Source organism: Citrobacter sp. wls615, assembly GCF_005281355.1.
Lineage (GTDB): Bacteria > Pseudomonadota > Gammaproteobacteria > Enterobacterales > Enterobacteriaceae > Citrobacter > Citrobacter werkmanii.
Genome location: NZ_SZXM01000084.1, coordinates 115,343 through 170,489 on the forward strand (window position 1 = coordinate 115,343; position 55,147 = coordinate 170,489).

A 55,147-nucleotide genomic window follows, 5' to 3' on the forward strand; every position below is an offset into this window, starting at 1 on the left:
AACGGTCGCGCATCTATCTCTCTGGGCTACATCGGTATTCACGAAACCATCAACGCGCTGTTTGGCGACAAGCATGTGTATGACAGCGAGCAGCTGCGCGCCAAAGGTATCGCCATTGTGGAACGCCTGCGTCAGGCGGTCGATCAATGGAAAGATGAGACTGGCTACGGCTTTAGCCTGTACAGCACGCCGAGTGAAAACCTGTGTGACCGCTTCTGCCGTCTGGATACCGCCGAGTTTGGCGTAGTGCCAGGCGTAACCGACAAAGGTTACTACACCAACAGCTTCCACCTCGACGTGGAGAAGAAGGTGAACCCGTACGATAAGATCGATTTCGAAGCGCCATATCCGCCGCTGGCGAGCGGGGGCTTCATTTGCTACGGCGAATACCCGAATATTCAGCACAACCTGAAAGCCCTGGAAGATGTTTGGGATTACAGCTATCAGCACGTGCCGTATTACGGAACCAACACGCCAATCGATGAGTGCTACGAGTGCGGCTTTACCGGTGAGTTCGAGTGCACCAGCAAAGGCTTCACCTGCCCGAAATGTGGTAACCACGACGCCGCGCGCGTGTCGGTCACCCGCCGCGTGTGCGGTTATTTAGGCAGCCCGGACGCACGTCCGTTTAACGCCGGCAAACAGGAAGAAGTGAAGCGCCGCGTGAAGCATTTAGGCAATGGGCAGATCGGTTAATTTCCGTTTGCAAAGACCGTAGGCCTGATAAGACGCAATCGCGTCGTCATCAGGCATCACAATGTTGCCGGATGCGGTGCAAGCACCTTATCCGGCCTACATGCTTTCTGGACACCCGCTATGCGCTACCATCAATACTATCCCGTCGATATCGTCAACGGCCCAGGAACCCGCTGTACCCTGTTTGTGTCAGGGTGCGTGCACGAATGCCCCGGCTGCTATAACAAAAGCACCTGGCGGCTCAATTCCGGCGAGCCGTTTACCAAAGAGATGGAAGATAAGATCATTGCCGATCTGAACGACACGCGTATTCACCGTCAGGGGATCTCGCTGTCGGGTGGCGATCCCCTGCATCCGCAAAACGTGCCGGATATCCTGCAACTGGTACAGCGTATTCACGCTGAGTGTCCGGGGAAAGATATCTGGGTGTGGACCGGCTACAAGCTTGATGAACTCAACGCCGCGCAAATGCAGGTGGTCGATCTCATCAACGTGCTGGTCGATGGTAAATTTGTGCAGGACCTGAAAGACCCGGCGCTCATCTGGCGCGGCAGCAGCAACCAGGTTGTACATCATTTGCGTTGATCGCTAAAGCCGTTTGTTTGCATCGTGATAGACGGCTGAATGTTCTCGCTTGCCGACCGCGACAACAAACACAATCACAACTGCATCCCGAACCTGGTACACCAGACGATAGCCGGACGATTTAAGCTTAATTTTATAGCAGTCAGGAAGACCGTTTAAACGGGCAGAGTCAATTCTGGGGTTCAATAGCACATCTGCCAACTTTTTCTTAAACTGAGCCTTCACCGTATCGCCCAGCTTATGCCACTCTTTTAAGGCCCTCGGGTCGAATTCCAGTTCATAAGTCATCCAGACTAACCTTGATTCCCTTTTGCGGACAAGACAACCTCTCCCGAACTGTCTGAATCAGTGCATCTTCACTGTCGCTAAGAGTGACAGTTTTCACTGGCATGCGCCCCGTTTCCGCGACGTACTGGAACAGTAATCGCACGGCTTCCGTTGGAGTAATGTTCAGTTTTTCCAGCACGGCATAAGCCTCATTTTTGAGTTTGTCATCCAGACGGACGTTCAGCGTGGCCATTATGCCTCCAGTAGAATCGAATGTGTAATGCAGTTTAGCATTACATTCGCATTACATCGAACTCTGGATAACACCTCTCAAAAACGACTCACGCACTCCATCGCGACCGTTTTGAACTCGGTGAAATTCCGGCACGCGCAGAGCCGCGTCATGGCGCGTTCGCGCAGGAAAGTGACGAAAATATCGTAGATAGCCATCGCTTCTTCGTATTCGCTTTTGCTGATGGCGAGCAGGAAGATCACGTGCGCCATTTCATCGCCCCAGGCAATTCCCTGCGGGGCGAGGATGGTGTAGACCACCGTTTTCTTTGCCAACAGACCGAGGGAGTGCGGCAGGGCGATGCCGTCACCCAGCATAGTGCTGACGATGGCCTCACGCTCGACAACCGAATCAAGAAACTCCGCATCGACAAAGCCTTCATCCTGCAACTGACGGCATAATGTATTGAACAACGTTTGTTGATCCATTGGGCCATCGATAACGCGGAAATGGGCGGCATCGAAAAATTTGTTCAGCATCCACGGACGGGTTCTGTCGACCAGCACCAGTTTGCCAATCTGCTCCAGTTGATAATCGGTAGGGAACGGCGCAATCATCACCACAGGCTTATCTTTTTCTCCGATTCGCGCGGTCGAAATCACGAAGTCTTCGCTGATGCTTTCCCGCTGTTCGTAGTCGCGCAGCGTCACGGTATCGACGATTTCTATCTGCGGATATTTACGCGCCAGCACCGCTTCAATCATCCGCGCCATCGCATTTCCGGCATCGCATACCAGCAGAACTTTCGGTTGCCTTTGATAACCAATGTTGTAACTACGCTCCAGCCCAACACCGATATGCAGGACGAGGAAACCAATCTCATTTTCACTGATGGTGTACGGCGTATATTTGCCCCATCCCGAGACGGCGGCCAGCGTCATATCCCATGCCATCGGATAGTGCTGTTTAATATTTTCCAGTAGCGGATTGGGGATCATTATCTGGTAGCGCACCCGGGTGATCATCGTTTTAATATGCGTCAGCAGGTCAGCATGTAACTGTTTGTCATTCAACAGGTTGTAGTTGTACTGGCTATTGATAAAACGCAGGATGTAATTGACCAACGCTTCATCATCATCCGCATTAATAGCACTGGGGGCGATCTCCTGAACCTGACGGGCGGCAATATGCACCTGCAGCCAGTTCTCTTCAGAAATGGAGAGCGGTTTATCCGCCAACCGATGCAATACCGCCGCGATTTCCCGCGTGGCCAGGCATACAGATTGATCGGCTTCCTCTGCGGCAAATTCCGGTAGCGGATACCCTTCGCTAATCCGCCGTACTGCCACCGCGCAGTACAAGCGCAAAAACAGCTCGCCCTCATCGGTCAGGCGGATATGGAAACGGGAAAAAATGTCCTGCAAAACGGGTTGCAGTTGCTCAGGGATCCCGGCGTTCAATGCTTCTTCGGTCACCAATGGGTGCTGCAGATCCTGCTGTGCCAGCATCCACAGCAGATCGGTCAAACAGGCGCGGATCGCCATCTCGCTGCCGAACAGCTTCATGCCATGACGGGGGCGCGTTTCCAGCGTCAGGTGATAACGTTGCAGATGCTCGCGCACCTCAGCCATATCGTTTTGCAGCGTCGCGCGGCTGATAAACCATTCATCAGCCAAATCTTCCATCTTCAGCGAAAAGGCCGACGTCAGAAAGCGAGCTATCAGCCAGTGAACCCGTTCCTGGCTGGTGCGTGGGATACGCAGCAACGTGTCGGGCTGCTGCGTCTGCAGGGCATGAAAACTTGCCGGATCGTCAATTTTGAGCTGATAACCGTTACCCCGGCTGAGGACAAACTGCGCGCCATACTGGGTGAGCAGCGCGTTTAACGCGGTGATGTCCGCCCGTACGGTGCGTGTGGAAACCGACAACCGCTGCGCCAGCTCGTCCTGTGGAAGCGCTTCGTTTTGCAACATGCCAAATAGCTGCGCTAAACGTTGGTTGGGGAATCGCACGTCAGTTTCCTCATCAGTCAATTAACCTACGCAGGCCCGGGCCATCGCCATCAGTTGGCGTACGTCGTCCGGACGGGTGTTACCACTCACCTTATCAATAATCGAACTATAGATGTGAGGAATGATTTTGCTCACTCCGGCATCGAGGGCGATCTGCAGGATTTCACTGAAATTATCCAGATCGATCCCGCCCGTTGGCTCCAGCCAGAAGTCATGACGCGCGCAGGCCTGGGCGACCGCGATGTATTCGTCACGGCATTGCAGGCCGCCCATCGGGAAGTATTTAATTGAGCTACCGCCCATATCTTTGAGCAGCGCAATGGCGGTTTCTACCGGCACAATACCGTCCGGTTCTTTGCTGCTTAGCGGACCGGTGGAAATCTTTACCAGCCCCGGCGTACCGGTTGGTGAAACCAGACCGTTGACCACCGTGTCCTGCTGGCCCAATAGCGCACGACTGGTCGCCACGCCGGTAAAGACCTGATTAACATGCTGTGGTTGCATCTGACGGGAAATTTCACTGACCATCGCCGACTGGTTAGGATCGCCCGCCCCCAGCCCCACGGAGAGCGCATTGTCGATAAGCGCCGCGTATTCACGCATATCCGTTACCGCGCTTGCGACATCCGGGTAATTTTTTGACAATACGCCAACCAGCACGTGCCCTTCCGCAGCCGCGTAAATCTCCTGAGCATTTTCTTTGGAGCCTGCCAGTACGTTCAGGCAGACGCGGTCGCGATAAAAGTTAGGGATCAGTTTCATGCTTTTTTCTCCTGCGAAATCACTTCATCAATTCGACGGGCCACAATCTCCAGTTGCGCGCGATCGACGCTACGCACATCGGCTTCGATAATGCCTTCGTTGGCTTTGTAACCACGGAAGTAAATCGCGTACTCCCCTTGCTTCAGCGCATCGACCAGTTCGCCAGTGGCAATCCCGGTTACCGCTTCGTCAAACTTAATTTCCGTGCGCGCGATGTCGCGCCCTGCACTGTCCCACACCACGCGGGCGCTCACACCGTGAAGCTGATTCAAGGTATTAATAAACGGCGTCATTTTCTCGACCATTTCCGCACCGCTCTCTTTCTGCGCATTGAGGTACAGTTCAATAGCGCAGGTCAGGCCAAGTATTCCCTCTTTACCCACCTTCATTGCCCGGCCAATACCCGCCGTTTGACGTTTTACCCACTCAACGTATTGAGTTTTACCGATCACCAGACCGCTGGTTGGCCCTTCAATTGCCTTCGCACCGCTATAGATAACGAGATCTGCGCCCACGTGGTAGTAGCACTGCAAATCTTCTTCCGCCGCCGCGTCCACAATCAGCGGTAGATTATGCGTGCGCGCCACCACCGCAGCCTGCTCCACGCTGAGCATACTTTTCTGTACGCAGTGGTGAGATTTGATATACAGAATGGCCGCGGTGCGCGGTGTGATGGCTGCCGCTAACTGCGCTGCGGAACATTCGTTGGCATAACCGGCTTCTACGACCTTGCCGCCGCCAAGCGCTACCATGGTGCCCACCGGCGCGCCAAAGTTGACGTTGTGGCCTCTGGGCAACACGATTTCGTTGTTGTCGATGGGCGTGACGTGCAGGTTCTCCAGCAGCCAGTCGCTGTCTTTAACCAGCACAGCCGCGACCGACTGGGCAATCCCGGCCGAAGCGCAGGAGACAACGGTTGCCCCTTCCACTTCCAGCAATTTCGCGATGTAGTCACCGGTTTTATTCACCAGGTCTTTCATCTCAAAGTATTGGTTCATCCCGGCCATTGCGGCCTCAACCACTTCGGGTCGCGGCGTAGACACACCGAGCGCCGTCATGCGTCCTGAAGTGTTAATCACCTGTTTTAAATTGTATTTTTCAAAAATCGAAGGCATGTTCCGCGCTCCCTTGTTCGGTCATATAGCCCTTGCCCGCACGTATTGCGGCAAGCGGCACCAGCAGTTGTTCAGCCTGCAGGCTGTCATTTTCGGCATCTACCAGCACGGTTGGCTGGCGTTTCAGCGTAAAGAGGGTTAAATCGGCATCCAGACCGACCTGCAGTCGCCCCTTCTGTTTCAGGCGCAGACCATCGGCAGCATGGGCGGTAACGCATTCAATGACCTGCGGAAGCGACATGCCAATGGCGAGGAATTTCGACATTACATTCGCCAGGGAATGCACCGGGCCGCTGATACGGTTACGACAGTAAATATCGGAGCTGATGGTGTGCGGCAAAATGCCCAGGCTGATGGCGCGTTTCGCCACTGCAAAGCTCAGACTGGCAGTGCCATGCCCAACGTCCAGACGCACGCCGCGTGAAATCGCCCGCGTTACTGACGCCCGCAACTCACCTTGCGGCGTCAGAATGCGGTTCGGCTTACCGTTGTAGCAGTGGGTAATAATGTCGCCCGCGGTGAGGCGTTCGGCGATCTCATCCAGATCCGGCGGGTTGTTGCCGATGTGCACCATCAGCGGCAGGCCACCGTTCTGGGCCTGCATCGCTTTGGCGCGCTCCAGCGGCGTGATGCCGTTAACCCCTACCACACTGCTGCTCATGCGCGCCTTCAGGCCGACGATAAAGTCCGGGTGACGTTTCACCGCCTGCCGCACCGCATCGGCGTCAATATTGGCCATGTTAGCCAGCTCGTTTTGGGCAATAAGCCCAACGCGTGAAACATTCAGCAGCGCATAAACCTCGGTGGCCGCGTCACGAGTCAGCGTGTAAAAATCGTCAATATCATCAGCGCCTGTGCTACCGGCATCCACCACGGTGGTAACGCCAGTGGCAACACCCACACTGTCCGGTTCGTCATGGTAAATCGGCGATTTCGGGTAGCAGTGAACGTGAGAATCAATCCAACCCGCGCTAACGTAACATTCGCCGCGCAGGTCAATGGTTTTCAGCGCCGGACCATCAACGTCACCCAACGCCGCGATTTTGCCATCCTGAAGGGCAATATTAGTCAGCGTGTCATCGACCAGACGCGCATGGCGCAGGAGTAAATCAAACATCGTTCTCTCCTTTGCCGGATGGCGGCGTAACCGCTTTATCCGGCCTACAAATCAACCGTTAGCTAATGGCAATCGGGAAGATGGAACCGAGGATCATCGCGCCGAGAATCGCCCCGCCGGTGATCGGTTTTTGCCAGATATAAAACAGCAGCGCACCCAGCAGTGAACCGACGCCAATCGGAATGGAGGCCGTCATCGCACTGAGGATAATCAAGGGACCGAGGAAGCGGCCAGAAGCGTTACCGGCCCCCATCATCACGTCCGCTCCGTAGGTTGAGTCGCTCTGATTGATGGTGAACTTACGCGCCAGAATGATGATGTAGCCAATCGCCAGACCAATCACCAGGCCGGTGACCAGCGAGGCAGCGAAGTTGGCGACCGGGAAGATAATGCCCGCGCCCAACAGCAGCGCCGGAACGCCTAACCCGACCCCGGTCTGGATCGCCCCGCCGATATCCAGAATCCCCACCAGCGAACCTTCAATGATGCGGGCAAACAGGAAGCTGGCGCCAAATGCCGCTACCGCCCCGTAGGAGCCGGTGTCCATTCCCGCTTTCAACATCGCCACGAACGCCACTTCGTTGAATGCGCCGATACCGTACAGGTAGTACATGTGCGTTCCGGCAAACACGCCGGATGAGAGCAGACCAACAAAGATCGGGAATGACCAGTCGGCGAACCAAAAACCTTTATTCTGTTCCATGATGGCCTCCGTTATTTACCGCTGAGCGAGTTGTGGATAAGTTCCAACCAGTCAGGCACGGTCAGATGGAAGGATTCGATCATCTTCATGTCGAAGCCGCGGAAGAATCCGCTCAGGACGAACAGCGCGACGATAGCCACCATCATCACTTTCGTCACGTGGTTCCAGCCGCTCTCTTCAACACCTTTGCCGATCAAAATGCCAAGCACCAGACCCGGGACGGCGTTGCCCATAATCAGCTGTGCTGCACCACCGAAAACGGTGGCCCAGAAGCCGGATTTCTTGCCGGCATCAATCGCCGCCAGCCAGAAGATCACTGGCATCACGGTGTTGACCAGCAGGTTAGCCGCGGGCACCAGCACCTTAACGGCAGTAACCTGTAGCGCTTCCGGTACGGATGACGCGGTGAGGTTCAGGAAGGTCACGACAATCATGCCGATAACACCGCAGGCGATCGCCATGCGCTTAGGATCGTGCAGCGTTTCACCAACGTTGCGATTTTTGATCATCAGCGCGGCGGCCCCCCAGTTGGGGATAATGCGATGGTCGACGTCCTGCGTGAACGCCCCTGCGGCAACGGAAGAAGCCCAGGCGTTAAAGAAAAAGCCCAGGCCGAACGAGAAGTGAGAAGCCGGATCCCCTTCACAGGAATTCAGTTCTCCCAGAGTACGAAACGCGCCCATCCCTTGAGTTGTCGGCGCATGAAACATGCGTGCAGCCCCAGCGCCGACACCGACGCCAACCAGGCCGCCGATGATGAGCGATTTTATTAATATTATCAGGAACATAATTATGCCTTTTAATAAAGAATCAGCGTTGCGTAACGAAATCCACCTTGTTGAGATTGATGGCAGTCACGTTGACGGTCACGTCCAGCTCCACGCTGAAGGTGCGTCTTTCCCGGCGCAGGAAGAGGAACAAAAACACCTCTTTGCGCACCGTTTCACGCGCTTGAACAACCTGCACATCCTGTGGCTCAATACGCAGTAAGATATGCGGGGACGCTTTCATCACCGCAGCCTGAACGTGGTTCAGAGCATCGGCAAAGGCGCGCGCTTTGGCCTCCCCCTTGCCCGTGACTCTCACCGTGGTGGTGAATTGCTCTTTCATGCTTAAGCGCCGTATTTCTTTTGCCACGCCTGTACCAGGCGCTCACCGAGTTCTTCTTTGTCCATAAAACCGAACCCCAGCACGTTGCAGCCTTCATTGATGGCGGTTACCCCTTCATCGACCGAGCGCATACCATATTTCGCCTTGTAGCCATATTTGGTTTGCGCGGTAATCGCGCCCGCCCCGCCGCTGCCGCAAAACGAGATCCCAAAAGTGGCGTTTTCCGCTTTCATGACATCGCCCAGCTTCATATCTGCCGCCACACCCGGCACCACGACCGCTCGGCCACCCGCTTTCTCAACGCCTGCCGCCACTTTCTGGCCTTTACCCAGACGATCGCCAATCACTACGGTAATTTGTTCCATCTTTTGCTCCTTACAGGTTGTCTTTCGCGACTTCGAAGTGCACCGACAGCAGCCAGGCCTCTTCCTCAGGAAGATTGCCAAACTCAGCGACCACGTCGCGGGCAAGCGCCATTGATTCGGCAGATATTTCATCAAACAAGCTGGCATCGACTTCTGGTAAGGGTTCACCCGTTACCGAGCGGTGCGCCATCGCGCGAACATGCGACGTAAGCATCTGTTCCTGTACAGCGTTGGGAATAATGTGGCGTTCACGCAGCAAGGCATACACTTGCGCCAGCATGCGGTCGGCCAGTTCAACCGATTCCCCCATGTCATTCATTACAGCTCCGTTATTCACTCGTCTTACCCCACTAATGGCTCTGAGGGTAAATTAGCGGCGGGGGTTAAAAGTTTGTAGCGAGTTGTTTTCCACTTCGAAGTGGAAAGAGGCGCAGCGATAGTGATCTATGCCGCAGAAAAGGCGATATTTGCGCTTTAGTGGCGGGAAACTGTGACGGGTATCGCAAGAGATGAGCAGAAAAAAACCAGTTCAACAAATGATTTCTCTAACTCTAAAGTTGAAAAAATGTGACGGGGATAGCCTTTGGCGTCTTATCCGACCTACGATTATGCAGGCCGGACAGAGCAGATTAACGGAACTTCTTGTGGTTTTCGTTGCGTGTTTTTTTCAGGTCTTCTGCAACGGCTTTCGCCTCTTTGACTTTACCTTCGTTCGCCAGCTTCAACGCGCCGTCGATCTGACCGATCAGCGTGTCAAAGCCGTGGCGGAAATCCTTCATCTCCGGGCTGTCCGGGGATTTGTTTTCCAGCTTCGGCGGCGTTCCCTTTTGCGCATCCAGCGCGGCTGCACGCATTTTGGTTAACGCGTCTTTCAGCTCAGTCGCATTATCCGTTTTTTCGACGATTTTCAGGTTGTCGTTGAGGATCCCCATATCGTCATCAAGATCGGCCGCAAACGCAGAAGAACCAAGAACCAGCGTTGAAGCTGCGACGATCGCTAACAGGTGTTTACGCATTGCTCACTTCCTTTTTTATTATTCAAAAATAAACAAACGCCAGATACCCTCAATAATTCACGCCACAGCTTGAAGTATGACGGGTATTATTGCCCGGCGATCTTCATCTCCGGCAACAGGACCGAACCACACTGAATATTACTGCGCGTTTCAATATCGTTGCCGACGGTGACGATATTACGCCACATCTCTTTTAAGTTACCGGCGATGGTAATTTCACTCACCGGGTACTGAATTTCGCCGTTTTCGACCCAGAAGCCCGCCGCGCCGCGCGAGTAATCGCCGGTAATGCCGCTTACGCCCTGCCCCATCAGCTCAGTCACCACCAGACCCGTGCCCATCTCTTTGAGCATCTGCTCGAAGCTTAGACCTTGTCCAGGAATACGCCAGTTGTGAATCCCGCCCGCATGACCGGTGCTCTTCAGCCCCAGCTTACGGGCAGAGTAGTTGGTCAGCAGCCACTGGGTCAAAATGCCGTCTTTAATAATGTCACGGCGCTCTGTGCGTACGCCTTCGCTGTCAAATGGCGAGGAGGCCAGTCCTTTCAGCAGATGTGGATGCTCTTCAATGGTCAACCATTCCGGCAGAATTTGTTTGCCCAGCGAGTCCAGCAGGAAGGTAGATTTGCGATATACGGAGCCACCAGCAATCGCGCCGACCAGGTGTCCGAACAGTCCGGTCGCCACTTCATTGGCGAAAATGACCGGCGCTTTCATGGTGGAAAGCTTACGCGGAGACAGGCGAGATAAGGTACGGCGCGCGCAGTCTGCCCCTACCCATTCCGGCGTTTGCAGATCGCCCATCGCCCGGCCAATGGTGTAAGCGTAATCACGCTCCATATCGCCATTTTCTTCCGCGATCACGCAGCTGGAAAGGGAATGACGCGTGGAGCAGTAGCCCTGCAGCATGCCATGGCTGTTGCCAAACACTTTGATGCCATAGTGGCTGTTAAAGCTGCCGCCTTCGGTATTGGTGATACGCTTATCAGCCTGCAGCGCCGCCTGTTCAGCACGAGCAGCCAGTTCGATGGCTTCGTCAGGGGAAACGTCCGCAGGGTGGAACAGGTCCAAATCGGGCGCATCAAAGGCCAGCAGTTCTTTATCTGCCACGCCCGCGCACGGATCCGGCGAAGTGTAGCGTGCAATGTCCAGCGCGGCCTGGACGGTACGGGCAATCGCCTGCGGACTTAAATCGGTGGAGGATGCGCTGCCCTTACGGTTCTGGTGATAAACCGTAATCCCCAGCGCGCCATCGCTATTGAATTCTACGTTCTCCACTTCACCATAACGGGTGCTGACGCTAATACCCGTGGTCTTGCTAACAGCGACTTCCGCGCCATCCGACTTACCTGACGCTAATTCCAGAGCCGTCGAGACCGCTTCTTCCAGAATCTTACGCTGCGCTTCAACTTGTGAGATTACTTTCATCGCAAATGCCATAATGTAGAGAGAGTTTCTCTGAAGTCTAACAGAGAACCGTTTTTCAGTGCGCATCTTAACTGGTAACATTAGCCTCTTTTTTTTAGGAGCCTGACATGACTAAGCAGCCCGAAGACTGGCTCGACGACGTTCCCGGTGATGACATCGAAGACGAAGACGATGAAATTATCTGGGTCAGTAAAAGTGAAATAAAACGTGACGCCGAGGAGTTAAAACGCCTGGGTGTGGAACTGGTAGAACTGGGGAAAAACGCGCTGGATAAAATCCCGCTCGACGCGGATTTACGTGCCGCCATTGAGCTGGCCCAGCGCATTAAGATGGAAGGTCGCCGCCGCCAGCTGCAGCTGATTGGCAAAATGTTGCGCCAGCGCGATGTTGATCCTATCCGTCAGGCGCTGGACAAGCTGAAAAACCGCCACAACCAGCAGGTCGTTGTCTTCCATAAGCTGGAGCAACTGCGTGACCGTATGGTTGACGGTAGCGATGAAGCCATCGAAGAAGTGATGAACCTGTGGCCTGATGCCGATCGTCAGCAACTGCGTTCGCTGGTGCGTAACGCCAGGAAAGAAAAAGCGGGCAACAAGCCGCCGAAATCAGCGCGTCAGATTTTCCAGTACCTGCGTGAACTGGCGGAAAACGAGGCGTAACCTCTTCGTCTGCCGAAAGTGCCGGATGGCGGTGCAAACACCTTATCCGGCCTACAACGCATCGTAGGCCCGGTAAGCATAGCGCCACCGGGCATTTTTTTACTCTTCTTCTGCCTGAGCTTTCTTCGCCAGGCCATCCAGCAGTTTCTGATGAATGCCGCCAAACCCGCCGTTGCTCATCACCAGGATGTGATCGCCTGGCTGTGCGGTTTTCACCACCATATCTGCCAGCGCATCCACATCGCCGCTCCAGTGCGCAGGCTGTACGCAGGCTTCAGCGACTTCTGCTACCTGCCACGGAATGTGCGGCGGTTGCAGCAGGAACACTTCGTCCGCACGACCTAACGATGGCGCCAGGTCATCTTTGCACAGGCCCATTTTCATGGTGTTCGAGCGAGGTTCCAGGACCGCGATAATGCGCGCAGTGCCGCCCACTTTACCGCGCAGTGCAGCAAGCGTTGCCAGAATCGCCGTCGGGTGATGAGCAAAATCGTCATACACCGTCACGCCGTTCGCTTCGCCGCGCAGTTCAAGACGACGACGGGCGTTGATGAATGAGCCCAGCGCATTCGCCGCGTCGGCAGGCACTACGCCAACATGACGGGCAGCCGCAATCGCCATCAGACCGTTGTGCATGTTATGTTCGCCAACCAGCCCCCACTTCACTACGCCAACGTTTTCACCGTCCAGCCACACTTCCCACTCGGAGGCATCGGTAGTGAGTTTTTTCGCCTGCCAGTGGCCTTGTTCGCCCACCAGCTCTTGTTCGCTCCAGCAGCCCATCGCCATCGTCTGTTTCAGATTGATGTCGTTTTCCGGGTAGATGATGCGTCCCTGGCCCGGCACGATACGCACCAGGTGATGGAACTGTTTCTGAATAGCTTTCAGATCGTCAAAGATGTCCGCGTGATCGAACTCAAGATTGTTGAGGATCAGCGTGCGCGGGCAGTAATGCACGAATTTAGAACGCTTATCGAAGAAGGCGCAGTCGTACTCATCCGCCTCAATCACGAAGAAGTCGCTTTCGCCCAGACGCGCAGAAACCTCAAAGTTGCCCGGAACGCCACCGATCACAAAGCCTGGCTTATAGCCGCAGGCTTCGAGGATCCAGGTCGCCATTCCGGCAGTGGTGGTTTTGCCGTGCGTCCCCGCAACCGCCAGCACCCAGCGATCGCGCAGCACAAAGTCATGCAGCCATTGCGGGCCGGACATGTATGGAATGTTCTTCTCAAGCACCGCTTCCACGCAGGGATTACCACGGGTCATGGCGTTACCGATGATCACCAGGTCCGGCTGCGGGTCGAGCTGGCTGGCATCGTACCCCTGAATCAAATCAATGCCTTGCTTCTCAAGTAAGGTACTCATCGGCGGATACACATTGGCGTCCGAACCGGTTACTTCATGACCAAGCGAGCGCGCGAGCATCGCCAGACCGCCCATGAAAGTGCCACAAATTCCCAAAATATGAATGCGCATACGTCACTATCCTTTTTTAATCTGGGGGCCATTTTACGCACATGTCCGGCAAGTGAGAAACGCATTTCAGGATATTCCGTAGTTTGCTGGCGCGATTCACCTAAGCGCAACAATGGAAATATTTGTTAATATTGTTGCGGTCGCTTTACTCCACATAAATTGCAGGGAAAGTGTTATGAAAACGTTAGGTGAATTTATTGTCGAAAAGCAGCACGAGTTTTCTCATGCTACCGGTGAACTCACTGCTTTGTTGTCGGCAATAAAGCTGGGCGCCAAGATCATCCACCGCGATATCAACAAGGCCGGTCTGGTCGATATCCTGGGTGCCAGCGGTGCTGAGAACGTGCAGGGAGAGGTTCAGCAGAAACTCGATCTGTTCGCGAACGAAAAACTGAAAGCTGCACTGAAGGCGCGCGACATTGTGGCGGGCATCGCCTCGGAAGAAGAAGATGAAATCGTCGTCTTCGAAGGCTGCGAACACGCAAAATATGTTGTGCTAATGGATCCGCTGGATGGCTCATCCAACATCGATGTTAACGTCTCTGTCGGTACTATTTTCTCTATTTACCGCCGCGTAACCCCAGTCGGCACACCGGTTACGGAAGAGGATTTCCTGCAGCCGGGCAACAAGCAGGTTGCTGCGGGCTACGTTGTTTATGGTTCTTCCACCATGCTGGTGTATACCACCGGCTGTGGCGTACACGCCTTCACCTACGATCCTTCTCTGGGCGTATTCTGCCTCAGCCAGGAACGTATGCGCTTCCCGGCGAAAGGCAGCACGTACTCCATTAACGAAGGCAACTACATCAAATTCCCGAACGGCGTGAAGAAGTACATTAAGTTCTGCCAGGAAGAAGATAAGCCAACCCAGCGCCCGTATACCTCACGCTACATTGGCTCTCTGGTTGCGGATTTCCATCGCAATCTGCTGAAGGGAGGAATCTACTTGTACCCAAGCACCGCCAGCCACCCGCAAGGGAAACTGCGTCTGCTGTACGAATGCAACCCGATGGCCTTCCTGGCCGAGCAGGCGGGCGGCAAAGCCAGCGATGGTAAAGAGCGTATTCTGGATATCATTCCGGAAAGCCTGCACCAGCGCCGCTCCTTCTTCGTGGGCAACGACCATATGGTCGAAGATGTAGAACGCTTTATCCGCGAGTTCCCGGACGCGTAAGCGCAATTTCCCGGCCTACTGCACATTGTAGGCCGGATAAGCGAAGCGCCATCCGGCATGATGCAGTGACATTACCTGATGGCGGCTTCGCCTTATCAGGCCTACGTTCGGTTACGCTGTCTGTAGCTTAAACGCCGCCATCGCCTCCAGCAGCGCATGTGACTGTTCTTCCAGCGAGCGGGTAGCCGCTGAAGACTGCTGTACCAGTGCCGCATTTTGCTGCGCCGTTTCATCCATCTGCATCACCGCGATATTCACCTGCTCTATGCCGCGACTCTGTTCCTGGGACGCACTGGCGATTTCACGCATCAGCTTAGTCATGCGCATCACTTCAGTAGCAATTTCATCCATGGTTTCACCCGCCTGCTGCGCCAGCTCGCTGCCTTCACCGACGTGGGTGTGCGAATCGCTGATTAACGCGCGGATCTCTTTTGCCGCTTCGGCACTGCGGCTGGCCAGATTACGTACTTCACCTGCAACAACCGCAAAACCCCGTCCTTGCTCACCGGCTCGCGCCGCTTCAACGGAGGCATTGAGCGCCAGAATATTGGTCTGGAAAGCAATGCCATCAATCACGCTGAGGATGTCGGCGATTCGGCTGGAACTGCCGGAAATATCGCGCATTTTCTCGATCACATAGCACACCATCTCGCTGCCGCGATCGGCGGTATCCGACACCGATTTTGCCAGCTGGTGCGCCTGTTCCGCATTCTGCGCATTCTGTTTCACCGTCGCCGTGAGTTCTTCCATGCTGGCGGCGGTCTGCTCCAGCGAAGTGGCCGTTGATTCAGTGCGTTGCGCCAGATGCTGGTTCCCAGCCGTCAGTTCACGACTGCCAATATCAATTTGCGAACTGGCATCGCGTACGCGCTGTACCGAGTCGCCCAGCGCATGGCGCATGTCATCCATTGCCGCGTTCAGGCGATTGAATTCGGCGCTGGCCGACAGCGTGGCAACCGGCGATAAGTCCCCCGTTGCCAGGCGTTCCAGTTGCTCAACCATGGTATCCAACGGTTTGAGAAACTTATTTCGCAGCATAAACCAAATAACCGCCAGCAATGCGATAGCAGCCAACATCGCAGCGCTCATAATACCGTGATAGATCAATGAGGTAATGACGCGCGTAGAGGCATATAGCCCCATACCACCGGTCAGTAACAGAAGGAACGTCAGCAAAGACAATAACACCAACAAACTTGATCGAATTGAAAGGGATTTTGGCATCGTTATATTTCCGGTTGTAGGGTTAAAACAGACCTGTACAGAACCTATCGACTACAACCGGAAAAAGTTTAGCTATTTAAATGTCTTGTGAAAAATCATGATGTTACTTTGGTGTTGTCGCCGTGCTTACGCGGGTGACCGGCGAGCTTTGACGATTTTCCCAAAGCACCGTGAGACCGCGTTGTAAGGCAATAAAAATAAACAATAAAATACCAATCGCGATCTTGGTCCACCAGGAACTTAATGTGCCGTCAAAATTAATATAGGTCTGGATCAGCCCCTGAATAGCCACGCCAAACAAGGCGCCTAAAACCGTACCCACTCCGCCGCTCAACAGCGTACCGCCAATCACGACTGAGGCAATCGCATCCAGCTCGACACCGACGCCCGCCAGCGCATAACCGGCCTGGGTATAAATTGAAAAGACAATGCCAGCCAGCGTAGCCAAACCGGTAGACAACATATAAATACGGATGGTGGTGCTGCGGGTGGAGATCCCCATCAGGTTAGCAGAGGTGGCGTTGCCGCCAATCGCATAAACCTGATTACCGAACCGCGTACGATGCGCCAGAAAGATGCCGATGACCACCACCGCCAGCATCAGCAATCCCATCGCGCTCAGGCGACCACCGCCGGGAATTTTCCATGCCAGGCTTGAGAGCGTGTCATAAACCGGATGGTTAATCGGGATGGATTCTTCTGAGACCAGATAGCTGACGCCGCGCAGGAAGAACATTCCCGCCAGGGTAATGATGAATGCCGGGATCTTCAGCGCATCAATCAGTAACCCCATAAACGCGCCAAACGCGCAGCCCATCAGCAAAACCAAAGGGAACGCCAGCAGCGGGGAAATACCCCAATAACCAATGGCCTTCGCCAGAAATACGCCGGTAAAGGCGATCACCGAGCCAACGGAAAGGTCGATCCCGCCAGAGAGGATCACGAAGGTCATGCCCACGGCAATAATCCCTAAAAAAGCGTTATCGGTCAGGATATTGCAGATGACCCGGGTGGAAGCAAAAGCGGGAAACTGCGTCAGGCAGTAAAGGTAGCCCAGCACAAACACGCCGAGGGTGATCATCAGCGGTAAATTACGTTTTATCATGACCACGCACTCCTTTTATCAGGCTGATAAAGCGTTGTGACTGCACGACCAGCACACACAACACCACCACGGCTTTGACCACCTGATTCAGTTCCGGCTGGAAGCCCGACAGCAAAATCCCGGTGTTCATGCCCTGAATAATCAATGCGCCTACCACCGACAGCAGCAGGTTAAAGCGCCCGCCCATCAGCGAACCGCCGCCGATAACCACCGCCAGGATGGCATCCAGTTCCAGCCACAATCCGGCGTTATTGGCATCTGCCCCGCGGATATCCGCCGTGACGATAATGCCAGCGATAGCCGCGCACAGGCCGCTCAGCACATAGGTGAGCATCACGATAATGCGGGTGTTCACCCCGGCGTTTTTTGCCGCACGAATGTTGATACCCACCGCTTCGATAAACATACCCAGCGCCGTTTTCCGCGTCAGCAGCCAGAACACTACCAGCGTGAGCAGTGCAATAATTACCGGCGTGGGGAACAGTAAGAGCGAGCCGCTGCCAAACCATGACAGTTCGGGCGAGTTAAAGGTGACGATCTGCCCGGAGGTGATAAGCTGCGCCACTCCACGCCCGGCCACCATCAGGATAAGCGTGGCGACAAACGGTTGGATCTTGAGGATGGCCACCAGAATCCCATTCCACAGCCCAGCCAGAATGCCGGAGCCTAAGGCGGCAAGCAGCACCACCGGCAGACTGTGCCCGGCCACCGTCATCGCCGCGGTAGTGGCGCCAGCAATAGCCATGACGGCCCCCACGGAAAGGTCGATGCCGCCGGTGGCAATCACCAGCGTCATACCAATCGCCAACAGCGCAACGGGAGCGGCGCGGTTGAGAATATCAATCGGGCTACCAAACAGACGACCATCCTGCAAAATCACCTGGTAGAAGTGCGGGGCGACCAGGCTATCCACCAGCAGCACCAGCAGTAACGCCACCAGCTGTGGCATCCCCTTTGGCCAACGGAACCGCCGTTTAGGCGGATTGGATTGAGGGAGAGATTGAGGCATCACCATAGTCTCCTTAGGCCGCAATGGCGTTCATGATCGCCGGTACGGACAGTTCAGCCAGTGGGATCTCGGCCACCTGTTTGCGATCGCGCATAATAATGACCCGATCGGCATAGCCCACTAACTCTTCCAGTTCGGATGAAATGACCAGCAGCGCCAGACCATCCGCGCACAGCGTTTCGATCAGGCGGATGATCTCCGCATGCGCGCCAACGTCGATCCCACGCGTGGGTTCATCGAGGATCAGGAACTGCGGTTTGGTCAGTAACCAGCGCGAGAGCAGTACTTTTTGCTGATTGCCGCCGGAGAGAAATTCGATCGGCTGCTCAGCGTTGGGGGTGCGAATTCCGAGCTGGCGGATAAACCGCTCGGCAATCTCGTTTTGTTCTTTCCGCGGGATAGGCCGCAGCCAGCCACGCTGCGCCTGCAACGCCAGAATAATGTTTTCCCGCACCGAGGCGGCGGCAATAATGCCATCCGTTTTGCGATCCTCCGGACAGAAACCGATCCCCAGACACGAAGCCTGATGCGGCGATCGCAAAGTCTGCGGTTTGCCTTTGATCAGCGCACTTCCGCTGTCGGCGGGTTTAATACCGAAGATCACCTCCGCCGTTTCCGTTCGCCCGGATCCCAGAAGTCCGGCGAGACCGACGATCTCACCTGGACGCACCTGCAGATCAAACGGCGCGATGGTGCCTTTTTTGCCAAAGCCGCTGAATGCCGCCACCGGTTTATCACTCAGCAAGGTGCGGCCCGCACGCTGTAGCGCATGGGTATCCAGTTCGCGGCCCAGCATCATTTTGACCAGTTCGATCTGAGGCAGCTCGCGGGTTTTACGGCAGCCAACGAAGCCGCCGTTACGCAGGACGGTAATGCGATCGCTGACCTGATAAACCTGATCGAGAAAGTGGGTGACGAAGATCAGACTGACGCCGCGATCGCGCAGATGTCGCATCAGACCAAACAGCATTTCAACTTCCTGGGTATCAAGGCTGGCAGTCGGCTCATCGAGGATCAGCACTTTCGCGGAGAGATCGATTGCCCGACAGATGGCGACGATCTGTTGCATCGCCACGGAAAAGCGGTTCAGCGGCTCGCGTACGTCGAGGGAAAAACCGTATGACGCCATCAGCTCCGTCGCGCGTTTTTCCATTTGCTTGCGCTGAAGCAGGCCAAAACGCCGCGGTTCACGGCCAATAAATAAGTTATCGGCAACCGACATATTGGGCAGCAGGTTCACTTCCTGGTACACGGTGCCAATGCCCAGTTGTTGGGCATGGGCGGTATTTTTGGGAGAGATCGGTTGGCCTTCGAGCCAGATAGTGCCGCGATCGGCATGGTAAACGCCGGTCAGCGCTTTGATGAGCGTCGATTTGCCGGCTCCGTTTTCTCCCAGCAGCGCCATAATCTCGCCACGACGCAAGCTGAAATCCACGTTATCCAACGCTTTGACGCCGGGAAAGAATTTGCTTAATCCTTCGGTGCGGAGGATTTCCTGATGTTGGTCGGTGGTCATGGCATTCCTCCGTTACGAAATCACGGCGTTTCGTAGGACTGATAAGCGCAGCGCCATCAGGCAATAAATGCCGGATGGCGGCGTAACGCCTTATCCGGCCTACGCAAGACCGACAGCAAAACTAGTAGCCCATGTTTTTCTTCTTCTCTAACTCTTCTTTCGCCGTATCCGGCAGATAGAGGATCGACTTGGTAATGGTCAGCTTCTCAGGCATCGTGCCGTCTTTTTTGAATTTCTCCAGCGCGTCGAATGCCGGGCCAGCCATATTTGGCGTCAGCTCGACGCTGGCGTTGGCTTCACCGTCAATCATCGCTTTGTAGATATCCGGTACGCCATCGATAGAACCGGTGAGAATATCTTTGCCAGGTTTCAGGCCCGCTTCTTTGATCGCCTGAATCGCACCGATCACCATGTCATCGTTGTGGGCGTAAACCATACAGATGTTCTTGCCGTTGTTTTCCGCTTTGATAAAGCTCTCCATCACTTCTTTCCCTTTACTGCGGGTGAAGTCGCCGGACTGAGAGCGAATAATTTTGATGTTTGGCGCGTTAGCGATAGCTTCAGCAAAGCCTTTTTTACGATCGATCGCCACGCTGGCCCCGACGGTCCCTTGCAGCTCAACGACGTTACACGGCTTGCCGTCCACTTGTTTAATCAGCCAGTCGCCGATCAATTTGCCTTCCAGCACGTTGTCAGCGGTGACGGTGGTCATATAGAGAGATTTGTCTTTTACATCGATGGAACGATCGAGCAAAAAGACCGGAATGTCGGCATCTTTAGCTTCTTTTAAAACCGGCTCCCAACCCGTTGCCACGACCGGCGCAATAAAGATAGCGTCGACGCCCTGCGCAACAAATGAGCGGACTGCTTTAATCTGGTTTTCCTGCTTTTGCTGGCCATCAGCGATTTTCAGCGTAATTCCCCGCTTTTCGGCCTCGCTTTTCGCGACGTTGGTTTCTGCGGCGCGCCAGCCGGATTCAGAGCCAACCTGCGAAAATCCTACGGTTAAAGGGGCTGCTATTGCCATAGACGACATGGCTGCCGAAACTGCTGTGACTATAAGTAAGCGCTTCCACATAAGTGCGTCCTCGTAGGGTGATTATTGTTGGTTAATAAACCGTCGCGAAAAAACTATAGACAATTGAGCATGTAACGGATTGCGTTACATCACACTTCAAAAAAGTAAATAAAACGTTAATCACAAGTTTGTAATCGCTTTCATATCACTATGAAAAATGCAGCTGAAGATATGGATTTTTCTGTCACCAGAGAGGAGCAAAAAGAAGAAAATGGGAGTAGAGAAAGCGAAAACAAGCGGAGACATTCCGCGCGAGTTGGCTATAATACCCGCCACTTGTTTGCCATAGCTTATTTAAAGGAAACAGACATGAGCTTACTCAACGTCCCTGCCGGTAAAGACCTGCCGGAAGATATCTACGTTGTTATCGAGATCCCTGCCAACGCAGATCCGATCAAATACGAAGTTGACAAAGAGAGCGGCGCCCTGTTCGTTGACCGCTTCATGTCCACCGCGATGTTCTATCCGTGCAACTACGGTTACATCAACCACACCCTGTCTCTGGATGGCGATCCGGTTGACGTTCTGGTCCCGACTCCGTACCCGCTGGAGCCTGGTTCAGTGATCCGCTGCCGTCCGGTTGGCGTTCTGAAAATGACCGACGAATCCGGTGAAGATGCGAAACTGGTTGCGGTACCGCACACCAAGCTGAGCAAAGAATACGATCACATCAAAGATGTGTCCGACCTGCCGGAACTGCTGAAAGCGCAGATCACCCACTTCTTCGAGCATTACAAAGATCTCGAAGCAGGCAAATGGGTAAAAGTTGACGGTTGGGACAACGCTGAAGCCGCTAAAGCTGAAATCGTTGCATCCTTCGAGCGCGCGAAGAAGTAAGATCGCACATGACTAAGCCCCGATAAATATCGGGGCTTTTTTTTAATTAAAGCTCTGGCAACTCATCGTGTGCAATTTTATACTGAGGAAATAATTAAAAAGAGCGCAGATAATCAATATACTCTCTCACATTTTTCTCTAATTCTTCCTGTGAAAATTTATCCTCTGCGCCGTAAAAAGCGTGGAATGGCAAGTAATTTGCCCCGACATATTTCGCTGTCATTTCAAATGGCAAAAGTATTTCCTGCATTGAATACTGATAGCGTCCATCATGTGAAAAATCCGACTCTTTAATGCCCGCACTCACCGCCAGTGAAAACTTGCGACCTTTGAAGGCATGACGGCTTGTTGAGCCATATGCCCAGCCGTAAGTGAATACCTCATCCAGCCATTTTTTCAGTAAGGGAGGGCAATTAAACCAGTACAGTGGAAACTGTAGAATAATACTATCATGTTGTTCAATTAACTTCTGCTCACGTTCAACATCAATAATACCATCAGCATAGGCTTGATAAAGATGATGAACCGTAAATAAGTCAGGATATTTAGCGAGTTCATCTGCCCAGCGTTTATTTATAACAGAGTTATTAAAATTGGGATGAACAACAACAATGAGTGTTTTCAAATAAAATCCTCCATAATTTACTGAACCATTCAGTATTTATTTGATGTTTGCATCATAATTATAATTATTTTAAAGTACAATACTGTCATTGTTGATATATACTATACAAAAGGTTAGTGTAATGAACGAAGAGAGAGTCACTTCCCCGTGCGAACTTTTGGGGGATACCGGGTTTGCCTACACGCTTTCACTGGTGAGCGGAAAATATAAAATGATCATTCTCTACTCGTTGACGGGGACCAGTCCCATCCTGAGATTCAATGAACTCCAACGCCGTATAGGAACAATTTCATATCGCACACTCAGCCTGACGCTGAAAGAACTCGAAAGTGATGGATTAATAATCAGAAACGAGTACCCGCAAATTCCGCCAAAGGTCGAGTACAGCCTCTCAAAGAGAGGGCTGTCGCTGATTCCGGTCTTAGATATGATGTGTGAGTGGGGAAATGTTCATCGCAATGATGAGATAAACAAAAATTAAGAGCGAAAAACAACGCCACCCGAGGGTGGCGTGTTCATATCAGTACTGGTCTCTGTCTAACCAGTTACCGCTTTCAATCAGCGTTAAGCCATCAACCGGACGTTGGTACACGTACATCCATGCACTTCCGTACGGCGTTTGAATTAGCTGGCGTGCGTATTCACCACCACGGGTACGCAGAGCGTCAAGCTCTGCCAGCGTGGCGTTATCAATACGATAAACTTCCCCGTGTACTGTTCCATTTCCCGGAACGGCGCCTGGATAGTGGCCCAGGCTGTACAACTGGTAGTTGTCGATACTGAAATTTCCCAGCAACAGGGCATTGGTCATCCAGTGGCTGTTGCCTTGTTTGGTTCGTAAACTGCCATAGACAAATATTCGCATTGCTAAAACTCGAACTGATAGAGCAAATCAAGTGCCTGATCTACGCCAGACACTGCTTCCAGATATAGCTTAGGCATCAGACGATAACGTAGCGTGAGTGTCGCTAAGGAGTCAAATATACCCACACCATATTTCACCTGCAGACCTGGCAGTACGTATCCGCTGACAACGACCTGAGATGAGTCACCCACCCCTTGCGTGTCCAGTGCCAGATTGCTTACGCCAAATGTCTCCCCGATTTTACCCACAACCTGACCACTTTGTGCAACCCCCAGGCCAATAAGCATTGAAGTCATCGCCGCGCTGTCACTCTGTTCACTATCCAGTCCTTGCCCACGAAGCAGGTAAGACAGCGCCATTTGCTGCGACATCGCCGGGTCGGAGAAGATCTCCGCTTTCGGTTCATCAGCCGTGCCCGTGACGCGAACACCAGCGATCACGTCATCTTCTGTAGCATCCGGGTTACGAATCGCTTCAATATTGAGCAGCGGCTGATCCGGCGGACCGGAGAATAACAGCTCGCCCTTACGCACGATCAGATCCTGACCATAGGCATGGAAGCGACCGCTCGGGATATTAATCTGTCCGTTAAGCCCGAGTCCCTGTTTATCCTGCACCACCTTCAGATCGCCCGTCAGCCGCGCTTTCAGACCAAAGGCATCAAGACGCACGTTATTACCGACGTGGATGTTCAGGTTGCTGTTGATCGGGATCCCGGCGGTCTGCGGTTTCTCAGGCTGGAGATCGTTATTAAGCATCACCATATCGCTGGACACCCCTACCGCGCTTTCCGGCAGATCGTGGACCACGATACGCGCCCACGGCACATCGACATTGCCGTTCAGGGTAAACAGGCTCGGTGTCGCTTCAAATTCCACATCCGGCGAGACATCCAGACGCACCATCGGCGGCACGGTGATCCGCACCCGACTGCCTTTCGCCGCAACGCGCGCCCGCCAGTTGTCGATCTGACTCCAGTCAGCGTCGCCGCTCAGGTTGATTTCCCCCTGCTGCGTACGCACCACACCCGCCAACGTTGAGCGTGTTCCGGTGAAGTTAACGGCTAACTGGCTTGGCTGCATGTCAAACGGCATAAAGTTACCGTCGATATCGAGTCCGCTCAGTTGCAATTGTCCAAGCAGTTGTGGACTTTGTACATCGCCGCCCAGACGCAGGTTGGCGTTGATCGTCCCCGCGGCCTTTTCACCACGTGAGAAGATAGGGTTCACCATCGCCAGATTGAAGTTGCGGATATTGACGTTGCCGCCCAGGTTACGCCGCCCTTGTGGATCCGTCACCTGCACCTTTCCGTCAAACTGTCCGTTATTGGTCAGGCGAATCAGCCAGCCCAGTTCGGCACGGTTGTCGTGCAGGTCGGCGGTCAGATTCAACGTTTCAAATGCCACTGGCAGCGGCGCATCGTTCACGCTTTGCGTGACCTTCACGTTGCGTCCGGAAAGCGTGACCTGCCCCTGCGGCAGCCCCTCTTTGGTCGTGTCCCAACTGACATCGGCTTTGCCGGTGAACACCCCGCTGGCCTGAGTCGTATCCGGCATGAACGGTTTCAGCATCGCCAGGTCGAAACGGTTGAGATTCACCACCGCGCGGCCTTCTGCACCGGCATCAATGGTTTGTGGTACGCACAGCTCCGCATTCGGGTTGTTCCAGCAGTGCGGCCCAATGCTGATTTTTTGCTCCTGATTGCGGTAATCCAACGCGATCGCGCGATTAAGCGCCCACGGGCCAACCGGCGTCTGGAAACGGGTATTGCTTAACTCCCCTTTCCAGCGCTGTTCTTTGCGATCAAAGCTGCCTGCCAGGGAGAGCTGTCCGGAGACCGGCTCGCCCTGGATGCGCAACTGTAGCTCATGCTGCCTCTCACTGCCTTTGGCATCGAGCGTCACCAGGCCAATATTCACGTCAGGTTGTACAATCCGCTCTACGCGAACGTTGAGATTACCGGCGATTTGCTCCGCCGATTTCACGTCGCCTTCGACGCGAACCTGAGCAACGGAAAGCTCCTGCCAGCGCAGGCCGCGAGCGGTGATGTCCGCCAACAGCTGTGGCGCTTCTACCGTCCCGCGAACTTTTACCAACCCTTTCGCCGTACCGCCTAATCCCGGCAGCGCGTTATCCAGGCTTGGGGCATCAATCGTCGCGTCGAGATTGAGGTCTTTGACCCCCAGTTCCCCTTTCACGTCCGCACTGTTGCGTCCCAGTTCCAGATGCAGGCCAGGGATCGTCCACTGCAGGTAGCTGTTCCCCTTCAGCGAACCATTCACATTAACCTTGTTCTGCTTCACGTTACCGGTCAGCTTCAGCTCAGGAATCTCCATCTGCCAGCTTCCGCCGTACAGACTCCCGCGCGTTTTCACCAGACCATTCAGCTTTGACGGCCAGTCCGGGATTGTTTTCGCAGTGTCGATGCCGTCCAGCGTTAACTCCCCGCGCCAACTGATCGCCTGCTGCCAGTCCACCAGCGCTTTCAGCTCGGTTTTGCCTTCCAGCGCCGCAATGCTCAGTTTATCGAGATTGATCTGCTGTTCGTTGCCTTTGGCGTCCAGTGTGATGGTAGCCGGAGGGATATCCTGCCCTTTCACCGCGGTACGCATCGACAACGTATAGTCGGTCATTTTGCCGGTCAGCTTGAGCTTGATGTCATCGGCCTGGAACTGCTTGTCGCCGGTAAACGGCCAGTAAACCTGCTTACTCACCACTTCCAGATTGAGCGGTAATCCGGCTTCTGCCAGACGCGTTTGCGCGCGCAGGTCCATATCAACCGGGCCAGACAGATTGACGCCGACTTCCAGCTGTTCACGCAGCGCGCCACCGACCTTCAGCTTCACCTTTTCGCCTTTTAATGGATCGACGTTCAGCGTGCTGTTGAGGGTAATATCCACCGGCCATGTGTTGGTGAGCTGCGCCGTACCGCTGGCGTTTACCGTACCCTGATTAGAGTCGATATCCAGCGCGTCGAGCTTCATGTTGCCGTCAATGCTGCTCACTTTGAGCAGCATGTTATGCACCGTTAAATCCGTATCCCCGGTCACGCGCAGTTGCTCGCCGCGAAACTCCTCAATATTGAGGTTGAGCGGCAGATGGACATCGGTCATTTCCGGTAGCACCGGCTTTGAGAACAGATCTTTTAGCGTTTCACCGAGCGGTTTTTCATCCGGCTGCGGGTTTTGAATCTTCGGTTCAACGACCTCTTCCTGCGCCACTTCCGCCACTTTAGGCAGGGCAATCAGCAGGCCCTGTAATGACGTTGGCTTCAGGGTCAGCGTTTTTTCCTGCCAGTTCAGGCCGGAGGTAAAATCGAGCACTGAAACCGTGGTGTCGTCAATTTTGATATTGATGTTATTCAGCGCCACACGCGAAAGCGTGATCGGATAAGGTGTGGAAAGGTTAAGCGGGCCGCTATCCTCCTCCTCAACCGGTGCTGAAGGCGGCATCTTTTTGCTGTCGATCGCCACGTTGATATTTTTCAGCGACAGATCGTTGACGCACAGGCTACTATCCCAAAGACACTCCAGCCCGACGGCCAGATGCACTTCACCGGCATTCACCGCCACGCCAGGCTGGTCATAACGAATATTTTTGAGCGATAAATCCCGCCAGCCGCCGGTAACCTGACCAATTTCCAGCCCCGGAACCCACCGATTAGCAGCCTTGAAGATCAGGTGCAGGCCCGAGGTGGTGCCGACAAGGAACGCCACCGTGCCTAACAACAGCAGGATAAAAATTAGCACGCCGAGGCTTATCTTCTTCCATAAACTCATAATTCAGGCCCCAGACCGATGTAAAACTGTAAACCATGTTCATCTTTGTCGCCGACAGGGACGGCAAAGTCGAGCTTGATAGGTCCGACCGGCGACTGCCAGCGCACACCGACCCCGGCGCCGGTTTTGAAATCGCTTTTGCGAATATCGCTGACCGCTTCGCCGCTATCGACAAACATTGCGCCCCACCATTTCCCGGTCACGTTGTACTGGTATTCCAGCGAGCCGGTTGCCAGCTTCGAGGCCCCTTTCAGCTTACCGTCGCTGCCTTCGGGCGAAATAGATTTGTATTTGTAACCGCGAATACTGCGATCGCCCCCGGCGAAGAAACGCAGATCCGGTGGCACTTTGTCGAAGTCCCCGGTTTCAATCCAGCCGAGGTTACCGCGCATCACAAAGCGATGCCTGTCGTACAGCGTACGGATCCAGACGTTTTGCGCCTGGAAGACAGAGAAATCAACGTCTGAACCCCAGGCCGTATTGGAATAATCAATGGAATAGCGCTGAGAATCGCCCCAGACGGGCATCAGACCGCCGCGCGAACGCGTCCGGCTAATCATCACGCCCGGATAGAGCAGCATGGTGGTATTGGTGACGTTACCCTGCGTAAAGTGGTCGAGGCTCCAGCGCAGGTTAATCGCGCGCTGCCAGCCGCTGGAAAGGTCCCAGTAACGGGAAACCGCAAGCGTCGTGGAGTCCTGCTCGGTGTCGTTTAAATCAGTACGCTTAAAGCCCCCCTGCACCAGGTAATACTGCTCCAGTGGGTTCTTTAACAGCGGCATTTTATAACTAAAATCAAGGACCTGCTCTGGCGCAGAGATACTGGCGCTAGTGGTCAGGCTGTGGCCATAGGAGTTCATCCACGGCTTTTTCCACGAGGTCTTTACCCGTGGCCCGACGTCAGTTGAATAACCAACCCCGGTTTCGATGGTGTTTTCGGTTCGCGGCGAGACCACGCCTTTAAGCGGCAGCACTTTGGTTTTGCGGGCTTTATCAAATTCTGGCGCGACAACCACAGAATTAAACCATCCGGTCGCCGACAGACGACGGTTAAGTTCCCCCAGATCTTTCGACTCGTACTCTTCACCTTCTTTAAATGGCACCAGGTTTTGCAGGTACTCATCACGAATTTGCGAGCCTTCAAAGGTGACATGCCCAAAGCGATAGCGTTCACCGCTGTTGTAATCGATATCCCAGAACGCCTGACGGCGCTCAAGCGCTATTCCAAGCTGGCTTTTATTAAATTCACTGTCGAAATAGCCTTTGCGCAGCGCCACGCTGGTGAGGGATTTTTTGAAGTTGTCATAATCACCCTGATTCAACACGGTGCCGATTGCCGGGCGCGTTTTCAGCAGATCCAGATAATCTTTATCCGTACGCGCGCCACCGCGCAAAATCACTTCGGTGCCGCCAATCAGCACCGGCTCGCCGGGGGTTACTTTGGCAATCAGCACCTGGCGTCCTTTTGCCGGTGGGGGGCGCAGCTCAAAATCGATGGTCGGCTCAAAGTAGCCCAGCGCTTTTAGCCCTTCGCGGATGGCATCATCAACACGCGCACGAAAGCGTCGGTCTGGCGTGACTTCATCACTTTGAATCGTGGACAACTGCGCACGGACGTTTTTCTCCAGCGGTCCTGATAATCCTTCGACCTGTAAGCGAACATTCGCGGCGGCGGCGGAGCCACTTAAGCACAGTAATCCCACCCAACATAACTGACGGATATGTGGCACATTTTCTCCTGAATATCCTTTTTTCCCACCCCTGGAAAAAAATACTATGCCGTTCCTCGGCTTAACAAAAAATCAACAATAAGAGTTGAAAAACAGACGACAACCCAAATATTTCTTATGTTTAACTCTAGACGTATTCATGCCGTTTATTGTGGGCAAAGACGCGTCTCGTTACAACCTTAACCCAAATGACTGATTTCGGGAGAACGGCCATGAGTTTATTTGATAGAAAGCATCTCGTTACTCAAGCAGATGCGCTACCTGGACGCAACACCCCGATGCCAGTGGCAACGCTGCATGCGGTTAACCAACATTCGATGACCAACGTGCCCGACGGTATGGAAATCGCCCTTTTCGCCATGGGATGTTTCTGGGGCGTGGAGCGTTTATTCTGGTCATTACCCGGCGTGTACAGCACCGCAGCCGGATACACCGGCGGCTATACCCCTAACCCGACCTATCGGGAAGTCTGTTCTGGCGATACCGGGCATGCCGAAGCGGTGCGCGTCGTCTATGACCCGCATGTTATCAGCTACGAGCAACTGCTGCAGGTGTTCTGGGAAAATCACGATCCGGCGCAAGGTATGCGTCAGGGGAACGACCACGGTACGCAGTATCGTTCCGCTATTTATCCCTTAACGCCAGAGCAAACCGCCGCGGCACAGGCCAGCCTTGAGCGTTTTCAGGCGGCGATGACCGCCGCTGGCGACGAGCGCACCATTACAACGGAAATCAGTACGGCAACCCCGTTCTATTATGCCGAAGACGATCACCAACAATATCTGCACAAAAATCCTTACGGCTACTGCGGAATTGGCGGGATTGGGGTGTGTTTGCCACCACAAGGATAAATTTCCCCCTCTGGCGACGTTACAGTACCTTACGCTATACTAGCTCCTGAATTTACCGGCTCACTTCCACGAGCCGGTTTTCAATGTGTATTTCACACGGATTTATCAACTTCTCCCTTCCGAGGATCTGACCCGAACGGTCGGATAAGATATGTTAAACAGTATTTTAGTCATTCTCTGCCTGATCGCCGTGAGTGCGTTTTTCTCGATATCCGAGATCTCGCTTGCCGCATCACGCAAAATCAAACTTAAGCTGCTTGCCGATGAAGGCAATGTGAACGCACAGCGTGTTTTGAAGATGCAGGAAAACCCCGGCATGTTTTTTACCGTGGTGCAGATTGGCCTAAACGCGGTCGCCATTCTCGGCGGTATCGTTGGTGATGCGGCCTTTTCCCCGGCGTTTTACAGCCTGTTCTCAAAGTACTTCGCTCCAGAGCTGTCCGAACAGTTAAGTTTTATTCTGTCCTTCTCACTGGTTACTGGCCTGTTCATCCTGTTCGCGGATTTAACCCCGAAACGCATCGGTATGATTGCGCCAGAAGCTGTGGCTTTGCGTATCATCAACCCGATGCGCTTCTGTCTGCTGGTCTTCCGCCCATTGGTGTGGTTCTTTAACGGTCTGGCAAATAACATTTTCCGCCTGTTTAAAATTCCGATGGTGCGTAAAGATGACATCACGTCAGACGACATTTACGCCGTGGTCGAAGCCGGTGCGCTGGCGGGTGTTCTGCGCAAGCAGGAACATGAGCTGATTGAAAATGTGTTCGAACTGGAATCCCGCACCGTACCGTCTTCTATGACCTCGCGCGAGAATATTATCTGGTTCGATCTTCACGAAGACGAGCAGAGCCTGAAGAACAAAGTGGCGGAACATCCGCACTCCAAATTTCTGGTGTGTAACGAAGATATCGATCACATCATTGGCTATGTCGATTCAAAGGATCTCCTCAACCGCGTGCTGGCCAACCAGAGTATGGCGCTGAACAGCGGCGTGCAGATCCGCAATACGCTGATTGTCCCAGATACGCTGACGCTCTCTGAAGCGCTGGAAAGCTTCAAAACCGCAGGCGAAGATTTTGCCGTCATCATGAACGAGTATGCATTGGTGGTGGGGATTATCACGCTCAACGATGTGATGACCACGCTGATGGGCGATTTAGTCGGTCAGGGCCTGGAAGAGCAGATCGTGGCGCGTGATGAAAACTCATGGTTAGTCGACGGCGGTACGCCGATTGATGACGTCATGCGCGTCCTGGATATCGACGAATTCCCGCAGTCCGGCAACTATGAGACCATCGGCGGCTTTATGATGTTCATGTTGCGTAAAATCCCGAAACGCACCGACTCGGTGAAGTATTCAGGCTACAAATTTGAAGTAGTGGATATCGATAACTACAAGATCGATCAGCTGCTGGTGACGCGTCTGGACAGTAAACCTACCGTTCTGGTACCGAAACTGCCGGATGCGAAGGAAGAGGCGAAGGCGTCATAGCGCCTTGCAGAAACATCAACGGCTCCTGTCCTGGAGCCGTTTTTTTAACTACCGCATAGCACTTTGATCAAGCCATCTCAGTTTGCAGACGCAAGACCTGACGGTTAACTTCGGACATCACGGAAAAATGCAGCTTGTCCTTCACTTTTGGGATAAGAATCTTACCCTTATCAAATTCAAAAGCGCCTACATCCTTGATATATAACCGTCCACGAAACAGGATCTTCACGTACTTCGCCACCTGCAGCGGGTTGTATCGTTGGAAAATTTTCATTGTTGTCTCCTGCTGAGCATTACGCCTTTGCGGTACCACAATCGGTCCGACAATCCTCAGGCGCAAATTTTAATGCCCTATGACTATAGACTATCTCGTTGATGTTTCCAGCGTGTATAAGTTTATTTACCTTCCAGTTACAATTATTCAGAATTATCTTTTCAACGCTTCGCTGTCTTCAGTATAAGCCTTCGATTTTCGCAGGATTTGTGCGCCCGTCCGCAAACTGGCATCGCGCTTGCGGGAAAAAGCATCAATCGCACATATGATTAAATTCCAGGCCCAAGTGGTCGGATCACCTGCAAAATAAAGAAAGAAGGAAAACCTATGACCTTACAAAAACTGCTGGCGCTGTCGTGCCTGCTGCTGCCGATGATTGCCTCCGCCCATAAGTTTGAGACTGACCAGCGCGTACCGCCGGTGGGGATCGCCGATCGCGGCGAACTGATTCTCGATAACGATAAGTTTAGCTACAAAAGCTGGAATAGCGCGCAACTGCCCGGCAAAGTACGCATTGTGCAACACATTGCCGGACGCACCTCCGCCAAAGAGAAAAACGCGAACCTGATTGAAGCCATCAAAGCGGCGAACCTGCCGCACGACAAATACCAGACCACCACTATCGTCAACACGGATGACGCCATTCCTGGCTCCGGTATGTTTGTGCGCAGCAGTCTGGAGAGCAATAAGAAGCTCTACCCATGGTCACAATTTATCGTCGACAGCAACGGCATTGCGCGTAAAGCCTGGCAACTGGATGAAGAAAGCTCAGCTATTGCGGTACTTGATAAGGACGGACGCGTACAGTGGGCAAAAGATGGCGCATTAACGCAGGAAGAGGTGCAGCAGGTGATTACCCTGCTGCATAAATTGCTCAGTAAATAGAGACGCGGAAGCCGGGGTTGAGGAACGATTCACGTGGGGTGTAGTCCAGAGGTTTCCCCTGCCAGTCGTGAACGTGCGCTCCGGCTGCGGCGGCAACGGCGTGGCCAGCGGCGGTATCCCAGACGTTAGTTGGCCCAAAACGCGGATACAGCTGCGCGTGCCCTTCCGCCACCAGGCAGAATTTCAGCGACGATCCTATCGACGTGGTCTGGTGCTCGCCCAGTTGTTGCAGATACTCTTTTAACTCATTGTCGGCATGCGAACGGCTAATCACCACCAGCGGTGGACGCGCGTCACGTACCTGGATTTGTTTGCGCACACCGCACTCTTCTTTCCACGCTTTGCCTTCTGCCGCGCTGTACATCACCTTCATCACTGGCGCGTAAACCACGCCAAGTACCGGCTTTCCCTGCTCAATCAGCGCAATATTAACGGTAAATTCACCGTTACGTTTAATGAACTCTTTGGTGCCGTCCAACGGATCGACCAGCCAGTAGCGCTGCCAGTGCTGGCGAACATCCCAGCCAGGAGGGGCTTCTTCAGACAGAACCGGAATATCCGGCGTCAGCGCCTGTAATCCTTCGAGGATCACCGTGTGCGCAGCGATATCCGCCGCCGTGACCGGAGAATCATCCTGCTTGCTGGTAATCTCCATCGGTTTGATTCCATCGTAGACCTGCATAATGGCATCGCCCGCGTTCCGTGCAAGCTGGCATACATGTTCTAACATTCTCCACCTCGTTTGTCAGTGGTGTTAACTCGTTGTTTTACTTATACCCGATCGTCAGGGGATCCGCCAACTGTGATAGCGTCTGCGGTTTTAAACGCTATATTCATGTCATGATTCACAGTTCTGTAAGCAAGAAGATTTATATACATTTTCTTTTGTGGCTTAGATCTTAAAAGGATGCCCCTGATGATTAAGTTTAGTGCAACGCTTCTGGCAACGCTGATTGCAGCCAGCGTGAATGCCGCGACCGTCGATCTGCGTATAATGGAAACCACTGATTTACATAGCAATATGATGGATTTCGATTATTACAAAGATACGCCGACTGAAAAATTTGGCCTGGTGCGTACGGCAAGTCTGATCAACGCCGCGCGTGGTGAAGTCAAAAACAGCGTGCTGGTTGATAACGGCGATCTGATTCAGGGCAGCCCGCTCGGGGATTACATGGCGGCCAAAGGGCTGAAAGCGGGCGAAACTCACCCGGTATATAAGGCGCTCAATACGCTGGATTACGCGGTGGGCAACCTCGGCAATCATGAATTCAACTACGGTCTGGAGTATTTGCATAACGCGCTGGCCGGGGCGAAGTTCCCCTACGTTAATGCCAATATCATCGACGTTAAGACCAAAAAGCCGCTGTTTACGCCTTATCTGATCAAAGACACTGAGGTAATTGACCAGGAAGGTAACAAGCAGACGCTGAAGATTGGCTATATCGGCTTCGTGCCACCACAAATCATGACCTGGGATAAAGCCAACCTCAGCGGCAAAGTGACGGTAAATGACATCACCGAAACCACACGTAAGTATGTGCCGGAAATGCGGAAAAAAGGCGCTGATGTCGTGGTGGTGGTTGCTCACTCCGGCCTTTCTGCCGACCCGTATCAGACGATGGCGGAAAACTCAGTTTATTATCTCAGTGAAGTACCGGGCGTGGATGCCATTATGTTTGGTCATGCTCACGCCGTCTTCCCGGGGAAAGATTTTGCCAACATTAAAGGCGCAGATATCACAAAAGGTACGCTCAATGGCGTGCCGGCGGTGATGCCTGGCATGTGGGGCGATCATCTGGGCGTCGTGGATTTGGTACTGAATAACGATAGCGGTAAATGGCAGGTCACCCAGGCGAAAGCAGAGGCACGCCCCATTTATGACGCTGCGGCGAAAAAATCACTGGCAGCAGAAGACAAAAAAATCGTTGAGATCCTGAAAGCCGATCACGACGCCACCCGTGAATTCGTCAGCAAACCAATTGGTAAATCAGCCGACAATATGTACAGCTATCTGGCGCTGGTTCAGGATGACCCGACCGTGCAGGTGGTGAATAACGCCCAGAAAGCGTATGTGGAGCACTTTATCCAGGGCGATCCGGACCTGGCAAAATTGCCGGTACTTTCCGCGGCCGCGCCGTTTAAGGTCGGTGGACGCAAGAACGATCCGGCCAGCTTTGTCGAAGTCGAAAAAGGCCAGTTAACCTTCCGTAACGCCGCTGATTTGTATCTCTATCCCAATACCCTGGTGGTAGTGAAAGCCAGCGGTAAAGAGGTGAAAGAGTGGCTGGAATGTTCCGCCGGGCAGTTCAATCAGATTGATATCCACAGCAGCAAACCACAGTCGTTGATTAACTGGGATGGCTTCCGTACCTATAATTTCGACGTGATTGACGGCGTGAATTATCAGATTGATGTTTCACAGCCCGCCCGCTACGACGGCGAGTGCCAGACCATCAACCCAAAAGCAGAGCGGATTAAGAATCTGACCTTTAACGGTAAGCCTGTCGACCCTAACGCCACCTTCCTCGTCGCGACCAACAACTATCGCGCCTACGGCGGTAAGTTTGCCGGGACCGGAGACAGCCACATCGCGTTTGCGTCACCAGATGAAAACCGCTCGGTGCTGGCCGCGTGGATTGGTGCTGAGACGAAGCGTGCCGGTGAAATTCACCCGGCGGCAGATAACAACTGGCGTCTGGCGCCAATTCATAGCGACACACCACTGGATATTCGCTTTGAAACATCACCGTCTGAGAAAGCCGCTGCATTTATTAAAGAGAAAGGCCAGTATCCGCTGAAGAAAGTCGCGACCGATGACATCGGTTTCGCTATTTATCAGCTGGATTTAAGTAAGTAATTTTCGTGCCGGATGCGGCGCAACAGCGTCTTATCCGGCCTACAAAACTACGCAGCCCGTTCGTCCCGCTGCGCTAAAACCTGCGGCAAATTCAGTTCTATCCAGTCCGCCAGCGCGGCGACTTTATCGCTCACCTGCTCGCCCAACGGCGTCAGGCTATATTCCACATGCGGCGGCACCACCGGATAAGAGACTCGATTGATAAACCCGTCCTGCTCAAGCGCCTGAAGCGATTGCGCCAGCATCTTTTCGCTGACGCCGCCCATCTTCCGGCGCAAATCGCTAAAGCGGTGCGTACCGTCGCGCAGCGCCACCAGAATTAACACGCCCCAGCGGCTGGTGACGTGTTTTAACACCTCGCGGGAGGGACACTGTTCGGCAAACAAATTGCCATCGCGTAATTGCTGGGAGAGCGTCGACGCTGTCATTTTCATACTAACCTTTTTGTGCGTACTTACTAAAAGTAAGTTTAAGTGTTAGCGTGATTAAACACAAGACCAATACCAAGGAGTCACCCCATGATCGCAATTACCGGCGCCACCGGCCAACTGGGCCAACACGTTATTGAATCTCTACTGAAAACCGTTCCTGCCAGCCAGATAGTGGCTATCGTGCGTAATCCCGCTAAAGCGACGGCGCTTAGCCAGCAGGGCATTACCGTTCGCCAGGCGGATTACAGCGATGAAGCCGCCTTTACGACTGCTTTACAGGGTATCGACAAGCTGCTGCTGATCTCTTCCAGCGAAGTGGGACAACGTGCCCCACAGCATCGCAACGTGATTAACGCAGCAAAGGCTGCCCACGTGAAATTTATCGCCTACACCAGCCTGCTGCACGCCGACACCTCCCCGCTGGGGCTGGCTGATGAGCATGTGGCCACCGAGAAGATGCTGGCTGAATCCGGTATCGCCTACGCGCTACTGCGTAACGGCTGGTACACCGAAAACTATCTCGCCAGCGCGCCGGCCGCACTGGAACACGGCGTCTTTATTGGGGCCGCGGGAGAAGGCAAAATCGCCTCGGCAACCCGTGCCGACTATGCCGCTGCCGCCGCGCGCGTCATCAGTGAAGAGGGGCACGCCGGTAAAACCTACGAACTGGCGGGCGATGCAGGCTGGACCCTGAGCCAGTTGGCTGCCGAGCTGGCAAAGCAGAGCGGTAAAAAAGTGGTGTATCAGAACCTGAGCGAAGCTGATTTTGCCGCAGCGCTGAAAGGCTTTGGTCTGCCTGCCGGGCTGGCGGAGATGCTGGCGGATTCTGACGTCGGCGCCTCTAAAGGCGGTCTGTTCGATGACAGCCATACGTTGAGCAAACTGATTGGTCGCCCAACCACATCGTTGACTGACAGCGTCAAAGGTATCGTGTAAGTGTTAAAAATTAGTTAATTATGGTGGCATCCCCGCGCATCCTCTCTGATAATGACAGGATGATGCGTGGGGAGAGAAAACGTGCAAGGTGTACCTGAGCAGTTTATTGATGAAAAAGACAGCGCCCGCTTTCGCCATCTGGCGCAGGTGCCGGGCGTTGAGTTGTATCATGCGCACATCTCACGTTACGCCTTTGAACCACATACCCATGAAGCGTTTGGCATTGGCGCGATAGAAGCCGGAGCCGAACGTTTTCGCTATCGCGGTACGCAGTACGTCGCGCCCGCCCATTCTGTCGTCACCATGAATCCCGATGAGTTGCATACCGGCGAAGCCGAAACCGCCGACGGCTGGCGCTATCGGATGATCTACCTTGAGCCCGATCTTCTGGAAGAGGTCACCGGGATCCGCCACTGGTGGTTTCATGACGTAACGCGTCACGATCCGCTGCGCTCGCGGCAGATCTGCTCGCTGATCCACGGCCTGTGGAACACAGAGGATGCGCTGGCGCAAAAAGGGTTATTGCTCGATCTGATCGATACGTTCCAGCCGCTGGCCCGCCATGCGCCAACATCCGCAGAAGGGACGCATCGCTTTGAACGGGTACGCGAGTATCTGCATGATAATTACATGCACCCGATAACGCTCGACGAACTGGCGCGGGTTGCCTCACTGAGTCCCTGGCATTTTCAACGCCAGTTTAAATCTCATTTCCACGTTACGCCGCACCAAATGCTGATGGCCATTCGCCTGTGGCGAGCCAAAGGTTTTCTCACTCACGGAATGCCCGCCGCAGAGGTCGCCGCCGCAACCGGTTTGACCGACCAGTCGCATCTCACCCGCGCATTTACTCATCGTTACGGCATTACGCCGGTACGTTATCAGAAGCAGGTTTATTCGCGCTAATGCGCAATCTCATACAATACGGCTGCACTCTCCCTGCCTACACTCAACGCAATGTTTAATGATGTGGATGTTAACAATGATTAGCGGCGTGCTGTATGCCCTGCTGGCCGGGCTGATGTGGGGATTAATTTTTGTCGGGCCGCTGATCGTACCGGAATACCCGGCGGTATTGCAGTCGATGGGGCGATATCTGGCGCTGGGGCTGATCGCCGTGCCGATCGCCTGGCTGGGGCGTGTGCGCCTGCGCCAGTTGGCGCGTAAAGACTGGATAACGGCGCTGGCGCTAACAATGATGGGTAACCTGATTTATTACGTTTGCCTGGCCAGCGCCATCCAGCGTACCGGCGCGCCGGTATCAACGATGATTATTGGTACATTACCGGTGGTGATCCCGGTCTTCGCCAACCTGCTCTATAGCCAGCGTGACGGTAAATTATCCTGGTGGCGTCTGTCACCTGCGCTGATATTGATTGCTATTGGCCTGCTGTGCGTGAATATCTCGGAGCTGAACCAGGGATTACCCGATTTTAGCGGCTGGCGTTATGGCTCCGGTATCGTGTTGGCGCTTGTCTCAGTGGTGTGCTGGGCGTGGTATGCACTGCGTAATGCCCGCTGGCTGCGCGAGAATCCAGATAAGCATCCGATGATGTGGGCGACGGCTCAGGCGCTGGTGACGCTGCCCGTTTCTCTGCTGGGGTATGTTGCAGCGTGTCTGTGGCTGCATGGGCAAACGCCAGGTTTCGCCCTGCCCTTCGGCCCGCGTCCGGATGTGTTTATCGGCCTGATGATAGCCATTGCGGTATTGTGTTCGTGGGTGGGCGCGCTGTGCTGGAACGTCGCCAGCCAGAAGTTACCGACGGTGATCCTCGGCCCGCTGATTGTCTTCGAAACGCTGGCTGGCCTGCTGTATACCTTTATGCTGCGCCAGGATTTTCCGCCGCTGCTGACGCTAAGCGGTATTGCGCTACTGGTAACAGGCGTGGTAATTGCGGTGCGGTCAAAACCGCAGAAACCGGTGGTAGTGCCGGTTTCAGGGGATGCCTAATGGCGCTGCGCTTATCCGGCCTACAAGGACTGTACGATCTCATGTAGGCCGGATAAGGCGTTTACGCCGCCATCCGGCGCGACACTTTAAATACCGCCACGGTCTGGTTCAGTCGTGCTGCCTGCTCTTCAAGCGCGGCGGCAGCGGAAGCGGACTCCTCCACCAGCGAAGCATTTTGCTGCGTCACGCGATCCATCTCGGCAACGGCCTGGCCTACCTGATCGATACCCCGGCTCTGTTCATCAGAAGCAGAGGCAATTTCGCCCATAATGTCGGTCACGCGGGTCACGGCGCTGACAATCTCCGCCATCGTTTCGCCTGCTTCATGCACCAGCGCCGTACCGGCGTTGACCCGATTACCCGAGTCATCAATCAGCGCCTTAATCTCTTTTGCCGCCTGAGCACTACGCTGCGCCAGAGTACGAACTTCGCCAGCGACCACGGCAAAACCACGTCCCTGTTCGCCCGCACGCGCCGCTTCTACCGCCGCGTTCAGCGCCAGAATATTGGTCTGGAAGGCAATACCGTCGATAACAGTGGTAATTTGCGCGATTTTGCTGGAACTGGTGGCGATTTCGTCCATAGTACGCACTACGCCATCAACCACGGTTCCACCTTTCAACGCCGTCTGTGAGGCATTTTTTGCCAGACTGGTCGCCTGACGCGCGTTATCTGCGTTCTGCTTCACGGTGGCGGTGAGTTGTTCCATGCTGGCAGCGGTCTCTTCCAGAGAGGCGGCTTGCTGCTCGGTACGTGAGGAGAGATCGTTACTGCCTGCGGCAATTTCACCCGCGCCGGTGTAGATAGTGTCAGCCCCGTCACGCACCACGCTGACCGTATTCGCCAGCGCCTGTTGCATGTCACGCACATTACTTGCCAGCAGCGCCATTTCATTGCTGCCATCGGCGTTGATGCTATGCGTCAGGTCACCCGCAGCGATGTGGCGAATATGTCCCATTACTTCGTGGAGCGGCTTGAGCAACACGCGCTGCATCGCCAGCCAACTGGCGACAATCACAGTGACGACAGTCAACATCACGGCAGACAACAGCCAGATTATCTTGCGGTAATCACTCTCATTGTCCTGCACGCCGGCCGTGGCCAGCGCCGTTTGCGCGGCACGCCATTCCCGATACACTTCCTGCATGGCCGTCTGCTTTTGCTCAGCATTCTGCTTGAACATCTCTTCCAGCTTACCTTCAGCCAGCAACGCGTTCATTTTAGCCAGCGTCGCAGAATAGATGCCGTACTGTTCTTCCAGTCGATCGGCCAGACGCTCATCCAGCCCCGGCGTTTCTGGCAGGGCGTAGTATTTATCGTAATGCTCTTTCGACTCGGCCAGCAGACGATTCGCCGTATTCACCAACTCTTTCAACTGACCGCCGTTGATCTCGCTGGCCATCGTTCCCTGTAAACGCAGCATACCCCGGTTGAGCGTGACGCGAGCCTGGTTCAGGCTAATCCACGCATCGGTAAATTCAGCCACGTTCTGACTGGAAAGCTGAGAGACATTAAAGTTCTGTTTATCGTTATTGAGTGCGCCAATAAAGACGCCTGCGGAGATGAGCTGCATCGCGCCCAGCGCGAGTAGCACGGTGATAAGTAAGGTTATCACTTTAATTCGTTTGAACATCTGTTGCCTTTTATTATGCAGGTATTGTCTGAGGTCTAACTATCGGCAGCGGCGTGCGCTTATTTAATTCTCTGGCGCAGCTTTTTTCGCCGTATCTCTCCTTTCCAATAAGATTCAGCACCTTAACGAAATAAGAAATTTTTGTGACGCTCATCACAAAACACCCCACCCCGAAAGGGTTATAGCCTTCCCTATAAGATGCATTTAAAATGCATCTTATATTATTGAGAATGAGGTAACGGCAATGTCTTATCGCGATCAACCTTTAGGTGAACTGGCGCTCTCTATTCCTCGCGCTTCGGCCCTGTTTCGTAAATACGATATGGATTACTGCTGCGGTGGTAAGCAAACGCTGGCACGCGCTGCCGCGCGTAAAGAGCTGGATTTAGACGTTATTGAGGCACAGCTCGCGCAGCTGGCTGAACAGCCGTTGGAGAAAGACTGGCGTACCGTGGCGCTGGCTGAAATCATCGACCATATCATTGTGCGTTATCACGACAGACATCGCGAACAGTTGCCGGAACTGATCCTGCAGGCCACGAAAGTTGAACGCGTTCACGCAGACAAACCGAACGTACCGCGCGGTCTGGCGAAGAACCTGAGCATGCTGCATGAAGAGCTGTCCAGCCACATGATGAAGGAAGAGCAGATCCTGTTCCCGATGATTAAACAGGGCATGGGTAGCCAGGCAATGGGACCAATCAGCGTGATGGAAAGCGAGCATGACGATGCCGGTGAACTGGTCGAAGTGATCAAACACATCACCCATAATGTGACGCCGCCGCCAGAAGCCTGCACTACCTGGAAAGCCATGTATAACGGCATTAACGAGATGATCGATGACCTGATGGAACATATCAGTCTGGAAAATAATGTGTTGTTCCCGCGTGCCCTCGCAGGTGAATAAAAAAAGGCGCCCGAGAGCGCCTTCCTGAAGTCCGAATTCGGCCACTGCTTATGTGGCCTTTTTTGTGTCCGATATGGCTACGCTTAACGCACGCCTGCCATACGTTTCTTACCGATAAACAACCAGCCCAGACCCAGCGCGATGAACCACAGCGGCGTCACGATCAGCGCCTGGCGAGTATCCTCTTCCAGCGTCAGCAGTACCAGTACGAAAACAAAGAACGCCATACACACCCAGCACATCAGCTTACCGAGCGGCATCTTGTAGATTGATTTTTCATGCAGGTGCGGACGCTGCTTGCGGTACACCAGGTACGAGCAAAGAATGATGGTCCATACGAACATGAACAGAATCGCCGACACGGTGGTGATCATGGTGAACGCGCCAATCACGCTCGGATTCACATACAGCATCACCACGCCGCCCAACAGGCAGATGCAGGAGAAGGTTAAACCTTTCGCCGGAACCGCGCGTTTAGACAGCTTGGCAAACGCTTTAGGCGCCACGCCTTCCTGAGCCAGACCAAACAGCATACGGCTGGTAGAGAACACGCCGCTGTTTGCAGAAGAGGCCGCAGAAGTTAGCACCACAAAGTTGATCAGGCTCGCCGCCGCGGGCAGACCGACCAGGACAAACAGTTCAACGAATGGGCTCTTGGATGGCACCACCGAGCTCCACGGCGTGACGGACATAATCACAATCAACGCGAAAACGTAGAACATGATGATACGGATCGGGATCGAGTTAATGGCGCGCGGCAGAGATTTCTCCGGATCTTTGGTTTCCGCAGCGGTTGTCCCCACCAGCTCAATGCCCACAAACGCGAACACCGCAATCTGGAAGCCGGCAAAGAAGCCGCTCAGCCCTTTCGGGAACCAGCCACCGTCATTCCACAGATGCGTGAACGATGCCTGAACGCCAGTTGGCGACTGAAAGTGCGTCAGTACCATCACCAGGCCAACGGCAATCAGACCGATAATGGCAACAATTTTGATCATCGCGAACCAGAACTCCATCTCACCGAACATTTTTACCGTGGCGAGGTTAAGGCTCAGCAGTAGCACGATCACCGCCAGCGAGGCGACCCAGTCTGAGAGTTCGGGGAACCAGAATTGCGCATACGCGGTAATGGCGACAACGTCTGCCATCCCGGTAACAACCCAGCAGAACCAGTAAGTCCAACCGGTAAAATATCCGGCCCATGGCCCGAGCAGGTCGGAGGCAAAATCACTAAAGGATTTGTACTCCAGATTCGAGAGCAGCAACTCTCCCATTGCGCGCATCACGAAAAACAGCATAAAACCGATGATCATATACACAAAGATGATCGACGGTCCGGCGAGACTAATGGTTTTACCGGAACCCATAAACAGGCCGGTACCGATAGCGCCGCCAATGGCAATAAGTTGAATATGACGGTTTGTGAGATTGCGCCGTAGCGACTGTTCAGACGAAGCCTCTTCTGCAGCTTCGACTTTTACCTGATCTACCATGTTTTTTCTTCCTGTACCTGTCTGTGTTGTTCAGGCTCTACGGCCTTTAATGTGTCTATGATACGACGATCCTGTTATCAGGACTCATCGATATTAGGTAAGAATTGGCGGGATGAATACTAAGATTTAGATATAATGTTAATTTAATGTTTAAAGTGAGTGTCATATCACTCTGATAGCGCGAATCAGCTCACAAAAATACACGCTGGTGAAGCATTTGCAATATAAAATATCGACAACAGCGTAACTATAGCTTTTCACGCTATTTCTTTGCTCCCCCCGGCCTCGGGGGGAACAGAAGTCACTGCTTACAGAATCTCAAGCAGTTCAACGTCGAATACCAGCGTGCTGAACGGAGGAATGGACGCGCCAGCGCCACGCTCGCCGTAAGCCAGTTCCTGAGGAATAGTCAGTTCCCATTTGGAACCCACCGGCATCAGAGTCAGCGCTTCAATCCAGCCTGGGATGACGCCGTTAACCGGGAATTCAGCCGGTTCGCCACGTGCGACAGAGCTGTCAAACACGGTACCGTCGATCAGTTTACCAGTGTAGTGCACGCGAACGCGGTCGGTGCGTGCCGGGATAGCGCCTTCGCCCTGAGTCAGAACACGGAACTGCAAACCGGATTCAGTGCTGTTCACACCCTCTTTCTCACGGTTTTCTTCCAGATATTTAACGCCATCTGCGGCCATCGCCTGGAAACGCTCGCGACGAACGGCATCAGCACGTTCGTGGATTTCACGCAGTGCGCGATGCACAACATCAACAGGCACTGCCGGATGCTTGCCTTCCAGCGCGTCAGCGATACCCGCTACCAGCGCTTCAGGCAACAGCCCTTCCAGACCGGATTCGCTCAGCTGCTGTCCTACCTGCAAACCAATGCCGTAGCTTGCTTGCGCTTCGATAGTGTCAAAAGTCGGGGTAGCCATCATATTTCCTTTCATCGGATGTAAAGTAGCGGGCAGCATATCAGCCATGCCGCATCCGGTAAAACTTTGTCTCGGGAACTGATGACAAATCGCGAGGAAAAAGAAACAATGACTATTGTCCGCATGAATGTCACGAAAGCGGGTACCCGAACAAGTATCATAGAGTTAGCGATCTATACTCTATGACAGAGGAACGAGACGCGGAGCAGGAGGAAAGCCATGCCCGGGCGCTTTGAATTAAAACCAACCCTGGCGAAAATCTGGCATGCACCGGACAATTTTCGCATTATGGACCCGCTGCCGCCGATGCACCGCCGCGGCATTATTGCTGCTGCCATCGTGCTGGTGATCGGTTTCCTGCTCCCTTCCAGCGACACCAGCGATGCACCAGTGGTCACGCGTACTGCCCAGTTGGATTTGCAGTCGCAGTCACAGCCGCCGACGGAGGCCCAGCTTCAGGCACAACTGGTCGCCCCGCAAAACGACCCAGGCCAGGTCGCGCCGGTTGCGCCGGAACCCATCCAGGAAGGGGAACCAGACGCACAGCCGCAGGCCCAGCAATCCCAGCCACAGACGCAACCTTTCCAGCCGGATAGCGGGATTGACCAGCAGTGGCGTTCCTACCGCGTAGATTCGGGTAAAACGCTGGCCCAGGTATTCCGTGACCATAATCTCCCGCCAACCGATGTGTACGCCATGGCGCAGGTAGAAGGTGCCGGAAAACCGCTGAGCAATTTGAAAGACGGACAGATGGTGCAGATCAGGCAGAATGCCAGTGGCGTAGTGACAGGGTTAACCATCGATACGGGTAATGGCCAGCAGGTCCTGTTTACCCGCCAGCCTAACGGCAGTTTTATTCGCGCCCGATAGCCAGCACACCTGATAAGCGCAGTGCCATCAGGCAGCAAGGTGAAGCGTTAGCGTTTCACCTTGTTCACCCACCAGATCCCCGAACAGACCAGCACCAACGCTACTGCATATTTCCATTCGAGAATATTTTCGCCGAGGAAAACCGCCGACAGTACCGCGCCTGAAACCGGGATCAGGAAGTTAAACGGCGCAATCATTCCCACGCGGTTGTGTTTAAGCAAAATACTCCACAAGGCAAATGCCACCGAAGAGAGCAACGTCAGGTAGCCCAGAATCGCCAACGAAGACGCGCCGTGTACGGTCAGGGTGCCACCAAAAGCGTAACCGCCGATCACCAGCGCCAGACCGCCACCGCCCAGCTGATACCCCGTCATTACCGTCGGGTCGACCGTTTGAGAAATGCGTTTGCCGTATAACGTAGCGGCGGAGAGAATAAAGGCTGCCATCACTACCGAGCCGTCCCCTAACAGGCTGAAGCTAAAATCCAGTCCGCTGTTAAAGTTCACCACCATCACGCCGAGAAAGCCCAGGATACAACCCAGCGCCTTGTTGTAGCTGAGTTTATCGTTCTGATAGATAAAATGCGCCAGCAGCACGCTGAAGAACGTGCCTGTCGCGTTCATGATGGACCCTTTCACCCCCGTGGTGAACGCCAGGCCAATATAAAAGAAAATATATTGCAGCGAAGTCTGCGTCAGCCCCAACAGCGTGAGCTGACCATATTGACGCGGGCTTAACCGGCCAATCGGTTTACGCTGCGCCATCGCCAGCAGGAGCAGCAATAATCCCGCAAACAGAAAGCGATAGCCGGCAAAGACAATTTTCGAGGGGATGTCATCCGTGGCAATCTGGAAGATTTCATATCCGCTTTTGATCGCCGGATAGGCGCTTCCCCACAGCAAGCAGCAGAACGCCGCGCTCAGGTAGACAACATTTTTACGCGCAAACAGAGGTTGGTGCGTTGGTTCCATTCCATCACCACTTTGAAATAATGTTTTATTTTTGTGATTATCCCGAAAAGGACAAAGAATAGCCAGAGAGAAAAGCGGGGAACAGAAAAGCAAAACGCCGGCACAGGGCCGGCGCTTTTACGCGGTTAGCAGAATAAAAACTTATTCTGCAACTACGTTTACAGTCAGCTTAGCAAACACTTCGCTGTGAACCTGGAAGCTCACTTCGTGCTCGCCAGTGGTACGCAGAACGCCGTTCGGCAGACGAACTTCGCTCTTAGCTACTTCAACGCCAGCTGCAGTTACAGCGTCAGCGATGTCGCGAGTACCGATGGAACCGAACAGTTTACCTTCGTCGCCTGCTTTAGACGCGATGGTTACGGTTTCCAGTGCGTTGATTTTCTCAGCACGAGCTTCAGCAGCGGACAGTACGTCAGCCAGTTTAGCTTCCAGCTCAGCGCGACGCGCTTCGAAAAATTCAACGTTTTTCTTGGTAGCAGGAACAGCTTTACCCTGTGGTACCAGGAAGTTACGAGCATAGCCCGCTTTAACGTTAACCTGATCACCCAGGCTACCCAGGTTTGCTACTTTATCAAGCAGAATAACTTGCATTACCTTATCCTCTCAAAGTCGTATTAATGGACCGTGACCGATTACTGATGACGATCAGTGTACGGCAGCAGGGACAGGTAGCGAGCGCGTTTGATAGCGCGAGCCAGCTGACGCTGGTATTTTGCACGGGTACCGGTGATACGGCTTGGGACAATCTTACCGCTTTCGGTGATGTAGTTTTTCAGCGTAGCGATATCTTTATAGTCGATCTCTTGAACGCCTTCCGCGGTGAAACGGCAGAACTTGCGACGACGGAAATAACGTGCCATATGGCTAGTCTCCAGAATCTATCAATTCAATCTGCTCGGCATGCAGAACCATTTTGCTCAGGCCGTTCTTTGCCTTATGGCAAGAGATGAACCCCTGAACGGTTACTGCGCTACCGACCGTTATACTGTGAGTAATGGCCTGGTTTTCGTGTCCGCTAACAATAACGGGCATTTGGCACCACGCCTGCCGGTGAAACCCGGCTTCCTCCTGCACAGAACGATGCTCAAGCACGAACTGGCAATGAGGAATTCCTGATGGACTGACCTTTCGAAGGGGAGCCCTGCACACGGTGCCGGACAACGCCAGACGGTTGGTCATCAGAAATTACTCTTCAGAATCCCCAGCTTCAGCATCATCTGCGGTTTCGTTAGCGAAATCATCGCGACGTTCACGACGCTCGTCTTTCGCTTTAACCATCGGAGATGCTTCGGTAACAGCGTGTTTAGTACGCATAACCATGCTGCGGATAACGGCATCGTTGAAGCGGAAGGTAGTTTCCAGCTCATCGATCACTTCCTGCGGCGCTTCAACGTTCATCAGAACGTAGTGAGCTTTGTGCAGTTTGTTGATCGGGTAAGCCAGCTGACGGCGGCCCCAGTCTTCCAGACGGTGGATCGTGCCTTCTGCACCAGTGATGGCAGCAGTGTAGCGTTCGATCATACCCGGAACCTGTTCGCTCTGGTCAGGATGGACCATAAAAACGATTTCGTAATGACGCATCGAATTGCTCCTTACGGATTATTCAGCCTCCTGTCTGGGTCAGCCGAGGCCCATGGAGGCAAGGAACGTGTTAAAGGTCGGCTGAAAAATGACGCGTCATAATACTGGGGTCAGACGGTAAACTCAAGGTACTTGTACGATTATTTACCATGCCGCGATTAATACATATCCAGCAGCATCTTGACGCTGATGCAAATAGAGACAATGACAATCATCGGCCGGATAACTTTCTTCCCGCGCGTCAGTACCACCGTTGCGCCAAGGCGCGCGCCGAGGGACTGCCCGGCAAACATCACCAGTCCCAGCGACCAGATCATTTTGCCGCCGAAAATGAAGAACAAAATCGAGGCGATGTTCGATGCAAGGTTAATAAAATTCGAGTGAATTTGCGCCTTATCGATGCTGTATCCCCACAACAGGATATAGCAGAGCGTATAAAAGGAGCCGGCACCAGCGCCAAGAAATCCATCATAAAAACCAATGCATCCCCCGCCGATCAACGAGAAGAGAAACAGGGATACCTGCTGCTTTCTTTTCGGTTCGCTAAGGTTTGGCGCAAAAATGAAGTAAATGGCGACTGCGATAATCAGGATGGGGAGCAGTTTTTTCAGCAGTTCCGGTTCAATGAACTGGATAAGCGTCGTTCCCATCGCAGAACCGATAAAAGCAGATAAAAACACATACTTGTGCTCCTGCACGTTGATGTGCCCCCGGCGTAAAAAGTAAATTCCGGAGGTCAGCGAGCTACCCAGCGCCTGGATTTTATTGGTTGCCAGCGCATTAGCCGGGGGTAAACCAGAAATTAAGAGTGCGCCAATAGAGAGAAAACCACCGCCGCCCGACACCACGTTAATAAAGCCAGCCACCAGTGCGACCATGAACATAATCACAAAGTAGCTGAAATCCATGAATGAAGTATCCATAAGTTTTTGCCTTATTATCATAAAGTTATATTAATTATCCGGCTCACTATAAACGGCGTACTCCCCCGATTAAATTGACTATTTGGTAAGAGCTTATGCGCGAAAGGCAGGTATTTTTTCACCGCAGCGGTATACACCAGCAGACTGTTAATTAAAGAAAAGATGGCTATGCGGTAATTTTTTGAACAACTGCATCAGAAATGGTCGCTATCGACTGCGCCGACAGCGGTTAAAATTACATCAGAAGCTAATCACTCACAGGAGAGAAGCAACCAGCGACCGCAGTCGAGGAGGTACATATGCGAGCCCGTGTTTTGACCCTTCTGGCTGTGCTTTTGCTCAGTGCAAATGCAACGGCTGCCATCAAAATTGATAACCATCAGGCCAGGAACATGGATGATGTGCAGAGCTTAGGCGTTATTTACATAAATCATAACTTCGCCACTGAAAGTGAAGCCACTCAGGCCCTGAATGAAGAGACCGATGCGCAAGGCGCAACCTACTACCACGTGATCCTCACCAGGGAACCCGGTAGTAACGGAAATATGCACGCCAGTGCAGATATTTATCGTTAACACCAGAAATAACCAACGAGAACATTGCCACAGTTTGACTTGCCCCCTTCACTGGGGGCTTTTTTTTGCAAAATAATCCCGAAGCCAGACCGATCTCATCCCCATGAAGAGTTGGCTCCGGAACGTTTTATCTTACTTCTGCCCGTAATAGGCATTTGGGCCGTGCTTACGCATGAAGTGCTTATTCATCAGATAACTGTCGATGGGGCTGAGCGCCGGATTAATGCCGCGCGCAATCCACGCCATTTTTGCCACCTCTTCCATCACCACCGCGTTATGTACCGCGTCGTGAGCGTCTTTGCCCCAGGCAAACGGGCCATGTTGGTACACCACTACGCCTGGCGTATGTAAAGGTTCCACCTCCCCCAGCGTTTCAACAATCACTTTACCCGTATTCAGCTCATACTCATCCTGAACTTCCGCTTCAGTTAACGCCCGGGTGCAGGGGATATCGCCAAAGAAGTAATCCGCATGCGTGGTGCCGAGCGCGGGTATTGCCAGACCTGCCTGCGCCCATGCCGTCGCGTGGGTTGAGTGGGTATGCACCACGCCGCCAAGAGAGGAATAGCGGCGATACAACGCCAGATGGGTGGCGGTATCGGAAGAAGGACGATAGCGTCCTTCCACCACGTTGCCGTGCAGATCCACAACCACCATGTCATCCACTGTCATTGTTTGGTAGTCGACGCCGCTGGGCTTAATCACCACCAGCCCGCGTTCGCGGTCGATGGCGCTGACATTACCCCAGGTAAACGTCACCAGCCCGTAGCGCGGCAGATCCATATTGGCCTCAAAAACCTGCTGTTTGAGTTTGTGCATTACACCGCCTCCTCCAGACCGGCACTGGCCATACGCGCTTTTACCCAGTCGCGCGCCTTCGCCACTTCACGTGCCGGGTCGTCCGACGTTTCACTCCACATCTCAATCAGGTATGGCCCGCAATACCCACTCTGTTTGAGCGTCGCAAAACAACGTTCGAAATCGACAATCCCTTCACCAAACGGCACATTTTTGAATACGCCGGGTTTGGTATCTTTCACGTGTACGGCAACGATATGGCCCATTCCCGCCTGCAATTCCATCTGCACGTCGTTATCCCACGCCGACAAATTGCCAATATCGGGATACAGCTGGAACCACGGATTGTTGAGATAGTGGGCATAACCCAACGCCTTACTGATCGAATTCATCAGTGGATAATCCATGATTTCCATCGCCAGCGTCACCTGTGCACGGCTCGCCATCTCTATGCTTTCTTTCAGCCCATCGCGAAACCGACGACGCGTTTCGTTATTGGCCTGCTGGTAATAGACGTCATAACCCGCCAGTTGAATCACGCGAATACCAATATCCTGCGCAAACTGAATGGCTTTCCGCATGATCGCCAGTCCCTGATCGCGCACCGCATCATCTTCGCTCCCCAGCGGGAAACGGCGGTGAGCGCTCAGGCACATAGAAGGGATGCGTACTCCCGTTTCGGCGATGGCGGCCACCAGCGCCAGACGCTGCTCGCGGCCCCAGTCAAGGCGCGCAAGGCGGGCGTCGGTTTCATCAACCGACATTTCGACAAAGTCAAAACCTAACTCTTTCGCCAGCCGCAAGCGATCCAGCCAGCACTCCCCTCCGGGGAGCGCTTTTTCATAAATACCGAGCGGGACCTGTTTCGACAACATAGTCGCTCCTTAGCCCCACAACTGGGCGATGGAACATTTGAACTGACGCGCAGCCTCAACCGGAGAAGCGGCATCACGAATACTGCGACCAGCTATAAACACGTGAATTGGGATCCCCTGGAACAGCGGCAGATCCTCCAACGCCAGGCCGCCGGTTACGGTGACTTTAAAGCCCATATCAGACAGGCGTTTGATGGCACTGATATCCGCTTCTCCCCACGCCACACCTGCGGCCTGCGCATCACGACTGCGATGATATACAACCTGCCCGATACCCGCATCACGCCACTCCTGAGCCTGTTCCCAGGTCCAGTAACCGGTCAGTTCAATCTGTACGTCGCCGTTAAATTCTTTCGCCACCTCGAGCGCACCTTTGGTGGTATTGATATCCGCACAGCAGATGACAGTGACCCAATCAGCGTTAGCTTCGAAACACATGCGGGAGAGGATTTTACCCGCATCGGCGATTTTGGCGTCCGCCAGCACAATTTTATGCGGGTAGAGCGCCTTCAGGTCACGTACGGCACGTACGCCCTCAGCAACACAAAGAATGGTGCCCACCTCAATAATATCGACCTCTTCGGCGATCAGACGCGTCGTTTCGTACGCAGAAGACATTGATTGGTTATCCAGCGCAACCTGCAACATAGGTAATGACATTTCGGTATCCTTTTAAACAGCCGCCGCAGTGGCGTTATCAATTAAATCCAGCACTTCCTGCGCGGTGCGGCAGGCACGTAAACGGTCGAAATTGGCTTCATCGTCAAACAGATTCACGATCTGCATGATGCCCACTTCCTGATGCGTGTTGGCGTCGACCGCCGCCATCGTGATCAAAATGTCTACCGGGTCGTTATCTTCGTGGTTAAACACCAGCGGGGTTTTCAGCGTCACCAGCGCAAAGCCGGTCTTCTTCACGCCTTCTTCCGGGCGACCGTGCGGCATCGCCAGTCCTGGGGCAATCACAAAGTACGGACCGAACTGTTCTACCCCATCAAGAATGGCCTGGTAGTAGCGCGGTTCAACCACGTCAGCCTTAACCAGCAAATCGACGCCCAGCTTTACCGCTTCCTGCCAGGTGTTGGCCTCAGCCTGTAGAAGGATGGCGTTATTATCTGCCAGCGAATCACGTAATTTCATATGCCGTGTCCTTACTTCACGTCCTGAGGGAAATGCGCTTTGATCACTTCCAGCAGTTTTGGTCCAAAATCGGCGGGCGACAGCATGTTGCGTACGCCAACAACATATTTATTGCCAGTTACGGTAATTTCACCGGCAATATGGGTAGAGGCGATGATGATATCCGCGCCGTTCAGTTCACTTTTGTACTCACCCACTGCGCAGCTGTTCACCGTATGGTCAATATTTGACTGGATTAAAAACTGGTCCACTTTCATCTTCATGATCATGGAACTGCCCTGCCCATTGCCACACACAGCCAGAATACGTACGGTCATAATCGGAACTCCTTATTAAGCAGAGTGTTCTGCCAGTTGTTTTTCTGCGTCTTCCTCAGCGCGCAACGTGCGTCCTGCGAAAAACATATAAGCCAGTGCAATCAGAATAATGACGGCCATAAATACGATGCCGATGGAGGCAAAGCCCTGCATCATCGGCGGCGCCAGAATTGACCAGTCCGCCATCCCCATCCAGGCGCTCATACCGGTGAGTTTCACCGCCCAGACGCAGCCAAAGATTTCAATCATCCCCATCACCAGACAAATCTTGAGCGCCGCGCGCCAGCCGCCAAAGTGGTTCGCGAACACGCCAATGGTGGCGTTGGAGAAAAACATTGGGATAAAACCAGGAATAATCAGGATGGAAGAGCCGCAGCCCACGAGGATGCCGACCGCAATCAGTTGGCCGATGGTGCCCCACATGAAGCCCCACACCACCGCGTTGGGAGCAAAGCTGTATATCGCCGCACAGTCAATCGCCAATACCGCACCGGGAATCAGACGCTGCGAGATACCGTTGAACGCTTCTGAAAGTTCGGCGACGAACATACGTACGCCCTGGGTGATGATGAAGATCGCGACGGCAAACGAAAAACCGGTCTGCAGGATGTACACCGTCCAGTGCGTTTTCCCTGCCATCGCCTGAACCACATCAATGCCGAAAGAGAGCAGGATCGCCCCGAAGAAAATGGTCATGACAATCGCGGTCGAAACGATGTTGTCATGGAAGATATTCAGCCAGCCAGGCAGTTTGAGATCTTCTACGCTCTCCTCTTTTTTACCCAGATAAGGCGCGACCTTGTAGGCAATCCATGAAGCGAACTGCTGCTGGTGGCCGATGGAAAAACCGCAGCCGTCGGTCACTTCCTGCGTCGGCTTGTACATCATATTGGAGGTAATCCCCCAGTAGAGCGACACCAGCACCGCCGTGCAGATAATGGTTGTCCACATGGAATAGCCGAATATATAAAAAGAGACCGCAATCAAGCCCGCCTGCTGGAACATGATGTGCCCGGTGAGCATGATGGTGCGAATGCCGGTAATACGCCGTAGCAGTACGTAACAAATGTTCAGCGCCAGCGCCAACAATACGGCGTACCCTACCCAACTGTAGGCATCCCCCATTCGTTCGATGGTTGCCATCATGGAGGCATAGGTATCGGAAATCGCACCATTGATACCGTAAACCTCGGACATCTTCGCCACTACCGGTTTAAACGTGCTGGTCAGAATGCCCGATCCCGCCTGCAGCAGCATAAAACCGATAATCGTTTTGATCGTGCCTTTGATAATAACGCTGACGCTTTTGCGCAACAGGATGTAGCCGAGGCAGGTCACAATACCCAACAGCAACGGCGCGTTGGTCATGACCTGATTAAAAAAGACGGTAAAGATGTTGTAGAGGATCTCCATAACGATCTCCAGTAGACGAAGTTGCTGAACATTCATTACAGATGCTCAGGATGTTGTGTCCCCACTCTAATTTTCAAAAGTAATCACAACAAGATTGAATTTGATTAAATGTGATGGAGTACGCAAATAAATCTCTTACCCGAGACAGGGTTTTATTGAGCATTCATAGAGAAAAAAATAAAACTTATAAAAACAATAAAATACAGAAATAGATTCCTGCAAAGCATCCCGTTACGTTGTGAGTTATAGACGCTTTACGACGGAATCAGAAAAATCCACGCATTGCCTTCTTGATAAATTGATGTCAGTATCAATCAAAACAAATCATAATTTGATTTAATTTGAACCAACATGAAGGTAAATGCGATGAGTAAAGTAAAAAGCATCACGCGCGAATCATGGATTCTGAGCACATTCCCGGAGTGGGGAAGCTGGCTGAATGAAGAGATCGAACAGGAACAGGTCGCACCTGGCACCTTTGCTATGTGGTGGCTTGGCTGTACCGGAATTTGGCTAAAGTCAGAAGGCGGGACTAACGTCTGCGTCGATTTCTGGTGCGGAACAGGTAAGCAAAGTCACGGTAATCCGCTGATGAAAACCGGTCACCAGATGCAACGCATGGCGGGCGTGAAGAAACTGCAGCCAAACCTGCGTACCACGCCGTTTGTGCTTGATCCGTTTGCCATTCGTCAGATCGATGCGGTGCTGGCTACGCACGATCATAACGATCACATCGACGTCAATGTCGCGGCTGCGGTCATGCAGAACTGCGCGGACGACGTGCCGTTTATTGGGCCACAAACCTGTGTGGATCTGTGGGTCGGCTGGGGCGTGCCGAAAGATCGCTGCATCGTGGTAAAACCTGGCGATGTGGTTAAAGTGAAAGATATTGAAATTCACGCGCTTGATGCGTTTGATCGTACCGCGTTGATCACTCTCCCCGCCGATCAGAAAGCGGCGGGCGTGCTGCCGGACGGCATGGACGCGCGCGCCGTTAACTATCTGTTCAAAACGCCAGGCGGCACGCTGTATCACAGCGGCGACTCCCACTACTCCAACTATTATGCAAAACACGGCAACGAGCATCAGATCGACGTCGCGCTCGGATCCTATGGCGAAAACCCGCGTGGCATTACCGACAAGATGACCAGCTCCGACATGCTGCGTATGGCGGAAGCGTTGAATACAAAAGTCGTCATCCCCTTCCATCATGACATCTGGTCAAATTTCCAGGCCGACCCTCAGGAGATTCGCGTATTGTGGGAGATGAAAAAAGATCGTCTGAAGTATGGCTTTAAGCCATTTATCTGGCAGGTCGGTGGCAAATTCACCTGGCCGCTGGATAAAGATAACTTTGAATACCACTATCCACGCGGCTTTGATGATTGTTTCACGATTGAACCGGATCTACCGTTTAAATCCTTCTTGTGATCCACACCAAATGCCGGGCCTAACCCGGCATTTTTTCCCATTTACTTTAGTATTTCCAGGCTATTTCAAATATCATCTTTTCAAATCAATTTGTATCGGAATAGCTCATGACTGAAGCACAAAGACATCAAATATTGCTGGATATGCTGGCGCAGTTGGGCTTTGTTACCGTTGAGAACGTAATTGAGCGCCTGGGTATTTCACCCGCCACAGCCCGCCGGGATATCAACAAACTCGACGAAAGCGGCAAACTCAAGAAAGTTCGCAACGGCGCAGAAGCCATCACTCAGCAGCGCCCGCGCTGGACGCCAATGAATCTGCACCAGGCACAGAACCACGATGAAAAAGTTCGTATTGCCAAGGCCGCATCCCAACTGGTGAATGCGGGTGAAAGCGTGGTGATCAACTGCGGCTCGACCGCCTTCCTGCTCGGACGTGAAATGTGCGGCAAGCCAGTGCAGATCATCACTAATTATCTGCCGCTGGCGAACTATTTGATCGACCAGGAGCATGAGAGCGTGATCATCATGGGAGGGCAATACAACAAAAGCCAATCCATCACGCTTAGCCCGCAAGGTAGTGAAAATAGCCTGTATGCCGGGCACTGGATGTTCACCAGCGGCAAAGGGTTGACCGCAGATGGACTGTATAAAACCGATATGCTGACCGCGATGGCGGAGCAGAAGATGCTTAACGTGGTGGGCAAACTGGTGGTGTTGGTCGATAGCAGTAAGGTCGGTGAACGCGCGGGGATGCTGTTCAGCCGCGCCGATCAAATCGATATGCTGATTACCGGCAAAAATGCGAACCCTGAGATCCTGCAACAGCTCGAAGCTCAGGGCGTGAGCATTATGCGCGTTTAAAGGTGCTGGCGGAAAAACGTCACCGTCGCAGCCAGCGCTTCTGGCGTAATGCGGTGGCGTACGCCTGCTTCCCACAGGCAGGTCAAATTATTGTCCAGACCGGCCTGAATCAGCGCCTGCTGTAAGCGGAAGGTTTCAACGGCCGGTACCACATCATCTTCCTGCCCGTGCCATAGCAGCAACGGCCTGTCGGCCAGGCGTGGCAACTGGTGCGTCACTTCCCATTCGGCCAGCGGCGCGATGAGGGCATCAAACTCAGCCTGC

At 53.5% G+C, this 55,147-nt stretch carries 60 protein-coding genes (2 of these 60 cut by a window edge); 18 read left to right on the forward strand and 42 right to left on the reverse strand.

Annotation, left to right across the window (positions count from 1 at the left end; translation table 11 throughout):
* Positions 1-696: the 3' end of an anaerobic ribonucleoside-triphosphate reductase gene (gene nrdD / locus FDX04_RS21185; RefSeq protein ID WP_038636715.1), read on the forward strand. The gene continues 1,443 nt to the left of window position 1, outside the view; only the last 696 of its 2,139 coding nucleotides appear in the window; its start codon lies off the left edge, out of view; it ends in the stop codon at positions 694-696.
* A 120-nt stretch (positions 697-816) separates the two neighbouring features.
* A complete protein-coding gene (gene nrdG / locus FDX04_RS21190) occupies positions 817-1,281 on the forward strand; it encodes an anaerobic ribonucleoside-triphosphate reductase-activating protein (protein WP_079225613.1) in 465 nt (154 codons plus the stop codon).
* A 3-nt stretch (positions 1,282-1,284) separates the two neighbouring features.
* On the opposite strand, the gene FDX04_RS21195 is transcribed toward nrdG, so the two are convergent.
* The 13 genes from FDX04_RS21195 to pmbA form a co-directional block, all read right to left on the reverse strand.
* Positions 1,285-1,569 (reverse strand): type II toxin-antitoxin system RelE/ParE family toxin, encoded by a 285-nt coding sequence (locus FDX04_RS21195; protein WP_137360184.1) that lies wholly within the window; start codon positions 1,567-1,569, stop codon positions 1,285-1,287.
* On the reverse strand, positions 1,559-1,801 hold the full coding sequence (locus tag FDX04_RS21200; RefSeq protein WP_080203603.1) for a type II toxin-antitoxin system RelB/DinJ family antitoxin: 243 nt from the start codon (positions 1,799-1,801) through the stop codon (positions 1,559-1,561). The genes FDX04_RS21195 and FDX04_RS21200 overlap by 11 nt, the downstream gene beginning before the upstream one ends.
* A 77-nt stretch (positions 1,802-1,878) precedes the next feature.
* A complete protein-coding gene (locus FDX04_RS21205; protein ID WP_137371443.1) occupies positions 1,879-3,792 on the reverse strand; it encodes a BglG family transcription antiterminator in 1,914 nt (637 codons plus the stop codon).
* A gap of 21 nt (positions 3,793-3,813) precedes the next feature.
* A complete protein-coding gene (locus FDX04_RS21210; RefSeq protein WP_137360186.1) occupies positions 3,814-4,554 on the reverse strand; it encodes a KDGP aldolase family protein in 741 nt (246 codons plus the stop codon).
* Entirely contained in the window at positions 4,551-5,669 is a 1,119-nt protein-coding gene (locus FDX04_RS21215; protein WP_137360187.1) for a DgaE family pyridoxal phosphate-dependent ammonia lyase, read from the reverse strand. Before FDX04_RS21215 ends, FDX04_RS21210 begins: the two co-directional genes overlap by 4 nt.
* Positions 5,653-6,786, reverse strand: coding sequence for an amidohydrolase/deacetylase family metallohydrolase (locus FDX04_RS21220; protein WP_137360188.1), 1,134 nt, complete (start codon positions 6,784-6,786; stop codon positions 5,653-5,655). Before FDX04_RS21220 ends, FDX04_RS21215 begins: the two co-directional genes overlap by 17 nt.
* A 58-nt stretch (positions 6,787-6,844) precedes the next feature.
* Positions 6,845-7,489, reverse strand: coding sequence for a DUF4310 family protein (locus FDX04_RS21225; RefSeq protein ID WP_038636652.1), 645 nt, complete (start codon positions 7,487-7,489; stop codon positions 6,845-6,847).
* Between the two features lie 11 nt (positions 7,490-7,500).
* Positions 7,501-8,277: a DUF4311 domain-containing protein gene (locus FDX04_RS21230; RefSeq protein ID WP_006686375.1), complete on the reverse strand. Its 777-nt coding sequence runs from the start codon at positions 8,275-8,277 to the stop codon at positions 7,501-7,503.
* Positions 8,278-8,299: 22 nt separating this feature from the next.
* On the reverse strand, positions 8,300-8,599 hold the full coding sequence (locus tag FDX04_RS21235) for a DUF4312 family protein (protein ID WP_137360189.1): 300 nt from the start codon (positions 8,597-8,599) through the stop codon (positions 8,300-8,302).
* A 2-nt stretch (positions 8,600-8,601) separates the two neighbouring features.
* Positions 8,602-8,964 (reverse strand): SFCGS family glycine-rich protein, encoded by a 363-nt coding sequence (locus FDX04_RS21240; RefSeq protein WP_008786042.1) that lies wholly within the window; start codon positions 8,962-8,964, stop codon positions 8,602-8,604.
* 10 nt (positions 8,965-8,974) lie between these two features.
* On the reverse strand, positions 8,975-9,283 hold the full coding sequence (locus FDX04_RS21245) for a PRD domain-containing protein (protein ID WP_016151467.1): 309 nt from the start codon (positions 9,281-9,283) through the stop codon (positions 8,975-8,977).
* Positions 9,284-9,593: 310 nt separating this feature from the next.
* On the reverse strand, positions 9,594-9,980 hold the full coding sequence (gene cybC / locus FDX04_RS21250) for a cytochrome b562 (protein WP_042312743.1): 387 nt from the start codon (positions 9,978-9,980) through the stop codon (positions 9,594-9,596).
* 86 nt (positions 9,981-10,066) lie between these two features.
* On the reverse strand, positions 10,067-11,419 hold the full coding sequence (gene pmbA, locus FDX04_RS21255) for a metalloprotease PmbA (protein WP_038636641.1): 1,353 nt from the start codon (positions 11,417-11,419) through the stop codon (positions 10,067-10,069).
* Between the two features lie 95 nt (positions 11,420-11,514).
* On the opposite strand from pmbA, the gene yjgA reads away from it, so the two are divergent.
* Positions 11,515-12,066, forward strand: coding sequence for a ribosome biogenesis factor YjgA (yjgA, locus tag FDX04_RS21260; protein ID WP_038636638.1), 552 nt, complete (start codon positions 11,515-11,517; stop codon positions 12,064-12,066).
* Between the two features lie 99 nt (positions 12,067-12,165).
* Here yjgA and mpl read toward each other — a convergent pair whose 3' ends face one another.
* Positions 12,166-13,542: a UDP-N-acetylmuramate:L-alanyl-gamma-D-glutamyl-meso-diaminopimelate ligase gene (mpl, locus tag FDX04_RS21265; RefSeq protein WP_016151460.1), complete on the reverse strand. Its 1,377-nt coding sequence runs from the start codon at positions 13,540-13,542 to the stop codon at positions 12,166-12,168.
* Between the two features lie 175 nt (positions 13,543-13,717).
* Here mpl and fbp point away from each other — a divergent pair, with 175 nt between their 5' ends.
* A complete protein-coding gene (gene fbp / locus FDX04_RS21270) occupies positions 13,718-14,716 on the forward strand; it encodes a class 1 fructose-bisphosphatase (RefSeq protein WP_137371444.1) in 999 nt (332 codons plus the stop codon).
* Between the two features lie 111 nt (positions 14,717-14,827).
* Here fbp and FDX04_RS21275 read toward each other — a convergent pair whose 3' ends face one another.
* The 5 genes from FDX04_RS21275 to ytfQ form a co-directional block, all read right to left on the reverse strand.
* Positions 14,828-15,940 carry a methyl-accepting chemotaxis protein gene (locus FDX04_RS21275; RefSeq protein WP_137371445.1) on the reverse strand — a complete coding sequence of 371 codons (1,113 nt, stop codon included), beginning with the start codon at positions 15,938-15,940 and terminating at the stop codon, positions 14,828-14,830.
* 103 nt (positions 15,941-16,043) lie between these two features.
* Entirely contained in the window at positions 16,044-17,045 is a 1,002-nt protein-coding gene (yjfF, locus tag FDX04_RS21280; RefSeq protein WP_137371446.1) for a galactofuranose ABC transporter, permease protein YjfF, read from the reverse strand.
* Positions 17,032-18,054 (reverse strand): galactofuranose ABC transporter, ATP-binding protein YtfT, encoded by a 1,023-nt coding sequence (gene ytfT / locus FDX04_RS21285; RefSeq protein WP_008323019.1) that lies wholly within the window; start codon positions 18,052-18,054, stop codon positions 17,032-17,034. The genes yjfF and ytfT overlap by 14 nt, the downstream gene beginning before the upstream one ends.
* A gap of 13 nt (positions 18,055-18,067) precedes the next feature.
* The gene (gene ytfR, locus FDX04_RS21290; protein ID WP_123268575.1) at positions 18,068-19,570 is read right to left on the reverse strand and encodes a galactofuranose ABC transporter, ATP-binding protein YtfR; all 1,503 of its coding nucleotides are present in this window, start codon (positions 19,568-19,570) and stop codon (positions 18,068-18,070) included.
* Positions 19,571-19,691: 121 nt separating this feature from the next.
* Entirely contained in the window at positions 19,692-20,648 is a 957-nt protein-coding gene (gene ytfQ, locus FDX04_RS21295) for a galactofuranose ABC transporter substrate-binding protein YtfQ (RefSeq protein ID WP_137371447.1), read from the reverse strand.
* Between the two features lie 309 nt (positions 20,649-20,957).
* Between ytfQ and ppa the strand changes: the two genes are divergently transcribed.
* Positions 20,958-21,485, forward strand: coding sequence for an inorganic diphosphatase (gene ppa, locus FDX04_RS21300; RefSeq protein ID WP_038636623.1), 528 nt, complete (start codon positions 20,958-20,960; stop codon positions 21,483-21,485).
* 94 nt (positions 21,486-21,579) lie between these two features.
* On the opposite strand, the gene FDX04_RS21305 is transcribed toward ppa, so the two are convergent.
* Positions 21,580-22,110: an NAD(P)H-dependent oxidoreductase gene (locus FDX04_RS21305; RefSeq protein WP_137361570.1), complete on the reverse strand. Its 531-nt coding sequence runs from the start codon at positions 22,108-22,110 to the stop codon at positions 21,580-21,582.
* Positions 22,111-22,231: 121 nt separating this feature from the next.
* Between FDX04_RS21305 and FDX04_RS21310 the strand changes: the two genes are divergently transcribed.
* Positions 22,232-22,591: a helix-turn-helix domain-containing protein gene (locus FDX04_RS21310; protein ID WP_137361571.1), complete on the forward strand. Its 360-nt coding sequence runs from the start codon at positions 22,232-22,234 to the stop codon at positions 22,589-22,591.
* 39 nt (positions 22,592-22,630) lie between these two features.
* On the opposite strand, the gene FDX04_RS21315 is transcribed toward FDX04_RS21310, so the two are convergent.
* Genes FDX04_RS21315 through tamA form a run of 3 tightly spaced genes read right to left on the reverse strand, consistent with a single transcriptional unit; the run spans position 22,631 to position 28,484 of the window.
* Positions 22,631-22,975: a gamma-glutamylcyclotransferase gene (locus FDX04_RS21315; RefSeq protein ID WP_003025723.1), complete on the reverse strand. Its 345-nt coding sequence runs from the start codon at positions 22,973-22,975 to the stop codon at positions 22,631-22,633.
* Positions 22,976-22,977: 2 nt separating this feature from the next.
* Positions 22,978-26,754, reverse strand: a complete 3,777-nt coding sequence (gene tamB / locus FDX04_RS21320; protein ID WP_137371448.1) for an autotransporter assembly complex protein TamB — start codon at positions 26,752-26,754, stop codon at positions 22,978-22,980.
* The gene (gene tamA, locus FDX04_RS21325; protein WP_042312760.1) at positions 26,751-28,484 is read right to left on the reverse strand and encodes an autotransporter assembly complex protein TamA; all 1,734 of its coding nucleotides are present in this window, start codon (positions 28,482-28,484) and stop codon (positions 26,751-26,753) included. The genes tamB and tamA overlap by 4 nt, the downstream gene beginning before the upstream one ends.
* A gap of 212 nt (positions 28,485-28,696) precedes the next feature.
* Here tamA and msrA point away from each other — a divergent pair, with 212 nt between their 5' ends.
* Positions 28,697-29,335 (forward strand): peptide-methionine (S)-S-oxide reductase MsrA, encoded by a 639-nt coding sequence (gene msrA, locus FDX04_RS21330; protein WP_042312762.1) that lies wholly within the window; start codon positions 28,697-28,699, stop codon positions 29,333-29,335.
* A gap of 151 nt (positions 29,336-29,486) precedes the next feature.
* The gene (locus tag FDX04_RS21335) at positions 29,487-30,827 is read left to right on the forward strand and encodes a hemolysin family protein (RefSeq protein WP_003025713.1); all 1,341 of its coding nucleotides are present in this window, start codon (positions 29,487-29,489) and stop codon (positions 30,825-30,827) included.
* 67 nt (positions 30,828-30,894) lie between these two features.
* On the opposite strand, the gene FDX04_RS21340 is transcribed toward FDX04_RS21335, so the two are convergent.
* Positions 30,895-31,101, reverse strand: a complete 207-nt coding sequence (locus FDX04_RS21340) for a DUF1107 domain-containing protein (RefSeq protein WP_003025710.1) — start codon at positions 31,099-31,101, stop codon at positions 30,895-30,897.
* Between the two features lie 327 nt (positions 31,102-31,428).
* Here FDX04_RS21340 and FDX04_RS21345 point away from each other — a divergent pair, with 327 nt between their 5' ends.
* Positions 31,429-31,986, forward strand: a complete 558-nt coding sequence (locus tag FDX04_RS21345; protein ID WP_137371449.1) for a YtfJ family protein — start codon at positions 31,429-31,431, stop codon at positions 31,984-31,986.
* Here FDX04_RS21345 and cysQ read toward each other — a convergent pair.
* Positions 31,976-32,716, reverse strand: coding sequence for a 3'(2'),5'-bisphosphate nucleotidase CysQ (gene cysQ, locus FDX04_RS21350; RefSeq protein WP_137371450.1), 741 nt, complete (start codon positions 32,714-32,716; stop codon positions 31,976-31,978). The genes FDX04_RS21345 and cysQ overlap by 11 nt on opposite strands.
* A 186-nt stretch (positions 32,717-32,902) precedes the next feature.
* Here cysQ and cpdB point away from each other — a divergent pair, with 186 nt between their 5' ends.
* Positions 32,903-34,846 (forward strand): 2',3'-cyclic-nucleotide 2'-phosphodiesterase, encoded by a 1,944-nt coding sequence (gene cpdB / locus FDX04_RS21355; RefSeq protein ID WP_137371451.1) that lies wholly within the window; start codon positions 32,903-32,905, stop codon positions 34,844-34,846.
* A gap of 47 nt (positions 34,847-34,893) precedes the next feature.
* Here cpdB and FDX04_RS21360 read toward each other — a convergent pair whose 3' ends face one another.
* The gene (locus FDX04_RS21360; protein ID WP_042312871.1) at positions 34,894-35,274 is read right to left on the reverse strand and encodes a helix-turn-helix domain-containing protein; all 381 of its coding nucleotides are present in this window, start codon (positions 35,272-35,274) and stop codon (positions 34,894-34,896) included.
* Positions 35,275-35,364: 90 nt separating this feature from the next.
* Here FDX04_RS21360 and FDX04_RS21365 point away from each other — a divergent pair, with 90 nt between their 5' ends.
* The 3 genes from FDX04_RS21365 (at position 35,365) to FDX04_RS21375 (ending at position 38,164) form a co-directional block, all read left to right on the forward strand.
* The gene (locus FDX04_RS21365) at positions 35,365-36,213 is read left to right on the forward strand and encodes an SDR family oxidoreductase (RefSeq protein WP_137371452.1); all 849 of its coding nucleotides are present in this window, start codon (positions 35,365-35,367) and stop codon (positions 36,211-36,213) included.
* Between the two features lie 81 nt (positions 36,214-36,294).
* Positions 36,295-37,119 (forward strand): AraC family transcriptional regulator, encoded by an 825-nt coding sequence (locus tag FDX04_RS21370; RefSeq protein WP_137371453.1) that lies wholly within the window; start codon positions 36,295-36,297, stop codon positions 37,117-37,119.
* Positions 37,120-37,195: 76 nt separating this feature from the next.
* Positions 37,196-38,164: a DMT family transporter gene (locus FDX04_RS21375; RefSeq protein ID WP_137371461.1), complete on the forward strand. Its 969-nt coding sequence runs from the start codon at positions 37,196-37,198 to the stop codon at positions 38,162-38,164.
* 61 nt (positions 38,165-38,225) lie between these two features.
* Here the strand turns inward: FDX04_RS21375 and FDX04_RS21380 are convergent, their stop codons facing one another.
* Complete coding sequence (locus FDX04_RS21380; protein ID WP_137371454.1) at positions 38,226-39,797, reverse strand: methyl-accepting chemotaxis protein; 1,572 nt, start codon at positions 39,795-39,797, stop codon at positions 38,226-38,228.
* 244 nt (positions 39,798-40,041) lie between these two features.
* Here FDX04_RS21380 and ytfE point away from each other — a divergent pair, with 244 nt between their 5' ends.
* Positions 40,042-40,704 carry an iron-sulfur cluster repair protein YtfE gene (ytfE, locus tag FDX04_RS21385; RefSeq protein ID WP_079225626.1) on the forward strand — a complete coding sequence of 221 codons (663 nt, stop codon included), beginning with the start codon at positions 40,042-40,044 and terminating at the stop codon, positions 40,702-40,704.
* An 83-nt stretch (positions 40,705-40,787) separates the two neighbouring features.
* Here the strand turns inward: ytfE and cycA are convergent, their stop codons facing one another.
* A complete protein-coding gene (cycA, locus tag FDX04_RS21390; RefSeq protein ID WP_137371455.1) occupies positions 40,788-42,197 on the reverse strand; it encodes a D-serine/D-alanine/glycine transporter in 1,410 nt (469 codons plus the stop codon).
* A 308-nt stretch (positions 42,198-42,505) separates the two neighbouring features.
* Positions 42,506-43,126 (reverse strand): FKBP-type peptidyl-prolyl cis-trans isomerase, encoded by a 621-nt coding sequence (gene fklB, locus FDX04_RS21395; protein WP_038642968.1) that lies wholly within the window; start codon positions 43,124-43,126, stop codon positions 42,506-42,508.
* Between the two features lie 219 nt (positions 43,127-43,345).
* Between fklB and FDX04_RS21400 the strand changes: the two genes are divergently transcribed.
* Positions 43,346-43,996, forward strand: coding sequence for an OapA family protein (locus FDX04_RS21400; RefSeq protein ID WP_137371456.1), 651 nt, complete (start codon positions 43,346-43,348; stop codon positions 43,994-43,996).
* Positions 43,997-44,043: 47 nt separating this feature from the next.
* Here the strand turns inward: FDX04_RS21400 and FDX04_RS21405 are convergent, their stop codons facing one another.
* The 6 genes from FDX04_RS21405 to FDX04_RS21430 all read right to left on the reverse strand — a co-directional run bounded on the left by FDX04_RS21405 (position 44,044) and on the right by FDX04_RS21430 (position 47,471).
* Entirely contained in the window at positions 44,044-44,967 is a 924-nt protein-coding gene (locus FDX04_RS21405) for a DMT family transporter (RefSeq protein WP_137350097.1), read from the reverse strand.
* A gap of 141 nt (positions 44,968-45,108) precedes the next feature.
* Entirely contained in the window at positions 45,109-45,558 is a 450-nt protein-coding gene (gene rplI, locus FDX04_RS21410; RefSeq protein WP_003025676.1) for a 50S ribosomal protein L9, read from the reverse strand.
* Positions 45,559-45,599: 41 nt separating this feature from the next.
* Positions 45,600-45,827 (reverse strand): 30S ribosomal protein S18, encoded by a 228-nt coding sequence (gene rpsR, locus FDX04_RS21415; RefSeq protein WP_000135199.1) that lies wholly within the window; start codon positions 45,825-45,827, stop codon positions 45,600-45,602.
* Positions 45,828-45,831: 4 nt separating this feature from the next.
* On the reverse strand, positions 45,832-46,146 hold the full coding sequence (gene priB, locus FDX04_RS21420) for a primosomal replication protein N (protein WP_006686338.1): 315 nt from the start codon (positions 46,144-46,146) through the stop codon (positions 45,832-45,834).
* A gap of 6 nt (positions 46,147-46,152) precedes the next feature.
* Positions 46,153-46,548 carry a 30S ribosomal protein S6 gene (rpsF, locus tag FDX04_RS21425; RefSeq protein ID WP_003025672.1) on the reverse strand — a complete coding sequence of 132 codons (396 nt, stop codon included), beginning with the start codon at positions 46,546-46,548 and terminating at the stop codon, positions 46,153-46,155.
* A 158-nt stretch (positions 46,549-46,706) separates the two neighbouring features.
* A complete protein-coding gene (locus tag FDX04_RS21430; protein ID WP_137371457.1) occupies positions 46,707-47,471 on the reverse strand; it encodes a TSUP family transporter in 765 nt (254 codons plus the stop codon).
* Between the two features lie 299 nt (positions 47,472-47,770).
* Here FDX04_RS21430 and yjfY point away from each other — a divergent pair, with 299 nt between their 5' ends.
* On the forward strand, positions 47,771-48,046 hold the full coding sequence (gene yjfY, locus FDX04_RS21435; RefSeq protein ID WP_003025668.1) for a DUF1471 family protein YjfY: 276 nt from the start codon (positions 47,771-47,773) through the stop codon (positions 48,044-48,046).
* 132 nt (positions 48,047-48,178) lie between these two features.
* Here yjfY and FDX04_RS21440 read toward each other — a convergent pair whose 3' ends face one another.
* Genes FDX04_RS21440 through ulaA form a run of 6 tightly spaced genes read right to left on the reverse strand, consistent with a single transcriptional unit; the run spans position 48,179 to position 52,589 of the window.
* On the reverse strand, positions 48,179-48,865 hold the full coding sequence (locus FDX04_RS21440) for an L-ribulose-5-phosphate 4-epimerase (RefSeq protein WP_137361579.1): 687 nt from the start codon (positions 48,863-48,865) through the stop codon (positions 48,179-48,181).
* Positions 48,865-49,719 (reverse strand): L-ribulose-5-phosphate 3-epimerase, encoded by an 855-nt coding sequence (locus tag FDX04_RS21445; RefSeq protein ID WP_137361580.1) that lies wholly within the window; start codon positions 49,717-49,719, stop codon positions 48,865-48,867. The genes FDX04_RS21440 and FDX04_RS21445 overlap by 1 nt, the downstream gene beginning before the upstream one ends.
* Before the next feature lie 9 nt (positions 49,720-49,728).
* On the reverse strand, positions 49,729-50,379 hold the full coding sequence (gene ulaD / locus FDX04_RS21450; RefSeq protein WP_137361581.1) for a 3-keto-L-gulonate-6-phosphate decarboxylase UlaD: 651 nt from the start codon (positions 50,377-50,379) through the stop codon (positions 49,729-49,731).
* A 12-nt stretch (positions 50,380-50,391) separates the two neighbouring features.
* The gene (gene ulaC / locus FDX04_RS21455; protein ID WP_038636563.1) at positions 50,392-50,859 is read right to left on the reverse strand and encodes a PTS ascorbate transporter subunit IIA; all 468 of its coding nucleotides are present in this window, start codon (positions 50,857-50,859) and stop codon (positions 50,392-50,394) included.
* A gap of 11 nt (positions 50,860-50,870) precedes the next feature.
* On the reverse strand, positions 50,871-51,176 hold the full coding sequence (gene ulaB, locus FDX04_RS21460) for a PTS ascorbate transporter subunit IIB (RefSeq protein ID WP_137361582.1): 306 nt from the start codon (positions 51,174-51,176) through the stop codon (positions 50,871-50,873).
* Positions 51,177-51,191: 15 nt separating this feature from the next.
* Positions 51,192-52,589, reverse strand: a complete 1,398-nt coding sequence (ulaA, locus tag FDX04_RS21465) for a PTS ascorbate transporter subunit IIC (RefSeq protein WP_040232971.1) — start codon at positions 52,587-52,589, stop codon at positions 51,192-51,194.
* 366 nt (positions 52,590-52,955) lie between these two features.
* Between ulaA and ulaG the strand changes: the two genes are divergently transcribed.
* Positions 52,956-54,020 carry an L-ascorbate 6-phosphate lactonase gene (gene ulaG / locus FDX04_RS21470; RefSeq protein WP_038636551.1) on the forward strand — a complete coding sequence of 355 codons (1,065 nt, stop codon included), beginning with the start codon at positions 52,956-52,958 and terminating at the stop codon, positions 54,018-54,020.
* Between the two features lie 107 nt (positions 54,021-54,127).
* Positions 54,128-54,883 carry an HTH-type transcriptional regulator UlaR gene (gene ulaR / locus FDX04_RS21475; protein ID WP_042312798.1) on the forward strand — a complete coding sequence of 252 codons (756 nt, stop codon included), beginning with the start codon at positions 54,128-54,130 and terminating at the stop codon, positions 54,881-54,883.
* Here the strand turns inward: ulaR and yjfP are convergent.
* Positions 54,880-55,147, reverse strand: the end of a protein-coding gene (yjfP, locus tag FDX04_RS21480) for an esterase (RefSeq protein ID WP_137361583.1). 482 nt of this gene lie beyond the right edge of the window; the window shows 268 of its 750 coding nt (coding positions 483-750); its start codon lies beyond the right edge, outside the window — the gene reads right to left on this strand; the stop codon is at positions 54,880-54,882. The genes ulaR and yjfP overlap by 4 nt on opposite strands.

What these genes read in the sequence shown, in the direction of transcription:
- ulaC (WP_038636563.1), bottom strand. Translation starts at nt 50,859, where the DNA reads ATGAAATTACGTGATTCGCTGGCAGATAATAACGCCATCCTTCTACAG.
- FDX04_RS21400 (WP_137371456.1), top strand. Translation starts at nt 43,346, where the DNA reads ATGCCCGGGCGCTTTGAATTAAAACCAACCCTGGCGAAAATCTGGCAT.
- FDX04_RS21365 (WP_137371452.1), top strand. Translation starts at nt 35,365, where the DNA reads ATGATCGCAATTACCGGCGCCACCGGCCAACTGGGCCAACACGTTATT.
- FDX04_RS21315 (WP_003025723.1), bottom strand. Translation starts at nt 22,975, where the DNA reads ATGCGAATATTTGTCTATGGCAGTTTACGAACCAAACAAGGCAACAGC.
- FDX04_RS21220 (WP_137360188.1), bottom strand. Translation starts at nt 6,786, where the DNA reads ATGTTTGATTTACTCCTGCGCCATGCGCGTCTGGTCGATGACACGCTG.
- pmbA (WP_038636641.1), bottom strand. Translation starts at nt 11,419, where the DNA reads ATGGCATTTGCGATGAAAGTAATCTCACAAGTTGAAGCGCAGCGTAAG.
- ulaD (WP_137361581.1), bottom strand. Translation starts at nt 50,379, where the DNA reads ATGTCATTACCTATGTTGCAGGTTGCGCTGGATAACCAATCAATGTCT.
- mpl (WP_016151460.1), bottom strand. Translation starts at nt 13,542, where the DNA reads ATGCGCATTCATATTTTGGGAATTTGTGGCACTTTCATGGGCGGTCTG.
- ulaA (WP_040232971.1), bottom strand. Translation starts at nt 52,589, where the DNA reads ATGGAGATCCTCTACAACATCTTTACCGTCTTTTTTAATCAGGTCATG.
- FDX04_RS21345 (WP_137371449.1), top strand. Translation starts at nt 31,429, where the DNA reads ATGACCTTACAAAAACTGCTGGCGCTGTCGTGCCTGCTGCTGCCGATG.
- ytfE (WP_079225626.1), top strand. Translation starts at nt 40,042, where the DNA reads ATGTCTTATCGCGATCAACCTTTAGGTGAACTGGCGCTCTCTATTCCT.
- rpsF (WP_003025672.1), bottom strand. Translation starts at nt 46,548, where the DNA reads ATGCGTCATTACGAAATCGTTTTTATGGTCCATCCTGACCAGAGCGAA.
- FDX04_RS21200 (WP_080203603.1), bottom strand. Translation starts at nt 1,801, where the DNA reads ATGGCCACGCTGAACGTCCGTCTGGATGACAAACTCAAAAATGAGGCT.
- FDX04_RS21230 (WP_006686375.1), bottom strand. Translation starts at nt 8,277, where the DNA reads ATGTTCCTGATAATATTAATAAAATCGCTCATCATCGGCGGCCTGGTT.
- cybC (WP_042312743.1), bottom strand. Translation starts at nt 9,980, where the DNA reads ATGCGTAAACACCTGTTAGCGATCGTCGCAGCTTCAACGCTGGTTCTT.
- FDX04_RS21445 (WP_137361580.1), bottom strand. Translation starts at nt 49,719, where the DNA reads ATGTTGTCGAAACAGGTCCCGCTCGGTATTTATGAAAAAGCGCTCCCC.
- FDX04_RS21275 (WP_137371445.1), bottom strand. Translation starts at nt 15,940, where the DNA reads ATGCCAAAATCCCTTTCAATTCGATCAAGTTTGTTGGTGTTATTGTCT.
- ulaR (WP_042312798.1), top strand. Translation starts at nt 54,128, where the DNA reads ATGACTGAAGCACAAAGACATCAAATATTGCTGGATATGCTGGCGCAG.
- ulaB (WP_137361582.1), bottom strand. Translation starts at nt 51,176, where the DNA reads ATGACCGTACGTATTCTGGCTGTGTGTGGCAATGGGCAGGGCAGTTCC.
- FDX04_RS21225 (WP_038636652.1), bottom strand. Translation starts at nt 7,489, where the DNA reads ATGGAACAGAATAAAGGTTTTTGGTTCGCCGACTGGTCATTCCCGATC.
- FDX04_RS21245 (WP_016151467.1), bottom strand. Translation starts at nt 9,283, where the DNA reads ATGAATGACATGGGGGAATCGGTTGAACTGGCCGACCGCATGCTGGCG.
- FDX04_RS21380 (WP_137371454.1), bottom strand. Translation starts at nt 39,797, where the DNA reads ATGTTCAAACGAATTAAAGTGATAACCTTACTTATCACCGTGCTACTC.
- msrA (WP_042312762.1), top strand. Translation starts at nt 28,697, where the DNA reads ATGAGTTTATTTGATAGAAAGCATCTCGTTACTCAAGCAGATGCGCTA.
- FDX04_RS21375 (WP_137371461.1), top strand. Translation starts at nt 37,196, where the DNA reads ATGATTAGCGGCGTGCTGTATGCCCTGCTGGCCGGGCTGATGTGGGGA.
- FDX04_RS21235 (WP_137360189.1), bottom strand. Translation starts at nt 8,599, where the DNA reads ATGAAAGAGCAATTCACCACCACGGTGAGAGTCACGGGCAAGGGGGAG.
- cycA (WP_137371455.1), bottom strand. Translation starts at nt 42,197, where the DNA reads ATGGTAGATCAGGTAAAAGTCGAAGCTGCAGAAGAGGCTTCGTCTGAA.
- FDX04_RS21335 (WP_003025713.1), top strand. Translation starts at nt 29,487, where the DNA reads ATGTTAAACAGTATTTTAGTCATTCTCTGCCTGATCGCCGTGAGTGCG.
- FDX04_RS21210 (WP_137360186.1), bottom strand. Translation starts at nt 4,554, where the DNA reads ATGAAACTGATCCCTAACTTTTATCGCGACCGCGTCTGCCTGAACGTA.
- ytfR (WP_123268575.1), bottom strand. Translation starts at nt 19,570, where the DNA reads ATGACCACCGACCAACATCAGGAAATCCTCCGCACCGAAGGATTAAGC.
- cpdB (WP_137371451.1), top strand. Translation starts at nt 32,903, where the DNA reads ATGATTAAGTTTAGTGCAACGCTTCTGGCAACGCTGATTGCAGCCAGC.
- fklB (WP_038642968.1), bottom strand. Translation starts at nt 43,126, where the DNA reads ATGGCTACCCCGACTTTTGACACTATCGAAGCGCAAGCAAGCTACGGC.
- FDX04_RS21340 (WP_003025710.1), bottom strand. Translation starts at nt 31,101, where the DNA reads ATGAAAATTTTCCAACGATACAACCCGCTGCAGGTGGCGAAGTACGTG.
- nrdG (WP_079225613.1), top strand. Translation starts at nt 817, where the DNA reads ATGCGCTACCATCAATACTATCCCGTCGATATCGTCAACGGCCCAGGA.
- priB (WP_006686338.1), bottom strand. Translation starts at nt 46,146, where the DNA reads ATGACCAACCGTCTGGCGTTGTCCGGCACCGTGTGCAGGGCTCCCCTT.
- FDX04_RS21240 (WP_008786042.1), bottom strand. Translation starts at nt 8,964, where the DNA reads ATGGAACAAATTACCGTAGTGATTGGCGATCGTCTGGGTAAAGGCCAG.
- FDX04_RS21430 (WP_137371457.1), bottom strand. Translation starts at nt 47,471, where the DNA reads ATGGATACTTCATTCATGGATTTCAGCTACTTTGTGATTATGTTCATG.
- FDX04_RS21215 (WP_137360187.1), bottom strand. Translation starts at nt 5,669, where the DNA reads ATGCCTTCGATTTTTGAAAAATACAATTTAAAACAGGTGATTAACACT.
- fbp (WP_137371444.1), top strand. Translation starts at nt 13,718, where the DNA reads ATGAAAACGTTAGGTGAATTTATTGTCGAAAAGCAGCACGAGTTTTCT.
- yjfY (WP_003025668.1), top strand. Translation starts at nt 47,771, where the DNA reads ATGCGAGCCCGTGTTTTGACCCTTCTGGCTGTGCTTTTGCTCAGTGCA.
- ytfT (WP_008323019.1), bottom strand. Translation starts at nt 18,054, where the DNA reads ATGCCTCAATCTCTCCCTCAATCCAATCCGCCTAAACGGCGGTTCCGT.
- FDX04_RS21405 (WP_137350097.1), bottom strand. Translation starts at nt 44,967, where the DNA reads ATGGAACCAACGCACCAACCTCTGTTTGCGCGTAAAAATGTTGTCTAC.
- ytfQ (WP_137371447.1), bottom strand. Translation starts at nt 20,648, where the DNA reads ATGTGGAAGCGCTTACTTATAGTCACAGCAGTTTCGGCAGCCATGTCG.
- rpsR (WP_000135199.1), bottom strand. Translation starts at nt 45,827, where the DNA reads ATGGCACGTTATTTCCGTCGTCGCAAGTTCTGCCGTTTCACCGCGGAA.
- tamB (WP_137371448.1), bottom strand. Translation starts at nt 26,754, where the DNA reads ATGAGTTTATGGAAGAAGATAAGCCTCGGCGTGCTAATTTTTATCCTG.
- yjgA (WP_038636638.1), top strand. Translation starts at nt 11,515, where the DNA reads ATGACTAAGCAGCCCGAAGACTGGCTCGACGACGTTCCCGGTGATGAC.
- yjfF (WP_137371446.1), bottom strand. Translation starts at nt 17,045, where the DNA reads ATGATAAAACGTAATTTACCGCTGATGATCACCCTCGGCGTGTTTGTG.
- FDX04_RS21440 (WP_137361579.1), bottom strand. Translation starts at nt 48,865, where the DNA reads ATGCACAAACTCAAACAGCAGGTTTTTGAGGCCAATATGGATCTGCCG.
- ppa (WP_038636623.1), top strand. Translation starts at nt 20,958, where the DNA reads ATGAGCTTACTCAACGTCCCTGCCGGTAAAGACCTGCCGGAAGATATC.
- cysQ (WP_137371450.1), bottom strand. Translation starts at nt 32,716, where the DNA reads ATGTTAGAACATGTATGCCAGCTTGCACGGAACGCGGGCGATGCCATT.
- ulaG (WP_038636551.1), top strand. Translation starts at nt 52,956, where the DNA reads ATGAGTAAAGTAAAAAGCATCACGCGCGAATCATGGATTCTGAGCACA.
- FDX04_RS21195 (WP_137360184.1), bottom strand. Translation starts at nt 1,569, where the DNA reads ATGACTTATGAACTGGAATTCGACCCGAGGGCCTTAAAAGAGTGGCAT.
- FDX04_RS21360 (WP_042312871.1), bottom strand. Translation starts at nt 35,274, where the DNA reads ATGACAGCGTCGACGCTCTCCCAGCAATTACGCGATGGCAATTTGTTT.
- rplI (WP_003025676.1), bottom strand. Translation starts at nt 45,558, where the DNA reads ATGCAAGTTATTCTGCTTGATAAAGTAGCAAACCTGGGTAGCCTGGGT.
- FDX04_RS21310 (WP_137361571.1), top strand. Translation starts at nt 22,232, where the DNA reads ATGAACGAAGAGAGAGTCACTTCCCCGTGCGAACTTTTGGGGGATACC.